Origin of the sequence: Enterococcus sp. DIV0167 (genome assembly GCF_050541555.1) — a bacterium.
GTDB classification, from domain to species: Bacteria; Bacillota; Bacilli; order Lactobacillales; family Enterococcaceae; genus Enterococcus; species Enterococcus faecalis.
Genome location: NZ_CP172933.1, coordinates 2,282,501 through 2,340,171 on the forward strand (window position 1 = coordinate 2,282,501; position 57,671 = coordinate 2,340,171).

The 57,671-nt window shown below is 36.8% G+C and carries 57 protein-coding genes, 1 rRNA gene and 1 other annotated feature (2 of these 59 running past the window's edge); of the genes, 8 read left to right on the plus strand and 50 right to left on the minus strand.

What is annotated here, in order from left to right; translation table 11 throughout:
• From IGM09_RS10910 to IGM09_RS10925, 4 genes are all read right to left on the minus strand, one after another.
• Positions 1-1,468: ribosomal RNA gene (locus IGM09_RS10910) — 16S ribosomal RNA — on the minus strand; it reaches 93 nt to the left of the window's first position.
• Positions 1,469-1,902: 434 nt separating this feature from the next.
• Entirely contained in the window at positions 1,903-2,151 is a 249-nt protein-coding gene (locus IGM09_RS10915) for a hypothetical protein (protein WP_002392518.1), read from the minus strand.
• Positions 2,135-2,506, minus strand: a complete 372-nt coding sequence (locus IGM09_RS10920) for a hypothetical protein (RefSeq protein WP_002385270.1) — start codon at positions 2,504-2,506, stop codon at positions 2,135-2,137. The genes IGM09_RS10915 and IGM09_RS10920 overlap by 17 nt, the downstream gene beginning before the upstream one ends.
• Positions 2,507-2,570: 64 nt before the next feature.
• Positions 2,571-2,939, minus strand: a complete 369-nt coding sequence (locus tag IGM09_RS10925; protein ID WP_002365178.1) for a CvfD/Ygs/GSP13 family RNA-binding post-transcriptional regulator — start codon at positions 2,937-2,939, stop codon at positions 2,571-2,573.
• A 183-nt stretch (positions 2,940-3,122) separates the two neighbouring features.
• Here IGM09_RS10925 and IGM09_RS10930 point away from each other — a divergent pair, with 183 nt between their 5' ends.
• Positions 3,123-4,289 carry a MalY/PatB family protein gene (locus IGM09_RS10930; protein WP_002368299.1) on the plus strand — a complete coding sequence of 389 codons (1,167 nt, stop codon included), beginning with the start codon at positions 3,123-3,125 and terminating at the stop codon, positions 4,287-4,289.
• A gap of 33 nt (positions 4,290-4,322) precedes the next feature.
• Here IGM09_RS10930 and IGM09_RS10935 read toward each other — a convergent pair whose 3' ends face one another.
• The gene (locus IGM09_RS10935; protein WP_002355151.1) at positions 4,323-4,529 is read right to left on the minus strand and encodes a DUF3955 domain-containing protein; all 207 of its coding nucleotides are present in this window, start codon (positions 4,527-4,529) and stop codon (positions 4,323-4,325) included.
• Positions 4,530-4,693: 164 nt separating this feature from the next.
• A complete protein-coding gene (locus IGM09_RS10940; protein ID WP_002355150.1) occupies positions 4,694-5,284 on the minus strand; it encodes a peptidylprolyl isomerase in 591 nt (196 codons plus the stop codon).
• A gap of 204 nt (positions 5,285-5,488) precedes the next feature.
• Between IGM09_RS10940 and IGM09_RS10945 the strand changes: the two genes are divergently transcribed.
• Both IGM09_RS10945 and IGM09_RS10950 read left to right on the plus strand, forming a co-directional pair.
• Positions 5,489-6,499, plus strand: a complete 1,011-nt coding sequence (locus IGM09_RS10945; RefSeq protein ID WP_033625126.1) for an NAD(P)/FAD-dependent oxidoreductase — start codon at positions 5,489-5,491, stop codon at positions 6,497-6,499.
• Between the two features lie 148 nt (positions 6,500-6,647).
• Complete coding sequence (locus IGM09_RS10950; RefSeq protein WP_010707121.1) at positions 6,648-7,610, plus strand: phosphoglycerate dehydrogenase; 963 nt, start codon at positions 6,648-6,650, stop codon at positions 7,608-7,610.
• A gap of 64 nt (positions 7,611-7,674) precedes the next feature.
• Here the strand turns inward: IGM09_RS10950 and IGM09_RS10955 are convergent, their stop codons facing one another.
• The 19 genes from IGM09_RS10955 to efrA all read right to left on the minus strand — a co-directional run bounded on the left by IGM09_RS10955 (position 7,675) and on the right by efrA (position 28,247).
• The gene (locus IGM09_RS10955) at positions 7,675-9,228 is read right to left on the minus strand and encodes a bifunctional metallophosphatase/5'-nucleotidase (RefSeq protein WP_033625127.1); all 1,554 of its coding nucleotides are present in this window, start codon (positions 9,226-9,228) and stop codon (positions 7,675-7,677) included.
• 97 nt (positions 9,229-9,325) lie between these two features.
• The gene (locus tag IGM09_RS10960; RefSeq protein WP_002359172.1) at positions 9,326-10,606 is read right to left on the minus strand and encodes an extracellular solute-binding protein; all 1,281 of its coding nucleotides are present in this window, start codon (positions 10,604-10,606) and stop codon (positions 9,326-9,328) included.
• 23 nt (positions 10,607-10,629) lie between these two features.
• Positions 10,630-11,919: an MBL fold metallo-hydrolase gene (locus IGM09_RS10965; protein ID WP_002359171.1), complete on the minus strand. Its 1,290-nt coding sequence runs from the start codon at positions 11,917-11,919 to the stop codon at positions 10,630-10,632.
• Positions 11,903-12,721: a carbohydrate ABC transporter permease gene (locus tag IGM09_RS10970; protein WP_002355144.1), complete on the minus strand. Its 819-nt coding sequence runs from the start codon at positions 12,719-12,721 to the stop codon at positions 11,903-11,905. Before IGM09_RS10970 ends, IGM09_RS10965 begins: the two co-directional genes overlap by 17 nt.
• Positions 12,722-12,725: 4 nt before the next feature.
• Positions 12,726-13,601: a carbohydrate ABC transporter permease gene (locus IGM09_RS10975; RefSeq protein WP_002355143.1), complete on the minus strand. Its 876-nt coding sequence runs from the start codon at positions 13,599-13,601 to the stop codon at positions 12,726-12,728.
• Positions 13,601-14,734, minus strand: coding sequence for an ABC transporter ATP-binding protein (locus tag IGM09_RS10980; protein ID WP_002385276.1), 1,134 nt, complete (start codon positions 14,732-14,734; stop codon positions 13,601-13,603). Before IGM09_RS10980 ends, IGM09_RS10975 begins: the two co-directional genes overlap by 1 nt.
• Before the next feature lie 146 nt (positions 14,735-14,880).
• On the minus strand, positions 14,881-15,819 hold the full coding sequence (locus IGM09_RS10985) for a glycosyltransferase family 2 protein (protein WP_010707118.1): 939 nt from the start codon (positions 15,817-15,819) through the stop codon (positions 14,881-14,883).
• A 207-nt stretch (positions 15,820-16,026) separates the two neighbouring features.
• Positions 16,027-16,356 carry a HesB/YadR/YfhF family protein gene (locus tag IGM09_RS10990; protein ID WP_016616794.1) on the minus strand — a complete coding sequence of 110 codons (330 nt, stop codon included), beginning with the start codon at positions 16,354-16,356 and terminating at the stop codon, positions 16,027-16,029.
• A gap of 54 nt (positions 16,357-16,410) precedes the next feature.
• Positions 16,411-17,076, minus strand: coding sequence for a potassium channel family protein (locus IGM09_RS10995; RefSeq protein WP_002355139.1), 666 nt, complete (start codon positions 17,074-17,076; stop codon positions 16,411-16,413).
• A 103-nt stretch (positions 17,077-17,179) separates the two neighbouring features.
• Complete coding sequence (locus IGM09_RS11000; RefSeq protein WP_002355137.1) at positions 17,180-17,812, minus strand: response regulator; 633 nt, start codon at positions 17,810-17,812, stop codon at positions 17,180-17,182.
• The gene (locus tag IGM09_RS11005; RefSeq protein WP_002365182.1) at positions 17,787-18,890 is read right to left on the minus strand and encodes a sensor histidine kinase; all 1,104 of its coding nucleotides are present in this window, start codon (positions 18,888-18,890) and stop codon (positions 17,787-17,789) included. Before IGM09_RS11005 ends, IGM09_RS11000 begins: the two co-directional genes overlap by 26 nt.
• Positions 18,887-19,618, minus strand: coding sequence for a cell wall-active antibiotics response protein LiaF (gene liaF, locus IGM09_RS11010; RefSeq protein WP_002381168.1), 732 nt, complete (start codon positions 19,616-19,618; stop codon positions 18,887-18,889). The genes IGM09_RS11005 and liaF overlap by 4 nt, the downstream gene beginning before the upstream one ends.
• A 150-nt stretch (positions 19,619-19,768) precedes the next feature.
• Positions 19,769-20,248 (minus strand): transcription elongation factor GreA, encoded by a 480-nt coding sequence (gene greA, locus IGM09_RS11015; RefSeq protein ID WP_002355133.1) that lies wholly within the window; start codon positions 20,246-20,248, stop codon positions 19,769-19,771.
• Positions 20,249-20,508: 260 nt separating this feature from the next.
• On the minus strand, positions 20,509-21,894 hold the full coding sequence (gene mltG / locus IGM09_RS11020; RefSeq protein ID WP_002415850.1) for an endolytic transglycosylase MltG: 1,386 nt from the start codon (positions 21,892-21,894) through the stop codon (positions 20,509-20,511).
• Positions 21,895-22,101: 207 nt separating this feature from the next.
• On the minus strand, positions 22,102-22,779 hold the full coding sequence (locus IGM09_RS11025) for an HAD family hydrolase (RefSeq protein WP_025192103.1): 678 nt from the start codon (positions 22,777-22,779) through the stop codon (positions 22,102-22,104).
• A 75-nt stretch (positions 22,780-22,854) separates the two neighbouring features.
• Complete coding sequence (gene wecB / locus IGM09_RS11030; protein WP_002385282.1) at positions 22,855-24,006, minus strand: non-hydrolyzing UDP-N-acetylglucosamine 2-epimerase; 1,152 nt, start codon at positions 24,004-24,006, stop codon at positions 22,855-22,857.
• Positions 24,007-24,019: 13 nt separating this feature from the next.
• Positions 24,020-24,511 (minus strand): gamma carbonic anhydrase family protein, encoded by a 492-nt coding sequence (locus tag IGM09_RS11035; protein WP_002367316.1) that lies wholly within the window; start codon positions 24,509-24,511, stop codon positions 24,020-24,022.
• Positions 24,512-24,753: 242 nt separating this feature from the next.
• Positions 24,754-26,523, minus strand: a complete 1,770-nt coding sequence (efrB, locus tag IGM09_RS11040) for a multidrug efflux ABC transporter subunit EfrB (protein ID WP_002365186.1) — start codon at positions 26,521-26,523, stop codon at positions 24,754-24,756.
• Positions 26,520-28,247: a multidrug efflux ABC transporter subunit EfrA gene (efrA, locus tag IGM09_RS11045; protein WP_010708444.1), complete on the minus strand. Its 1,728-nt coding sequence runs from the start codon at positions 28,245-28,247 to the stop codon at positions 26,520-26,522. The genes efrB and efrA overlap by 4 nt, the downstream gene beginning before the upstream one ends.
• 228 nt (positions 28,248-28,475) lie before the next feature.
• Between efrA and IGM09_RS11050 the strand changes: the two genes are divergently transcribed.
• The 3 genes from IGM09_RS11050 to rnjA all read left to right on the plus strand — a co-directional run bounded on the left by IGM09_RS11050 (position 28,476) and on the right by rnjA (position 31,067).
• On the plus strand, positions 28,476-28,862 hold the full coding sequence (locus IGM09_RS11050) for a YbaN family protein (protein WP_002355126.1): 387 nt from the start codon (positions 28,476-28,478) through the stop codon (positions 28,860-28,862).
• A 305-nt stretch (positions 28,863-29,167) separates the two neighbouring features.
• Positions 29,168-29,380, plus strand: a complete 213-nt coding sequence (locus IGM09_RS11055) for a DNA-directed RNA polymerase subunit epsilon (RefSeq protein WP_002355123.1) — start codon at positions 29,168-29,170, stop codon at positions 29,378-29,380.
• 1 nt (position 29,381) lies between these two features.
• Positions 29,382-31,067, plus strand: a complete 1,686-nt coding sequence (gene rnjA / locus IGM09_RS11060; protein ID WP_002355122.1) for a ribonuclease J1 — start codon at positions 29,382-29,384, stop codon at positions 31,065-31,067.
• Positions 31,068-31,172: 105 nt separating this feature from the next.
• On the opposite strand, the gene IGM09_RS11065 is transcribed toward rnjA, so the two are convergent.
• The 4 genes from IGM09_RS11065 to IGM09_RS11080 all read right to left on the minus strand — a co-directional run bounded on the left by IGM09_RS11065 (position 31,173) and on the right by IGM09_RS11080 (position 34,245).
• Complete coding sequence (locus IGM09_RS11065) at positions 31,173-31,373, minus strand: cold-shock protein (RefSeq protein WP_002355121.1); 201 nt, start codon at positions 31,371-31,373, stop codon at positions 31,173-31,175.
• Between the two features lie 153 nt (positions 31,374-31,526).
• Positions 31,527-32,225, minus strand: a complete 699-nt coding sequence (gene radC, locus IGM09_RS11070) for a RadC family protein (protein ID WP_002365188.1) — start codon at positions 32,223-32,225, stop codon at positions 31,527-31,529.
• 54 nt (positions 32,226-32,279) lie between these two features.
• Positions 32,280-32,939, minus strand: a complete 660-nt coding sequence (locus IGM09_RS11075) for an HAD family hydrolase (protein WP_016616796.1) — start codon at positions 32,937-32,939, stop codon at positions 32,280-32,282.
• Positions 32,923-34,245, minus strand: coding sequence for a bifunctional folylpolyglutamate synthase/dihydrofolate synthase (locus tag IGM09_RS11080; protein ID WP_033625128.1), 1,323 nt, complete (start codon positions 34,243-34,245; stop codon positions 32,923-32,925). The genes IGM09_RS11075 and IGM09_RS11080 overlap by 17 nt, the downstream gene beginning before the upstream one ends.
• Before the next feature lie 248 nt (positions 34,246-34,493).
• Here IGM09_RS11080 and IGM09_RS11085 point away from each other — a divergent pair, with 248 nt between their 5' ends.
• Positions 34,494-37,058: a YfhO family protein gene (locus tag IGM09_RS11085; protein ID WP_016616798.1), complete on the plus strand. Its 2,565-nt coding sequence runs from the start codon at positions 34,494-34,496 to the stop codon at positions 37,056-37,058.
• Positions 37,051-37,650, plus strand: a complete 600-nt coding sequence (locus tag IGM09_RS11090) for a TVP38/TMEM64 family protein (RefSeq protein WP_002355114.1) — start codon at positions 37,051-37,053, stop codon at positions 37,648-37,650. Before IGM09_RS11085 ends, IGM09_RS11090 begins: the two co-directional genes overlap by 8 nt.
• Positions 37,651-37,696: 46 nt before the next feature.
• Here the strand turns inward: IGM09_RS11090 and IGM09_RS11095 are convergent, their stop codons facing one another.
• From IGM09_RS11095 to IGM09_RS11195, 21 genes are all read right to left on the minus strand, one after another.
• Positions 37,697-40,339, minus strand: coding sequence for a valine--tRNA ligase (locus IGM09_RS11095; protein ID WP_002397611.1), 2,643 nt, complete (start codon positions 40,337-40,339; stop codon positions 37,697-37,699).
• Positions 40,340-40,442: 103 nt separating this feature from the next.
• Positions 40,443-40,682: a binding site (T-box leader), on the minus strand.
• Between the two features lie 49 nt (positions 40,683-40,731).
• Positions 40,732-41,220 (minus strand): thiol peroxidase, encoded by a 489-nt coding sequence (tpx, locus tag IGM09_RS11100; RefSeq protein WP_002355111.1) that lies wholly within the window; start codon positions 41,218-41,220, stop codon positions 40,732-40,734.
• Positions 41,221-41,283: 63 nt separating this feature from the next.
• Positions 41,284-41,931: a redox-sensing transcriptional repressor Rex gene (locus IGM09_RS11105; RefSeq protein ID WP_002365189.1), complete on the minus strand. Its 648-nt coding sequence runs from the start codon at positions 41,929-41,931 to the stop codon at positions 41,284-41,286.
• A 129-nt stretch (positions 41,932-42,060) separates the two neighbouring features.
• The gene (gene thiI / locus IGM09_RS11110; RefSeq protein WP_010707108.1) at positions 42,061-43,275 is read right to left on the minus strand and encodes a tRNA uracil 4-sulfurtransferase ThiI; all 1,215 of its coding nucleotides are present in this window, start codon (positions 43,273-43,275) and stop codon (positions 42,061-42,063) included.
• 91 nt (positions 43,276-43,366) lie between these two features.
• Positions 43,367-44,485, minus strand: coding sequence for a site-specific integrase (locus tag IGM09_RS11115; RefSeq protein WP_002365190.1), 1,119 nt, complete (start codon positions 44,483-44,485; stop codon positions 43,367-43,369).
• A complete protein-coding gene (locus tag IGM09_RS11120) occupies positions 44,460-44,672 on the minus strand; it encodes a DUF3173 domain-containing protein (RefSeq protein WP_002399131.1) in 213 nt (70 codons plus the stop codon). The genes IGM09_RS11115 and IGM09_RS11120 overlap by 26 nt, the downstream gene beginning before the upstream one ends.
• Before the next feature lie 92 nt (positions 44,673-44,764).
• Positions 44,765-45,121 carry an LptM family lipoprotein gene (locus IGM09_RS11125; RefSeq protein ID WP_002399130.1) on the minus strand — a complete coding sequence of 119 codons (357 nt, stop codon included), beginning with the start codon at positions 45,119-45,121 and terminating at the stop codon, positions 44,765-44,767.
• Positions 45,122-45,186: 65 nt separating this feature from the next.
• The gene (locus tag IGM09_RS11130; RefSeq protein ID WP_002365194.1) at positions 45,187-45,723 is read right to left on the minus strand and encodes an EF0163 family protein; all 537 of its coding nucleotides are present in this window, start codon (positions 45,721-45,723) and stop codon (positions 45,187-45,189) included.
• Positions 45,720-45,944, minus strand: coding sequence for a hypothetical protein (locus IGM09_RS11135; RefSeq protein WP_002365195.1), 225 nt, complete (start codon positions 45,942-45,944; stop codon positions 45,720-45,722). Before IGM09_RS11135 ends, IGM09_RS11130 begins: the two co-directional genes overlap by 4 nt.
• Before the next feature lie 12 nt (positions 45,945-45,956).
• Positions 45,957-46,985 carry a phage tail tip lysozyme gene (locus tag IGM09_RS11140; RefSeq protein WP_002399129.1) on the minus strand — a complete coding sequence of 343 codons (1,029 nt, stop codon included), beginning with the start codon at positions 46,983-46,985 and terminating at the stop codon, positions 45,957-45,959.
• Between the two features lie 42 nt (positions 46,986-47,027).
• A complete protein-coding gene (locus IGM09_RS11145) occupies positions 47,028-49,073 on the minus strand; it encodes a hypothetical protein (protein ID WP_002365197.1) in 2,046 nt (681 codons plus the stop codon).
• A 15-nt stretch (positions 49,074-49,088) separates the two neighbouring features.
• Positions 49,089-51,593, minus strand: a complete 2,505-nt coding sequence (locus tag IGM09_RS11150; RefSeq protein WP_002365198.1) for an ATP-binding protein — start codon at positions 51,591-51,593, stop codon at positions 49,089-49,091.
• Between the two features lie 21 nt (positions 51,594-51,614).
• The gene (locus IGM09_RS11155) at positions 51,615-52,004 is read right to left on the minus strand and encodes a conjugal transfer protein (RefSeq protein ID WP_002365199.1); all 390 of its coding nucleotides are present in this window, start codon (positions 52,002-52,004) and stop codon (positions 51,615-51,617) included.
• An 8-nt stretch (positions 52,005-52,012) separates the two neighbouring features.
• The gene (locus IGM09_RS11160) at positions 52,013-52,237 is read right to left on the minus strand and encodes a hypothetical protein (protein WP_002365201.1); all 225 of its coding nucleotides are present in this window, start codon (positions 52,235-52,237) and stop codon (positions 52,013-52,015) included.
• A complete protein-coding gene (locus IGM09_RS11165) occupies positions 52,237-53,223 on the minus strand; it encodes a conjugal transfer protein (RefSeq protein WP_002365202.1) in 987 nt (328 codons plus the stop codon). The genes IGM09_RS11160 and IGM09_RS11165 overlap by 1 nt, the downstream gene beginning before the upstream one ends.
• A complete protein-coding gene (locus tag IGM09_RS11170) occupies positions 53,204-53,671 on the minus strand; it encodes a hypothetical protein (RefSeq protein ID WP_002365204.1) in 468 nt (155 codons plus the stop codon). The genes IGM09_RS11165 and IGM09_RS11170 overlap by 20 nt, the downstream gene beginning before the upstream one ends.
• The gene (locus IGM09_RS11175; RefSeq protein ID WP_002365205.1) at positions 53,668-54,219 is read right to left on the minus strand and encodes a hypothetical protein; all 552 of its coding nucleotides are present in this window, start codon (positions 54,217-54,219) and stop codon (positions 53,668-53,670) included. The genes IGM09_RS11170 and IGM09_RS11175 overlap by 4 nt, the downstream gene beginning before the upstream one ends.
• A gap of 13 nt (positions 54,220-54,232) precedes the next feature.
• Positions 54,233-54,961 (minus strand): class A sortase, encoded by a 729-nt coding sequence (locus IGM09_RS11180; protein WP_113826075.1) that lies wholly within the window; start codon positions 54,959-54,961, stop codon positions 54,233-54,235.
• Positions 54,962-54,964: 3 nt separating this feature from the next.
• Positions 54,965-56,962, minus strand: a complete 1,998-nt coding sequence (locus tag IGM09_RS11185) for an isopeptide-forming domain-containing fimbrial protein (protein ID WP_162782961.1) — start codon at positions 56,960-56,962, stop codon at positions 54,965-54,967.
• Between the two features lie 95 nt (positions 56,963-57,057).
• Complete coding sequence (locus IGM09_RS11190; protein ID WP_002365208.1) at positions 57,058-57,624, minus strand: hypothetical protein; 567 nt, start codon at positions 57,622-57,624, stop codon at positions 57,058-57,060.
• Positions 57,624-57,671: the end of a Phi-29-like late activator gene (locus tag IGM09_RS11195; RefSeq protein WP_087548514.1), read on the minus strand. It continues 567 nt past the right edge of the window; only the last 48 of its 615 coding nucleotides appear in the window; its start codon lies off the right edge, out of view — the gene reads right to left on this strand; its stop codon occupies positions 57,624-57,626. Before IGM09_RS11195 ends, IGM09_RS11190 begins: the two co-directional genes overlap by 1 nt.

A 57,671-nucleotide genomic window follows, 5' to 3' on the forward strand; every position in this document is an offset into this window, starting at 1 on the left:
AGGTTACCTCACCGACTTCGGGTGTTACAAACTCTCGTGGTGTGACGGGCGGTGTGTACAAGGCCCGGGAACGTATTCACCGCGGCGTGCTGATCCGCGATTACTAGCGATTCCGGCTTCATGCAGGCGAGTTGCAGCCTGCAATCCGAACTGAGAGAAGCTTTAAGAGATTTGCATGACCTCGCGGTCTAGCGACTCGTTGTACTTCCCATTGTAGCACGTGTGTAGCCCAGGTCATAAGGGGCATGATGATTTGACGTCATCCCCACCTTCCTCCAGTTTGTCACCGGCAGTCTCGCTAGAGTGCCCAACTAAATGATGGCAACTAACAATAAGGGTTGCGCTCGTTGCGGGACTTAACCCAACATCTCACGACACGAGCTGACGACAACCATGCACCACCTGTCACTTTGTCCCCGAAGGGAAAGCTCTATCTCTAGAGTGGTCAAAGGATGTCAAGACCTGGTAAGGTTCTTCGCGTTGCTTCGAATTAAACCACATGCTCCACCGCTTGTGCGGGCCCCCGTCAATTCCTTTGAGTTTCAACCTTGCGGTCGTACTCCCCAGGCGGAGTGCTTAATGCGTTTGCTGCAGCACTGAAGGGCGGAAACCCTCCAACACTTAGCACTCATCGTTTACGGCGTGGACTACCAGGGTATCTAATCCTGTTTGCTCCCCACGCTTTCGAGCCTCAGCGTCAGTTACAGACCAGAGAGCCGCCTTCGCCACTGGTGTTCCTCCATATATCTACGCATTTCACCGCTACACATGGAATTCCACTCTCCTCTTCTGCACTCAAGTCTCCCAGTTTCCAATGACCCTCCCCGGTTGAGCCGGGGGCTTTCACATCAGACTTAAGAAACCGCCTGCGCTCGCTTTACGCCCAATAAATCCGGACAACGCTTGCCACCTACGTATTACCGCGGCTGCTGGCACGTAGTTAGCCGTGGCTTTCTGGTTAGATACCGTCAGGGGACGTTCAGTTACTAACGTCCTTGTTCTTCTCTAACAACAGAGTTTTACGATCCGAAAACCTTCTTCACTCACGCGGCGTTGCTCGGTCAGACTTTCGTCCATTGCCGAAGATTCCCTACTGCTGCCTCCCGTAGGAGTCTGGGCCGTGTCTCAGTCCCAGTGTGGCCGATCACCCTCTCAGGTCGGCTATGCATCGTGGCCTTGGTGAGCCGTTACCTCACCAACTAGCTAATGCACCGCGGGTCCATCCATCAGCGACACCCGAAAGCGCCTTTCACTCTTATGCCATGCGGCATAAACTGTTATGCGGTATTAGCACCTGTTTCCAAGTGTTATCCCCCTCTGATGGGTAGGTTACCCACGTGTTACTCACCCGTCCGCCACTCCTCTTTCCAATTGAGTGCAAGCACTCGGGAGGAAAGAAGCGTTCGACTTGCATGTATTAGGCACGCCGCCAGCGTTCGTCCTGAGCCAGGATCAAACTCTCATAATAAAAGTTAGAACAATCTTGCGATTGTTAAGCTCAATTTGTTTGCTAGCATATTGCTTGCTTGTTAAAAATGTTTGTTGTCTTGAATTGAATCAAGACGCCCTACACATTTGGTTCGTCTATTCTTTGTTCAGTTTTCAAAGGTCTACGTTACCTCGCAGCAACTTTTATATCATAACAAACTTTCGTTTGAATGTCAAGAACTTTTTTGAAAAAGTTTTTTTAAGTTGTTTTGCTTGGTTGTTGTTGTCTGTTGTGACAACTTCTATATCTTATCATCTCGTTTGTTATTTGTCAACAACTTTTTTGTTGTTTCTTCAAACTTTTTTCGAGAGATTTGAAATCAAGAATTGTTATTTAATTATTGATTTCTGAATCGCTCAGCTGTGTGACTCGCCTTGCGACATGTAATAATATATCAAGATTTTGATGTTTGGTCAACACTTTTTTTCAAAAAAATTAAAAGAAGTTTTCAATCTGTTTTCATTCTTTTCAATTATTTCGTTTTTAAACTTTTTAAATCCTAATTGTCTATCAAAACAGTTTAATTCCTTACTAAAAATCGAACAATTTGAATCATATATTTGAAATAGTTCGATTAACTTTTTTACGTACAACATAAAAAAAGAAAGAATCTGTTCGATTATCGACAGATTCTTTCTTTTTTGTTTAAAACATTGGGACACCTTCAATATGATATTTTGACCAAATCGTTTTTAATTCTGCAGGTGCTACCCATGTATAGTCTTTATCCATTTCATTTTTAAGTGCTTGTTCATCCATCTCGAAGACAAACAGCGGAACATTTTCTTTATTGATATGCGCGTTAGTTAATTCTACTAAGCTAATTGAAGTAACGTCCAATTGAACCTCTTCTTTGAACCATTGTAGCATACTAGCTAAACCCGTCATCTCATCAGAAACTTTTGCCATCGCAAACTCAATCGCTTCACCTATTGGATGCATCAAAAATTTTTTACTACCATCGTTTAAGTTCAGTATGATTGTTCCAGCGACTTTTTTGTTAGACACGACATCCACCTCAATTAATTTTTAGATTCACTAACAAAAGAAATTGTAACACACTTTCTGAAAAAATACAGAATTATTTTTCAAGCAACTTATCCATTGCTTCATCAATCCATTCTGGAAGTTCTTTGTCTAAGGTTGCAAAGCCAATTTTTTTATTCTTATCCGTAAAATATTTTTTGCGTCGATGGTTCACTGAATGAACTTTGTCTTCAAGGGTTCGTAAAGATAAGCTAATCTTTTGAGAATATTCATCAACATCAATAACTTGAACGGTTACTTTTTGTCCAACGGTTAAGAGTCCATGGATATTTTTAGTAAAGCCAGCTTGTACTTCCGAAACATGAATCAGTCCTTGTGTTTCTTCGTCTAAAGAAACAAATGCGCCATATGGTTGAAGTCCGGTAATTGTGCCAGAAAGTACCATACCAATTTTGTACTTCATCAAATTTCCTCTTTTCATACGATAAATTTCTTTTTCCGTTTCTACTCATTTAAAATAATAGCATTTTTTCAACGTTTGTGCATTATTTCTTCCCTAGTTGTTAAAACTATTGTTTCATCTTTTAAGCAAAATCTACTATACTATAGGAAGTAAGACTTTATATAGAAGAAAAGGAGTTATCTTATGTTTAATTTTAATGAAACCATTGATCGTCGCCACACGAATTGTGTTAAATGGGACACCGTTGAAACGAGTTACCACGAAAAAGATTTACTACCTTTATGGGTTGCTGATATGGATTTCAAAGTGCATCAGCCTATTCTTGATGCTTTGTCACAAGTTATTGAACAGGGCATTCTAGGATATGCGATTGCACCTAATGAACTGTATCAAGCAATTCAAGATTGGCAACGGCAACACCATCAATTGATTGTTGAAAAAGAAGAAATTTTGTTTAATAGTGGCGTGGTACCCAGTTTGGCCACAGCCGTTCAAGCGTATACAGCACCTGCTGATTCTGTCATGATTTGCGATCCAGTCTACCCCCCTTTTGCAGATGTGGTAAAACAAAATGAGCGTAGACTTGTGCGCCATTCTTTACTAGAAGTTAACGGACATTATGAAGTTGATTTGGTTAAAATGGAACAACAGATAATCGAAGAAAAGGTGAAACTGTTACTTTTTTGTAATCCCCATAATCCTGGTGGACGTGTTTGGACAAAAGAAGAATTGCTAGCAATTGGCCGTTTATGCCAAAAACACCAAGTAACTGTGGTTAGCGATGAAATTCATCAGGATTTGATTTTCAAACCGCATACCTTCACTTCCTTCACTGTCGCTGATGAAGCATTTAAGGAATTCACTGTTACCTTAACCGCGGCAACGAAAACCTTTAATTTAGCGGGGATTAAAAATTCAATGCTGTTCATTCCTAATGAAAAACTACGGCAATCTTTCGTATCTTTACAAGACAAAAATCATCAAGGCGGTATCAATACTTTTGGCTACGTGGGAACGGCAGCTGCCTATCAAACAGGGGAAGAATGGCTAACGGCGTTACTGGATTATTTAAAAGAAAATATTGATTTTGCCCTTTCCTTTTTCCGTGAAGAGATGCCTAGCGTTCGTGTAATGGAGCCTGAAGGAACCTATCTTTTATGGTTAGACTTTAGTTCTTATTCGCTAACGGATCGGGAACTTCGCGATACCTTAATTCATAAGGGGAAAGTGGTTCTAAATCCAGGAATTAGTTTTGGTCCCCAAGGTTCTCAACACATGCGTTTAAACTTAGCTTGTTCAAAAGAAACTCTCGAAGAAGGCCTTTTACGTATCAAAAAAGCCTTTAATTAAAAACAGCTGTCCTAGTTTTTAGGACAGCTGTTTTTAATTCTTTCTTTTGCGTTTAGCTAAATAAACTCTGACGAACCAGATACCTGAAAATAGAAGTAAAATTTCTCCAATTATGATTGTATAAAATCCTGGTTCATGAACGATTCCTTGCTGATCTACATACGTAAAAAACGTTCCTATAAATGGGAGTATTACTGCAAACAAAGCCAAGGCCATTGGATATCTGTATTTTTCTAACAAATTTGCTTCCTCTCCTTCTATTCTTTCACTCAGTATCCTATAAAGACTTCATTAAAAGAAGCGATTTGGACGCTTTTAAAAAAAAGTTAGTCGTTTTAAGAAAAAAATAAAGAGTACCAACGAATTTGTCCCTCGTTGGTACTCTCTTTTTCAATTGGTTAAACTTATTCACCAATGATTTCAACTGTGTCCATCACGACGTCAAATGTTGGACGGTCTTGGGCATCCCGTTGGACTCCACCAATTTCATCCACTACATCCATACCATCAACCACATGACCAAAAACAGTATGACGGAAGTCTAACCAAGGTGTTCCGCCTTGTTTGTAAGCTTCAATAATTTCTTCTGGAAAACCAGCATCTTCTAACTGACTCATCATTTGAGCTGGAACATTTTGATTAGTAACAACAAAGAATTGGCTGCCATTTGTGTTAGGACCAGCATTTGCCATTGACAATGCGCCACGCAAATTGAAAACATCCCGAGAAAATTCATCCTCAAATGCTTCTCCATAAATACTTTCGCCGCCCATTCCTGTTCCGGTTGGGTCACCGCCTTGAATCATAAAATCAGGAATCACACGATGGAAAATAACGCCATCATAGTAGCCCTTTTTCGCTAATTCAACAAAATTTTTAACCGTTTTAGGCGCTTGTTCTGGGAATAATTGAACAGTGATGTCGCCTCGGTTTGTTTTAATGACAGCTTTTGGGCCTTTAGCATTTTCTAAATCTAATTGTGGAAATTGTGACATGAGAATGTCCTCCTAGATAATTATTTTATAGTTCCATCATATCGAAAAATGCTGAAAATTGCTATGATCTTTTTCCAATGATTAAAGAATGCTTTGATTCGTTAGCCAAACTTGCTTTTTTCGAAAAGCCGTGCTATTTTGTGAAGTGTTCGCAAAACGATCAATAGTTGTCTCAACCCTAAATGAATTAGGAGGAATTTTCAAATGTCTGATGAAAAAGATATTTATGATTTAACGATTATCGGCGGCGGTCCTGTTGGATTATTTGCCGCTTTTTATGCGGGAATTCGTAAAGCGAAAACGAAAATCATTGATAGCCTGCCACAATTAGGTGGTCAGCTAACAATGCTGTATCCCGAAAAATATATTTATGATATTCCTGGATTCCCTGCTATTAAAGCCGGTGAGTTAATTGCCAATTTGGAAAAACAGATGCAGCCATTTCAGCACGATGTTTGCTTGGAAGAAGAGGTCACACACCTTGCACAGGGAGCAGATGGACTTTTGCGCTTAGACACAACTAAAGGCACACATTATTCTAAAACGGTTATCTTTGCGATTGGTAACGGCGCTTTCCAACCTCGACGTTTAGCTATCGAAAATGTTGAAGCCTTTGAAGGTGAGTCAATCCATTATTATGTGACTGACATGAAAAAATTCGCTGGCAAAAAAGTTGCGATTGCTGGTGGCGGCGATTCCGCAATTGATTGGGCTTTAATGCTAGAAAACGTTGCAGAAGAAGTATCTATTATCCATCGTCGCCCACAATTTCGCGGCCACGAACATAGCGTGGAACAACTGGAAAAATCTAGCGTTTCTATCAGAACTCCTTATATCATTAGTGATATTTTAAAGGAAAATGAAACGTTCACAGGCATCCAATTAACGGAGACAAAAGGTGACCAAACATTGGATCTCCCTCTGGATGATTTAATTATCAATTATGGCTTCACTTCTTCTTTAACACACCTCAAAGAATGGGGATTAGACGTTTCTAGAAATGCTATTAATGTTCATTCCGATATGTCAACTAACATTCCTGGTGTATACGCTGTAGGGGATATCTGTTCCTATGAGGGAAAAGTGAAATTAATCGCTACAGGATTTGGTGAGGCACCTACTGCCGTAAATAATGCTTTACATTACTTACGGCCCGATGCTCGACGTCAACCAGTTCATAGTACAAGTTTATTTGAAAACGGCGTACCTAAATAAGGTTAGCACTGGACTTTAGCAGTTTTTAAGCCAAGGACAAAAATCTAAATCGGATTTTTGTCCTTGGTTTTCTGCTTTACTGAAAAGCCTTTCTTTTTCTCTTTTAAATTTATTTTTGATACAATAAAAAGTGCTAGGAGGAAGAAAGATGAACCAACCAATTATTTATTTAAATGAAGTATTCAACGAAGAACAACTGGAACAAGTGAAAGCTGTGGCACCCAATTATCTAGTTAAAACATCTACCGATTATTTATCCTCTGCTGAAGAAGAGGCCATCGAAATTATGTTAGGCTGGCATAAAGAAATTGGTCCGCGTTTATTAGCCTCTGATACTAGTCACCTAAAATGGATTCAGCTCATTTCTGCTGGTGCTGATTATATGGATTTTGATAAATTAAGAGAAAAGGGCATTCTGTTGTCTAATGGTAGCGGAATCCATAGTGTTTCTATCTCAGAACATGTTTTAGGCGTTTTATTAGCACATACCCGCGGACTGCAAGAAAGTATCCAACAACAAATGCAACACACATGGAATCAAACAGCCCCTTCCTATCAACAACTTTCTGGGCAAAAAATGTTAATCGTAGGCACCGGGCAAATCGGACAACAATTAGCTAAATTTGCTAAAGGTTTAAATCTTCAAGTTTATGGCGTGAATACCTCTGGACATGTGACGGAAGGCTTCATTGAATGCTATTCACAGAAGAATATGAGTAAAATTATCCATGAAATGTCCATTGTTGTGAACATTCTTCCTTTGACTGAAACAACAAAACATTTATACAATCAGGCACTTTTTGAAAAAATGGCTCCTGAAACAATTTTCGTAAATGTTGGTCGCGGCGCCTCAGTAGCAACGAACGATTTGATAACTGCCTTAAACAATAAAACCATTGCTTTTGCTGCCTTAGATGTCTTTGAAGAAGAACCTCTTCCCGAAGATAGCCCTTTATGGGAGATGAAGAATGTTTTATTAACACCTCATATTTCTGGCATGACACCGAAGTTCAAATCAAAATTACTGGCGATTTTTATTCCAAACTTAAATCAATTTGTGACGGATCAGACCCTCGTCAAAAACCAAGTTTCCTTAAAAAAAGGCTATTAACTCAAAAAAGGCCTTCAACCATCTTTCAAGTAATTGCATGGTTGAAGGCTTTTTTTGCTATTTTTTACCAGATAACCTTGAAGTTATCATTTGTCGACGCTTGAATGATTGGATGTTTTTTTAAATATTCTGCAATCAGTTCCGTCATATCAATTTGGATTTCTCGAATAATTTTTTCAGGTTGGAACATTTGATAGTTTCCGCCACCGACTGCACGGTATTGATTTGTCACGATTTCCAAAACATCTTCTGCTTGCACTGCATTACCATGATAATTAAGTTTCGTCACTCTTTCACCAAACGGTTGTCTTAAATCAAGCGTATACTCAATGCCTTCATACATATCATAATTATAGTATTGTGGTTTTGGATCAACATATTTCGGGTTAAAAATTGGTTGGCCTTTTTCTAACACAAAATAAGTAGCGCTTTGTTCTAACGCTTCACGGAGGTCTTGTCCAGTGACACGCAATACAGCCAAGGTATTTGGATAAATATAGTTAGTAATGATATCGCGCATCGTAATTTGGTTATTAAACCCTTTGCCTTCATTGTTAAAAAGTGCAGTCCCTGAAATATCCGTTCCGCTTGAAGCCATTTGGACGTTATTAATAAATTCTATATATGGATGTTCTTTGAGGCGTACGGCATTCGGATTTTGAATCGTCATATCCCCTTCCACATTTCCCACTGGTTGGTCAAGCCACTCTTCTACCTCGTCATGTAACGCTGTTGTCAAAGCTAAAACTTCTGTATCTGGTTGTTCGTTTCCAACAGGATGAATAGCTGCGTCACTTCCAATAACGCGATAGCCTTTAGCCATAGGTTCAATTTCTAAAGTAATTTCTCCAACGAAAGCTCCTCGAAAACCTGGTTGAATCACAGGTATTCCATTCAGTTTTGTAGCAATTTCTCGATGTTGGTGACCAGTGACTAAGGCATCAATCCCAGGAACTTTTTCCAATAAATCGTAGCCTTCATTTTCTCCTGTTAGTAATTCCGTGGGTTCCCCTGTTTCTAAATCTTTTTCAAAACCGCCATGGTAAGCGACAACAACTAGGTCCGCTTCTTCCCGCAGTTTTGGCACGTATTCCGCCGCTGTTTCAACGACACTTTTAAACGTTAAATCTTTGACTGTTGCCGGCTGTTCCCAATGAGGAATATATTGAGTCGTCACGCCAAGGATGGCTACTTTAACCCCTTGTTTTTCTATGATGACATACGGCTGACCGAAATAAGGTTGTCCATCTTTACCAAGAATATTGGCAGCTAAAACTGGCTGTTGATAACTGGCAATTGTTTCCTTTAAATAATCTAATCCGTAATTAAATTCGTGGTTACCTAAAATGCTAACATCATAATTCATTTGATTAATGATTTTAGTGATGGCTTCCACTGAATGTGTTTCTGCTTTTCTTACGTAGTAACTAAGCGGCGAACCTTGAATAAAATCCCCATTTTCAATTTGAAAAACTGGTCCTTTGGCAGACGCCCGTAACTTTTTCAGCATGGTTGCTGCTTTTGCGGTTCCAAAAGGTAAATCCATCTTTTTTTCACTATAACTTGTTGGCATAATGTACCCATGCATATCACTTGTTGCTAAAATTTTTATTTGCATTTTGTTTCTCTCCTTCTTCCGCCCAAAAGAACAGGAAGGTTAGAACACGAGCCATAACGACTCAGATCCCAACCTCCCACGTCTGTTTATTTATTGATTATTGGTTCCATGCTTGTTCAAATTGTGATGTTGCATCTTTCAATAATTTTTTCGTGTCTTTATTTGATGAAGCAAAAATACTTTCCATAATTGTCCGCATTTCATTATAGGCTGAATCAGCATTTTCTTCTACTGGGATAGCGAATAAATCTTTTACTGCGTTTTCAAGTTGTGCAGGTACTTTGGTTGTCTTAGAGTTTTTGTACTCATCACTGTGTAAAACAGATTCTAAAATTGGCATATAACCTGTTTGTTGTGCCCAGTACAATTGTGAATCAGGAGTAGCTAAGAATTTCATGAATTCAAATGCCGCTGTCCGTTGTTCTGGCGTAGCACTATCGAACATATAAATATCTGTTCCTTGTTGTAAGTTGATTTTTTCAGGACGTGGTGCAACACCGTATTCATAGCCACCAGCTTCAGCATCTTTTTGAACAAAACCAGCACCAGCAATACTACCGACAAACATTGCTACCTTTTTGTTTGCAAATGGGCCAGATAAATATTTATCTGAACCAGCTGTGCGGAAGTAACCTGCTTCGATACCATCACGGTAATAGTCCACGACTTCTTGTGAATCTTTGCTTGTTAAATCTAAATCTTTATTAAAATCAACGCCTTTGTTTTTCATTCCAATTGCGTAATAGTTATTTAACGAGTCAAAACCAGCACCAACGACTTCTTTGTTGGATTTTTCGTAAATTGTTTTAGAAGCTTCTTTTAATTCCTCTAATGTTTTCGGTACTTCAACACCATATTCTTTCAACAAATCAGCATTATAGAATAACATTTCTGTCGATTTATTAAATGGAATGCCGTATTGTTTGCCGTCGATTTTGGCGCCGTCTAACAATACTTCACGAATTGGTTCTGCATCTTTCCAGCCGATTGTGTCATCATCCATATATGGTTTTAAGTCCACTAACATTTCATCTTGTGCAGCATTCCATAACCAGCCTGGGTACGCTTGCGTAATTGTTGGTAAATCTTTTGGTGAAGTTAAAGTCGAATTGATTTTGGCTTGTAAATCAGGGTAAGCAGATTGATTTTGTAATTCCACTTTAATTTTTGGATTTTCTTTCATGAAGTCTTTCGTTAATTTTGTTAACGCTTCTTCTTGAACCCCATTCATTGCATGCCAGAAAGTGATTGTCGTATCTTCCTTCACTTCTTTCACAATATCGTTTGATTCTTTGGCCCCATTACCGTTACCACAAGCCCCCAATGCGAAAATAGCTGCGGTTGCTAACACTGTTGTTGCTAGAGTTTTGAACTTCATTTTTTTCTCTCCCTTAAAAAAATTTATAAAACAATTTGCTCGCCACGTTCTGGCAATATTCTTTCACCATACGGGTTTTCCAGTTTTTCTGGTTTTAACGTATGGATTGGAACCAATACTTGAGGTTCAATCAATGCAATAATTTTATCCAGATCTTCTGGAATTGCATGTCCTGAACAAGCTAAACGGACAAAAGTAATGTCTTTTTTAGCCAACAAATCTAAAAACACGCGATACTGTGGATCAAAGTCCCCTAACGGTTGCGCATCACTGTGAATGTATAAACTACCTTCTTGGAGGTTGTCAAACTGGTTCACAACTTGCCACAAATAGTCTGTTTTGTCCTTTAGTAACGTGTCATACGGGATTTCTAACGCTGGATTCAATTCTGGTATTTTACCAGATTCAGCATAATAATAACGAACTTCTATTCCAAATACTTCAAGTAACAACGCAGCCATATTTGCTTCTAAAACGACTGTACGTGGTGACTTTTCAATAATCTTAGCAAAACGTTCCACGTTTGCTGGATAACCATTAAAGGTAATTTGTCGATTCGGGTTTTCTAGTTCTAAACGAACCAAGTGCTGAACAAGATCTTCTTCACTGACAACCGCTATTTGGGCTGGATCTGGTTCACGTTCTGGGAAGCTAATGCTTACGCCTTCCATCATTAATAATTCAGTATGTTTAGCTTTTTCACAAAAAGCTAAAGTCTCTTCACGATTATGGCCATGTAAGCGCAAATCACCTGTGTATGTGATGAAATGGTCAGGCGTGCGAATCAGTAATGCCGAAGCACCGTACGCATCATGATCAACAGGCACGATTTCCACTGAAATTTCGCCAACTTTAATCACATCGTTTTTATTAAGACCAATCATTTCTCGGGTAAAATTCTTTTCTTCAAACGGTGATGGAATCAAAAAATCACCTTTGCGATTTAAACTATTTAGAATCATCTTCGTTTCTTTTAATGTGTACAACGGAACAGCTGGGTCTAAATAATTAATCATGCGCGAATGATCTAAATGGGCATGAGATAAGAAAACAGCGGTGTGTTGATACTCTTTGTCTTCTGCACCATGATATTCATAACCTAAACGTGGATCATATAAGTCTTTTAATTCTGGCACTAAACGATTATTAATTAAGGTTTCAATGTGATCATCGGGCAAATCTAATTCTGGTCGAAATTCTGTACCAAAATCAAAGAAGATGTGGGCATCTTTATACGCCACTTCAATCACGGTTCCTCCAATTGTTAAAATGCCACTGTGAAAAGTCACAGTTGTTTTAGCCTTTGATTCCATTTTTTGCAACTCCTCTGATAATTTCTTTTCTGAAAATCAAGTAAATAATTAAAATTGGAATAACGGTTAATGTTGCAGCAGCCATTTGCAAATGTACGTCACTACCGCTCTCTGTCGCAAAGGCCGATAGTCCATTATTCAATAGACGGTATTTTTTCTCGTTCGTCACCAACAATGGCCACAAGAAAGAATTCCAACTAGAAATGAATGTTAAAATCCCTACTGTTACCAACGCTGGTTTTGACATTGGTACTAAAATACGCCAAATATATTCTAAATCACTAGCGCCATCAATCTTGGCAGCCTTGTAAAAAGTATCAGGAATACCTTTTAAATACCCGTTTAAATAGTAAATATAAAAAATACTAGTTAAAAATGGAATAATTAAGGCGCTGTAAGTATTTAACAAACCTAATTGCGCAATCGTTTGATAATTGGTAAAAATAATAGATTCATACGGAACCATTAACAACGAAATCATCAAAGCAATGACCACATTTTTAAAACGGAACTTCAAACTCGTTAATGCGAATGAAGCTAACACGGCGGTGACTACCGTAGCAATCGTTGTAACGCCTGAAACAAAGACTGTGTTCAAGAAATACCGAAGAAAGGGTGCTTTTTGAAAGACCTCTGTGTAGTTTTGCCATTGTGGTTGTTTCGGAAACATGGTTGGCGGCATGCTGGTCGCTTCAGAGTAACTCATTAAACCAGCTAAAATCATATAGACAAATGGAAATAACGTAATAACGGCTAAAATGCCTAAGAAAACAAATGCGATAATCGTTAAAACTTTTTTCATTGGCTTATTGCCCCACTTTCTTTAAGAGTTTATTTTGTAAGAAAGTGACCACTAAAATAATCACAAATAAAATCACTGTGGCGGCCATCGCAATTCCGGGACGCCCTGCAATGTGGAATTTGTCATAAATATAGTACACTGCGGTTGTGGCACTGTTGGCAATCCCCGCACGACCACCGAATAAAGCATAAACTTGTGTATAAACTTTAAAGGCGCCAATTAAATTGACCGTTAATAAAAAGGCAATGGTCGGGACTAGCTGCGGAAACGTAATACGTCGGAAAATTTCGCCGTCTGAGGCGCCAAACATTTTTGCAATTTTAAAATGTTCTTCATCAATATTTCTCAAGCCCGCCAACAAAATAATAATATTAAATGCTAAACTCGTCCAAACCCCAAAAATAATCAATGTCGGCATACTCATTTGAACATTATCTAGCCAGTTGACAGAAGGAATGCCGAAAAAGCCTAAGACGTAATTGACAATTCCATAATCGCCATTAAAGAAGTAACGGAAGACAATCCCAATGGCAATCGTACTCGTTACATAAGGCATAAAGAAAATCGTTTCAAAGAAACTCTTATGTTTAACTTTTTCAAAGATAATCCAAGCAATTGCTAGGGAAATTATCAAGGCAATCGGTACCACAGCAAATGCATAGAGCGCTGTATTTTTTAACGCTTTATAGAAGATTGGATCATTCAATACACGTTGATAATTTTCTAAACCAGCGTAGCGTTGGTTAATTAAGGAACCTTTTTGGAAGCTCATCCACAAAGAACGAAACAGCGGATAAACGCTAAACAGTAAAATGATTCCTAATGATGGCAGAAGGAAGAGCCATGCTTTTGGTTGATTTTCTGGATTGTATTTTTTCATTAGTAAACCCGGTCTCCCGCTTCGTTAAAGATAAATACTTTTTTATATGAAAAATCAAAAGATAAAGTGTCTCCTTCTTCAATCGCTTCTTCTACACTTACAATTGATTTCACTTGTTCATTTCCTAATGTAAATCGTAAAATACGTTCTCGACCAATCAATTCCACTAAATCTGTCGTTGTGGTAAAGAGACCTGTTTCAGTTGGTACCACATCTTCTGGACGAGAAGCAAACGTATATTTCCCGTCAGTCATTGGCATTTTAAAGCGTGCTTGCTCAAAACGCTCAAGCGGAATTTCAAAACTTTCGTGGTACATTTTGCCGTCTTTCACTTCAACAGACAATAAATTAATAATTGGGTTACCTATGAACTGAGCAACAAATAAGTTATTTGGTTCTAAGTAAAGGTTTTGAGGTTCATCATTTTGTTGAATAACCCCTTCGTTTAATAAAATAATTTTATCACTGATTGATAGCGCTTCCTCTTGGTCGTGCGTTACAAAGATTGTTGTAATGCCTACTTCTTTCACCAAGCGGCGGATTTCTTCACGAATTTTCAAACGCAAACGTGCATCCAAGTTACTTAAAGGCTCATCTAATAATAAAACATCTGGTTTTTGAACTAACGCCCGGGTAATCGCAACACGCTGTTGTTGACCACCAGAAAGTGTGCCTGGCTTTTTATGGCTTAACTCTTCAATATTCGTTAGTTTCATATATTCTTCGGCAATAGCTTGTGCCTCTGCCTTGGGAACTTTCTTACTTCCTACCGTCAAAGGAAACATTACGTTTTCTAGAACAGTCATATGTGGATATAAGGCATAGTTTTGAAAAACGAACCCGATGTTCCGATCTTTTGGTGCTGTTTTGACAACCGACTGCTGTCGAAACTGAATATCTCCATCACTTGGATGTAATAAACCTGCAATTAAGTTTAAAATTGTGGATTTCCCACACCCACTTGGTCCTAACAAACAAACCAAGTCCCCTTGCTCAATCGTAAAATTGACCGATTTTAACGCTTCAAACCCATTATCGAATACTTTTTTCAAGTCGATAACTTCTATCATGACCCAACCTCCAAAAAAACATTTAATAGCATACCTTTTGATTTTAACATTTATTTCTTGCAACCGCGAGAGCAAAGCTGTTTCATTAAGATAAAAATAGGTAAAGTTAATGTATTTTTTATGTAAAAAATGTTGTTTTTCTGAAAAGTCTATTCACACTTTTTTTAATGCGCAACAAAAAAACAGAGAATTTTTCTCTGCTTTTTTGGTTATTTTTTAGAATCTTTTTCTGATTCCTTTACAATATAAATTGGTCGTTTTTTCGTTTCTAAGAAAATTTTGCCGATATATTTGCCAATAATTCCTAAACATAATAGTTGCAAACCACCTACAAAAAGTACAATACAAACCATTGAAGGCCAGCCGCTTGTTGGATCACCATTAACTAATGTTCGAAAGATAATCACTAACATTGCTAGTGCAGAACCAACACACGAAAAGGCGCCAACGTATGAAGCAATATTCAATGGTGTTTCTGAAAAATTGACAATCCCGTCAATTGAATAACTTAATAGACTCCAGAAAGACCAAGAGGTTTCTCCAGCAATTCGTTCTCGATTTTTAAATTCAATATATTCTGTTTTAAAGCCGACCCAACTAAAAATCCCTTTTGAAAAACGATTATACTCAGATAACTCTAAAATCGCATCGACCATTTGTCGGGTCATGACACGAAAGTCACGGGCACCATCCACCATTTCCGTCTCAGCAATTCGATTAATGAGTTTATAGAACATCCGTGCAAAAAAGCTACGAATGGGCGGTTCGCCGTCTCTTGTTATGCGTCGTGTGCCAACACAATCTAAATCTGTACTGGTTTCAATCATCTCAATCATTTGAGGTAATAACTCAGGCGGGTCTTGTAAATCAACGTCCATGACTGTCACTAAGTCACCTGTTGCTTCTTTTAAACCAGCGTATAAGCCCGCTTCTTTCCCAAAATTTCGTGAAAAAGAAAGATAACGGACCTTCTCTGGATGTTCGCGATAAAGCTGTCTTAAAACAGCTAACGTATTATCTTTTGAGCCATCATTCACAAATATATATTCTACTGAATGAGATAGTTGCTGGCTAATTTTTTCTACTTCTTCAAAAAACAGCGGAATCGCTGCTTCCTCATTATAACAAGGGACAACAATTGATAGCATTTTATTTCCTCCACACTTCAGTTAATTATCATTATACCATATGATAGCCTTATTAAATAACGATATCCAATTAAGAATAGCTTAATTAAATAGAAAGAACCTGAGAAAAAATCCAAAACGATTTTTTCTCAGGTTGACTAGCGGTTAAACGAAAGCAACAGAAATAGTCCTACGCACTACTTCAGCCTCTTTTGTTTAGCACTAAAATTATTTTGTTAAATCTTCTTGGTTTGCTTCAAATTGATAACGCGGTTCATCATTCTTTTCATCATAATCAACAAGCAAATCATACCCTTTAAAGAACCAATCATCTGTTTCTTCAATAAAATAGGTAATCCCATCTAGGTTCTCTTTAATCATTGGCTCATCTGGCGCTTCTACAGACATCGCAATGGAAAAACCATCATGAACAGGTGTTTTTCCATAAATTTTTCCGAAAAAACGAATGCCTGTCTCAGGCTGAACCCCGGTTTCTTCTTTAAACCATTGTTGGGCTTTCGGTGTCACTTCTAATTTCATTCTTTGTTCCTCCTTCACATCTCTGTCGCCATTTATTGTAGCACAGCGCAGTGCTTTTAGAGAATAAAGTGCTTAGCCATTCATTTTTTCATCTAATAAATCAACGTCTGCGGTATCACCGATAACTAATAAATTGTCGTTTTCTCGAACAATTTCAGAAGCATCTGGCGAAGCAATTACTTCTGTTTTCGAGCGGCGAATCGCTACCACAGTTAAACCAAATCGTTGACGGAAATTTAATTCTGCTAAGGTTTTATTGTAAAATTTAGGATTGGTGACCCGAACCTCAGCTAATGAAAATTCGCTAGATAATTCAATATAATCTAAAATATTGCGTGAAACAAGTTTGTGAGCAATTCGAATACCCATATCCCGCTCTGGGTGAACGACCATGTCTGCCCCAATTTTATCTAAGACACGGGCATGATATTCATTGACTGCTTTGGCTAAGACATTGGGAACCCCCATCTCTTTAACCATTAATGTTACTAAAATACTCGCTTGAATATCTTCACCAATTGCCACCACTACGTGATCAAAGTTCCGAATCCCTAAAGAACGCAACGTCATTTCATCTTGAGCGTTAGCCACCACTGCATGCGTTGCAATATTCATATATTCATTGACACGGTCTTCACTGCTGTCAATGGCCAAAACTTCTTGACCAGCTTCCACCAAAGTTTGGCATATGCTGCCGCCAAAACGTCCTAAACCAATAATTGCAAAATTTTGTTTCATTTCTTCTGACCGCTCCTGTCTGTTCGTTAAAATTAGTATAACAAATCCATAAATAAATTCCTAGAAGGATTTCCTAGAATTTATTTATGGATTTATCTGATATTTATTTGGCTAAACCATGTTGAAAAGCATAAATCGCCGCTTGGGTCCGATCATCCACATCTAGTTTTGCTAAAATGTTTGAAACATGTGTTTTAACTGTTTTCAAAGTGATAAAGAGTTCATCAGCTATTTCCTGATTACTTTTACCTTGTGCAATCAACATTAAAATTTCGTGTTCTCGATTTGTCAAATCTTCATGCAACACCGGCTCTTGTTTTTTTGTTAACCGTTCCATCATCTTATGCGTCACTTCAGGTTCCAACACACGCTCTCCGCGATAAGTCGCCCGAATTGCATCAGCAATCTCATGTGCTGTTGATGTTTTTAATAGGTAGCCCGCTGCACCAGCTTCAATCGCCGGATACACTTTTTCATCATCAATAAAACTCGTCACAATAATAATCTTGGCTTCTGGCCAATCTTTCAAGATCGCTTTTGTTGAATCAATGCCGTCCATTTCTTCCATTACCAAATCCATCAAAATAACATCTGGACGTAGTTCCAATGCTTTTTCATAGCCAATCTTACCATTTTCTGCTTCGCCTACGACTTCTATATCCTCTTGAATAGATAAATATGATGAAACGCCTAAACGGACCATTTCATGGTCATCCACTAACATTACTTTGATCACTTGCAGTTTCCTCCTTTATGACAGGAACTTTAATTTCAACGCTGGTTCCCTGCCCTTTAAAACTAATAATTTTAACTGTACCGCCCATGCCGACAACACGTTCTCGGATATTATTTAAGCCATAACTACCGGCTTTATTACTTTGTTCCTTCATATCAAAGCCGACACCGTCATCAACAATACGCAATAACACGTTTTTATCGACTTGGTGTAAGTATACCTCTAATTCCTTTGCTTTGGCATGTCTTAAGGTATTTGAAAGTAACTCCTGCACAATTCGGAAAAGATGATCCTCAATGCTGCTATTTAAATGAACATCTTCAACATCCCAAATCAATTCAATTTTAATTTTTGTTTGTAGTTCTTTCAGTAATTGTTCAATACCTTTACGCAAACTTTTTCCTTCTAGACTGATAGGACGCAAGTGCAATAGTAACGCGCGCATTTCCGATTGGGAGGCATTAATGATTTCTGCCACCATGGCTAGTTGTTTACGATATGGTTCCGGGGTTTCTGTTCGTTGTGCTTGTTCATTTAAGGCAGACAACATCATCATGGCTGCAAAAAGTTGTTGACTGACTGAATCATGCAACTCCCGCGCCAAACGATGCCGCTCGTTCTCTAAAATTTCTTCTTTTGTTTGCCCATCCATTAATTGCGGCCGACTGTTTAATAATTGCAATTCTTTAGACATCTCTAATAATTTATTTTTAATCGACCAAATATCTTGTTCGACTTCGGTTAGATAATGATCTTGATTTTCACTGGTCGTTGGTTTGTTTAAGACTGGACTTTCATAATTACCATTGGCCAATAACCGAAGTTTTTCTTCAATCCGTCCATATTGCCCTTTTTGAACCAATGAAATCAGTAAAAAGGTCAATAAGCCTATTAGTAAGGATATGAGAACAATGTGCACAATTAGTGGTAGATAAAAGACTTTTCTCTGAAGAAGCTCTAATAACCACCGGTTTTGTTTAATCGAATGAAAATATGAAAACAATGTAATTAAGATAACAATAAAGGTGCTAAGGGACGCATATAATGAAATCATGCGTCTTGAAATCCGATCGGTCATACACGGATCACCTCAACATCTCCTACTAAAGTGTTCGTCATAATTTTCAAACGACGAAGATTGGTATCGTAATCATTGCTGTAAATTTTTAATGATTCGTTTTTCAATTGATATTTTTCTTCTTCAAAACGTACCGTTCCGTAAAAAGTTGAATGTTCTAACAAAATAGCTACACCTAACGGCACTAGAATTCGCGTGCGGCCAAAACCTTTACGAATAATAATAATATTGTCTTCTTTCGGTAGTAGCGTATTACCTAAATCAATAATGGTGTCCCCAGAGATTAAATCAATATTGATATCGTCCCATTCATAGATATTGTTACCAATGCGTTCGTTGGCAAACCAGCGGCGTTTAAATCGTTTGCCATTTTTAGGTTCTTTTGCCGCCGTCTCCACCATAATCATTTGTTTTTTTCGCCAAGGTGCTCGCTCAGCTATATCCACGCCTGAAATCTCAAAGCCTTTTAAGCCGATAAAGAGTACGCCAAAAATCAACATAAACCAAACAGCCGTGCTGTTCATTGCACCAATGACAATAAAAACAACGCCGAGGACGAATTGAAAGTTGTTAAAATGTGTTTTAGATGCTTTCCTGGAAACGTAGGCCACAAGTAAAACGCCAATTGTTAATAAAACAGCTAATCCAGGATTATGTACAATTTGCCATAACGCCAGAATAAAAAGTAATGCTTCTGCGACGATAAAAAAGCGCCAAGGGTTATTCATAGATTTGCCTCCTCCCTATGTCATTTATTTTACTCGTTTATTTTATTTAATCATAGTGGTTTGCGCCTCAGGTTACCATAGGACTTTAGCCCTAAATATCTTAGATTGCGAAAGGACAGGCCTTGGAAGCTGCCTGCCCTACTCAATTATTTAGTTTGCTTCAACTTTTGTAATTTTAACTGTCATGTCGCCACCAGGTGTTGCAATAATCACTTGGTCGCCTAATTGTTTACCAATTAAGGCTTGTGCAATCGGTGAATCGTTAGAAATTTTACCAGAAAATGGATCGGCTTCGGCACTTCCTACGATTGTGTATTCCTCTTCTTCTCCATCAGGCAATTCTTGGAAAGTAACTGTTTTACCGATGGAAACTTCGTCTTGGTCCACGCCATCATTATCGATGATTTCTGCAAAACGAATCATATTTTCTAACGTTGTAATACGTCCTTCAACGAAAGCTTGTTCATCTTTAGCTGATTCATACTCTGAGTTCTCTGAAAGATCCCCAAAGCTACGAGCGATTTTAATACGCTCTACGATTTCTTTACGTTTAATTGTTTTTAATTCTTCTAGCTCTTGTTCTAATTTTTCTTTTCCTTCAAGAGTCATTGGATATACTTTTTCTACCATGTTAATTCTCCTTTTTCGCTTAACGATACATAGTTCTTGGTTGGTTATTGAAAAAAATTCCGCTTTCAATCCACAAAAGAGTACCACGCTTTTTCTAAATTGTAAATATAATTATTGAATTTTTGTGATTTTGCTAAATTTTATTTATATAAATTTCTAGTTGCTACTCTTTCCCTCTGTTAAACAGATTACTTTTTGAGTATCTAAAAGCTTGGTGAATCATACAAAATTGATTCACCAAGCTCTTTTATGTTTTCATTTTATTCACTACTTGAATTATTGACATACTGATCTACTAATACTTGATGTTCTTCATATGTTTTTGAGAAGTATACTTTTCCTGTAGAAATATCTGCTACAAAGTATAAATAGTCACTTGGTGTCGGATTCAAGACTGCTTTAATTGACTCCTCACTTGGGCTATCTAATGGTCCTGGTCCATAACCAGTATTTTTATACAAGTTATAAGACGAGTCCACTTCCAAGTCAGCATACGTTACAGTTTCTTTGTGTTCTCCTAGAGCATACAAAATAGAAATATCTGATTGGATCGGCATATCGGCAGCCAAGCGGTTAAAGAATACTTGCGCAATTTGTTTGCGGTCTGCTTCTTTGACTCCTTCTTTTTCAACCAATGAAGCTAACGTTAAGACTTGCTGATTGGTTAAATTCTTTGCATGAATTGTCGGCGTATATTGTTCCATTACTGTGTTCATTTTAGCAACCATCTGTTCGACAAATTCAGGAAGTGTTGCTTTTTTGTAGTAATCATAAGTCGCCGGGAATAAATAGCCTTCTAAGCGATAACGAACACCTTCTGCGGTTGCAGCACTTTCAAGTAAATCAGGATACTTAGCCTTCATTTGATTGAAGAAGTCTTCATTTTTCATTAATGCAATGAAATCTGCTTTCTTGAAATCCGTATTTTTTTCAATAGCTTCGCCAATTTTATCTATATCGTAGCCTTCAGGAATCGTTACTTTGCCATCTGCGATTTTAGTTGGTTCTGGCGTGCCCCCTTCTTTTAGCATTTCACCAATTTCATCGAGTGTCATGCTTGGAGACATTTGATAATAGCCCGCTTGAAAATCTGTTAAGTTTTTAAATTTTACGTAGTAGTTAAAAACCATTCCGCTTTTAATGACGTTGCTTTCTTCTAAAACCGCAGCAATTTGCTTATTAGAAGATCCTTCTGGGATATGCACTTGAACAAGCTTCTTATTGTTCTTGTCTAGTGGTTGTAGCCCAGCGTCTACATATTTATAAAAAGTAAACCCAAAGATTGCCATCATTAAAACCAATACAGAAACTACAATTAACACGATACGACCGACTAAACGATCTTCTTTTTTACGTGTTTGTTTTTTTGTATTTGTTGGCTTTTCGTCTGTTTCAATCGGGGTTGGCTCTTCGACTGTCTGTGTTGTCTTGTCTTTCCCACGTCTTCGAGCAGCTCTAGAACCTGCACGTGTTTGTGTTGTGCGGCTCGCTGTTTCTTGTGATTCATCAGATGAAGGTTGGGGAGACCTATCATTTTTTTCAGAGGAATCAGGTTGATCGCCATCATTTCTACCTTTTAAAGACCCAGTTACTTGATCTCTAAGCGAAGATTTGGGATCTTGGTTATTTTGGTTATCATTAGCCAAAACTAACCCTCCTTACTATTCTATCGTTTATGACTGAAACTATTATACATGAAACCTCTTTAAAATTAAATGTTTTTAATAAAAAGACCGTCATTCCCCGATAAAAAATTCATCATTGACAACGTTTAAAGCCTATGATGGCGCTTTTCTATTGAAACGATAATAAATCTTAAAATCCTCCTAAATTTATCGAAAATCCATTTTCTATTAAGAATTTTGTAGCAAAATAGCACCTAAGCCTTTAGGTGATTGTACTAGGAATGTCGCTCCCGCCTCTTGTAATTCTATTTCTTCACCAAATCCATACAAGACACCTATACTATCTAAGCCATTTTGTTGAGCACCAAGAATGTCATGATTACGATCACCAACCATGATAATCGCTTCTTTGGTTGGGTCTAATTGAGCTTCCGTTAATGCATACTGAATCACATCTGCTTTTTTAGAACGATGACCGTCCATACTCGCTCCATAGATGCCTGTAAAATAACGATCTAAATCAAAATGAGTAATAATCTTTTTTGCAAATTCTTCTGGCTTGGAAGTCGCAATGTATAACTTTGCTCCCGCTTCCTTTAACCTTGTTAGTACCTCTGGGATCCCTGGATACACATGATTTTCAAACATACCTTTTCTCTGATAATACGCTCGATAATGACTCACGGCTTGTTGCGCTGCTTCAGCTGAAGGCGCCATGTGCAAAAACGACTCATATAGAGGCGGCCCTATGAAAGAACGTAACGTCTCCTCGCTAGGAGCTGGCCAGCCTAATTGTTCTGTTGCGTATAAAATAGAACGCATAATGCCGCTACCAGAATCCGTAATTGTGCCATCTAAATCAAATAAAATCGTTTGATACATCTTCACTTCACTACTTTCTAGCATTTTTTTGTCTAATTGATTCTTCAAAATTAAGATACGCAAAAGAAGCACCTTTTCAGCGCTTCTCTGCCTTTTTATTTATTTTGCTGTAAACGTATCTGGTTTTTTATCTGATTGCTGCATTTCATAGGCAATGGCTTCAACGATTCGGCGGCTAGCTTGACCATCCCCATACGGATTTTGTGCATGCGCCATCGCGTGGTAAGCATCAGAATCAGTCAATAATGTTTTCGCCTCTTGATAGACTACTTGTTCGTCTGTACCAACCAATTTCAATGTTCCTGCCGCTACGCCTTCTGGACGTTCCGTTGTATCTCGTAAAACTAAAACTGGCACACCTAAGGAAGGAGCTTCTTCTTGCACACCGCCAGAATCAGTTAAAATTAAAGAACTTTTCGCTGCAAAATTTTGAAAATCTTTGACATCCAATGGTTCAATTAAATGCACACGAGCTAATTCACCTAAGTGTTCCGCTACTATTTCACGGACTTTGGGATTTTTGTGCATAGGGAAAATGACTTCAATTTCTGGATGTTCCATTACAAGTCGACGAACAGCTTTAAACACATTTGCCATTGGCAGGCCTAAATTTTCACGACGATGCATTGTAATTAGCACGATGCGTTGGTCTGTAGGGATTTTTTCCAATAAATCATTTTGATAGTGGGCATCAACGGTGTACGCCATCGCGTCAATCGCTGTATTGCCAGTCACATAAATATGTTCTTCTGGATGATTTTCTTTGATTAAATTGTCCTTACTTTGAGTGGTTGGGGCAAAATAAATATCAGTTAACACGTCTACCAGTTGACGATTCATTTCTTCTGGAAACGGAGAATATTTTTGCCAGGTCCGCAATCCTGCTTCCACATGTCCCACTGGAATCTGTTGATAAAAAGCAGCCAATGCAGCCGCAAATGACGTGGTTGTATCGCCATGAACCAAGACAATATCCGGCTGTTCTGTCACAAGAACCTCAGTTAATAAATTCAAAACACGACTTGTAATATCTGTTAAGGTTTGCCCATCTTTCATGATATTTAAATCATGATTCGGTGTAATTTGAAAATCTTCTAACACTTGATCCAACATTTGGCGATGTTGCGCTGTTACGACTACTACAGAGTCAAATCCTTGACTTTGCTCTTCTAAAACTTTGATTAAGGGCGCCATTTTGATTGCTTCTGGCCGTGTTCCAAAAACCGTCATTACTTTAATTTTCTTCATCATTTTCCTCCTAATTCTATGTTAGTTTCGGGTATTTTTGTTGGCGAAATTCTTCTGCTCGTTGAACGTAATGTAAGGCGTTCGTATGATTACTGGCTATTTCTGCTGCCGTTAACGGACGGATAACCTTCGCGGGTCGACCAAATGCTAAAACATTTGGCGGGATAATTTTGCCTTCTGTCACTAAAGAACCCGCACCAATCAGGCTGTTTTCTCCAATAATAGCATTATTTAGAATCGTTGAACCCATGCCAATCAAAGCACCATCACCGATTTTACAACCGTGTAACATGCATTGATGGCCCACCGTTACATACTTGCCTACAATTGTCGGGGCATCTTCATCAACATGAATAATCGTGCCATCTTGAATATTACTACCTTCACCAATGGTAATTGTGTTACTGTCACCTCTTAAGACCGACTGAAACCAAATATTACTATCCTTCGCTAGTTGTACGTTTCCATAGACATCTGCACTAGCAGCAATAAAATACTCTTTTTTCAAACTCTGTCACCTCTTTTCATTAAGTATAGACAAGAATCCCTCACTTTCATAGTAAAAAAGACAAGAAAAGAGCGTGGGACAAAAATCACTTTGGATTTTTGCTCCACGCTCAAAAACTGATAAACGGCGGGAACAAAAGCAACTCCTTCGGAAATAAGCCGGAATTCTCCAAAAATTACAGAACAATTTTCGGAAATTCCTTCTTATTTCTCGGAGTTAAACGCTTCTGTCCCGACCTCTTTTTATTCCTCATAGTCGCCTTCTTCAGCAAATTGACTATTGTATAGTTTTTCATAGAAGCCACCTTGTTCCAGCAACTCATGATGCGTACCTTTTTCAATGATTTCTCCTTGTTTCATAACAAGAATTAAATCAGCTTCACGAATAGTTGATAGGCGGTGGGCAATAACGAAACTCGTTCGTCCTTCCATAACACGATCCATTGCTTTTTGAATTAAGGCTTCCAAGCGTGTATCGACTGAACTAGTCGCCTCATCTAAAATCAAAATTTTCGGATCAGAAATTACCGCTCGGGCAATGGTCAACAATTGTTTTTGACCAAGGGAAACGTTATCTCCCTCAGAATTGATTTCCATTTCATACCCATCTGGCATTGTCCGAATGAAGTGATCCACATTGGCCGTTTTCGCTGCATCCACAACTTCATAATCCGTGGCATCCAACTTCCCAAAACGAATGTTATCTGCAATGGTACCTTTATACAACCAAGCATCTTGCAATACCATTCCAAATACAGAACGGACATCACTACGGTTCATTTTTTTCGTGTCAATACCATCAATTTTAATGGCGCCTTCTGTTACATCATAAAAACGCATCAGTAAGTTGATTAAGGTTGTTTTCCCAGCGCCAGTTGGTCCCACAATCGCAACCATTTGGCCCGCATCAACTTTAAAGTTCAAATTACGAATTAACGGTTTTTCTGGGTCATAACTAAAGCTGACATTTTCAAATTCAACAGAGCCTAAAATAGGTTCTGGTAAAGGAACATCTTGTTCGTTAAGTTCTTCTTCTGGTTCATCTAGGATTTCAAAAATCCGCATGGTCGAAGCTGAAGCGCTTTGTAAAGCTGCAGACAACTGCGTAATATTCCCCATTGGTTGGCTAATTTGCCAAATATATTGAATAAACGCTTGTAACTGCCCCACTACGATCACACCAGCAACCACATAGTAACTACCAAGGACAGCTACCCCGATATAGGTCCCATAAGCGGTCATTTGAACCAATGGCAACATTAATCCTGAGATAAAGGATGCTTTGAAACCAAAACCATTTAAACGATGATTGACTTGTTTAAAGCCTTCAAGGGTTTCTTTTTCCCGACCATATAGTTTTAAAACACTGAACCCAGTCATATTTTCTTGGACATAACCATTTAAGTCTCCTAAAGAATTTTGCATTCCTTGGAAATATTTCTGGGAGATTTTAACAATTGTTCTTGAAATAATCAGAGACAACGGAATCATAATCACTGAAAAAATCGCCATCAGCGGATTGATTAAGAACATCATCACTACCGCCATCACAATACCTAAGACTGCCGAAACAATATTGATAAAACTTTGTTGCATCGCATTGCTGACAGCATCCACATCGTTCGTCACCCGTGACAAAATATTTCCTTGTTGGTTCTTATCAAAATAAGAAACTGGCAAACGATTGATTTTTTCTTCAATATCTCGACGTAAATCGCGCATGGATTGTTGAACGACATTCGTCATTAAAAAGCCTGACAAAAATTGTGCCACACAATAACCTGTTCCCACAACTAAAATCCAAATTAAACATTGGATTACATAATCAAAATTAATGGATTCGCCAGCCGCAATATTACGGCTAATTTCTGTCGTTGGTAATCCAGTCAAATAAGGCAACGCTGCATTAAAGGCAACGGTTAATATTGTAAATAAAATAACTAAATAAAACGTCACTCGGTACGGTTTAATATAGCGACCGATTCGTTTCATAGAAGAAAAGGCGTGTTTCATGCTAATTCCTCCTCTGACAATTGAGAAGCCGCAATATCATAGTAAATTGGACAAGTCTCAAGTAATTCACGATGTGTGCCAATTCCGACCACGTCGCCTTCGTTTAAAACAACAATGCGGTCCGCATGCATAATTGTTCCAACACGTTGTGCCACAATTAAAACAGTGGATTCTGTTGTTTCTTTTTTCAGACGCGCTCGTAAATTTGCATCTGTTTGATAATCTAACGCAGAGAAACTATCATCAAATATATAAATTTCCGGATTGCGAATAATCGCCCGTGCGATAGCTAAACGTTGTTTTTGACCACCAGAAAAGTTCGTGCCACCTTCTGAAAGAGGTTCATCATAGCCTTGCGGTTTTTGTGAAACAAATTCTGTAGCTTGAGCAATGTCAATTGCTCGTTCCATTTCTTCTAACGTCGCATCTTCCTTACCGTAGCGAAGGTTATCAGCAATTGTACCAGTAAAAAGTAACGCTTTTTGTGGAATATAGCCAATCTTATTGCGTAATGCACTAAGTTTGTACTCTTTTACGTTCACTCCATCGATTAAAATTTCACCTTCTGATACATCATAAAACCGTGGAATCAATTGAATTAATGTTGATTTCCCACTACCTGTGCTCCCAATAAAGGCCACTGTTTCACCAGGTGACGCCTTAAAACTTACATTGCGGATGACTGGGCTTTCCGCATGTCCAGGATAGGCAAAGGTTACATTTTTAAACTCTAGATAGCCTTTAGTAGCTGTTTCTGTTACGCCTTCTTCTTCACGAATAGCTGGTTCCATGTCTAAGGCTTCTTGAATCCGTGAAGCCGAAACCGCAGCCCGAGGATACATCATAAAGACACTGGCAAATAACATAAACGAGAACAGCGCATGGAAAATATATTCAATAAAAGCTATTAAATTCCCAACTTCTAAATCCCCGTGGCTGATTTGAACAGTCCCGCTCCAAATGATTAAGACCATCACAATATTAAATAAGAAAAAGAAGCCTGGTTGGGCTGCTGCCATTAAACGAAACAGACTTTTTGAACTTTTAGTGTAAGTTTCATTGACTTTATTAAAACGAGATTCTTCAAATTTTTCATTAACAAATGCACGTATTACCCGCAATCCAGAAAGATTTTCTCTTAAAATCCCATTGATTCCATCTAAGTTCTTTTGTTGCTTTTTAGATAACGGTTCTGACAAACGAGCAATTCCGACAACTGCTAGCAGCAGAAAAGGCAAGGCACCTAAAACGTACATTCCTAACGACGGACTCGTTCGCATCACCATGTAAAGACTGGCAATAAACATCACTGGCGTCATAAAGCCAAGACGTAAAATATTTCCCATGAAGAGCATAATTTGGTATGCATCATTGGTCGTTCGCGTAATTAAGGAAGAAACCCCAATACTTTCATATTCACTGTGTGAGAAAGTTTGAATCTTTTCAAATAAATCATCACGAATATCACGAACAATGTTTGTTGTAATTCTGGCACCAAAGTACCCCAGCAAAATATTCATTGCGACACCAATAATCGTAATTACAACCATCCAAATCCCTTGCTGATAAATATAGTCCATATCTTTAGGAATAATTCCTTTGTCAATCATTCGTGCTAAAATAGTCGGCAAGCCTAATTCAATTAAAATAAAACCAAACACACAAATAAAATCAGCGAAAAGTAATTTCTTATAACGCATTGTGTAACGCCACATTAACTTCAATTAATCATCTCCTTCTTATCTTACTTTAAATTTTCTAGTACCCCCACTGTATCAAAAAGAAATCGGTAATACAAGCTGTCTGACTAGAAAAAACAGCCTTTCTCTTTCTATCCTTTCTCTTTTAGATTTTCTAAAAAATAGATAATTTTAATGATTTACTTATACGATTAAAATTGCTACTTCCTTTTGATTGTGCCATAATTGGGAAAAACTGAAAGGACCCTTTGAATGAAAAAATTATTCTTCATTTTTCTCGGTTCCTGTACGTTTGCTTTAGGCACGTTAGGAATCTTTTTGCCGCTTTTACCCACCACTGGTTTTTATTTATTAACGGCCTTTTTTTGGATGCGTAGTTCAGATAAACTTTATAACAAATTTTTAGCTTCTTCTTATTATCAAAAATATATCCAAGAAGCCTTCTTTGAGAAAAAAATTACTCGTAAAGGCAAATGGAAACTATTTATTTCCATGTTTCTTTTATTTGCCATTCCGTGTTTAATTGTCCGAAATACGTTGATGACCACGACTTTAGCGATTGTTTATTTAGCTCACGTGATTGGCTTAAGTTGGTATTGGCGTCCTAAAAAAAAGGCACTCGAACTTGATCAAGAATAAGGCGAAACAAGAAGTTTGTTTTTTTTAAAAGTCCAGTGAGTGTTTCTATACTTCCTTATCATTCTATGATAAAATAAGCTTAATTGTTGTTATTCACAACACACGGGACGGTTGAAAAAAGAACACATAAAATCAAATACCCAGAATGAAGCAAAGTCGAGGCTTCATTTCATCATTAACAGATGTTTTTGATGAGCATTCTTTTTTAGGTGATCAGCACCTCGTTTTGTTGTGTTTAATTTTCTGTCTTAAAATGAAAAAAACTATAAATTGCTACTATTAGTAGCTGAAGGAGAAATGAATCGATGATTTACAAAGTATACTATCAAGAAACAAAAATCAGAAACCCAAAAAGAGAAGACACAAAATCTCTTTACATGGAAGCCGATAGCGATGTAATCGTGCGCCAATTAGTTGAAGAAAATACCCCATACAATATTGAATACGTTCAATTATTAGACGAAAAACATCTTGCTTACGAGCAAGAACATGCGGACTTCACTCTAACGGAGTTTTAACATGAAAGTAAACATAAAAAATAACGAAACTGGCGTTTTTGCAATCGGTGGTTTAGGCGAAATTGGAAAAAACACATATGGGGTACAATTCCAAGATGAAATTATCATTATTGATGCTGGGATCAAATTCCCAGAAGATGATTTACTTGGGATTGACTACGTGATTCCAGATTATAGCTACATCGTTCAAAATTTGCATAAAGTCAAAGCACTCGTTATTACCCACGGTCATGAAGACCATATTGGTGGCGTTCCTTATCTTTTACGTCAAGCGAATATCCCAATCTATGCGGGACCACTAGCCTTGGCTTTAATTACCAACAAACTAGATGAACATGGTTTATTGCGAGAAGCGGAATTACACGAAATTAATGAAGATACGGTGATTCGTTTTAGAAAAACAGCGATTAGCTTTTTCCGGACGACTCACAGTATTCCTGATGCCTTGGGCGTTGTGGTTAAAACGCCTTCTGGTAACATTGTCGCAACAGGTGACTTTAAGTTTGACTTTACACCCGTTGGTGAGCCAGCCAACTTACACAGAATGGCGAAATTAGGTGAAGAAGGCGTCCTTTGTCTTCTTTCAGACAGTACCAATGCTGAAATACCCACCTTTACAAAATCCGAAAAAACAATTGGGACCTCTATTTTAAAAATCTTTGAAAAAATTGATGGTCGGATTATCTTTGCCAGTTTTGCTTCAAACATTTTCCGTTTACAACAAGCTGCTGATGCAGCCGTGAAAACAGGTCGCAAAATTGCTGTTTTTGGTCGTAGCATGGAAAATGCCATTGTCAATGGCGAACGCTTAGGCTACATCAAAGTGCCAAAAGGAACGTTTGTCGATGCGGCGGAACTGAATCAATTGCCAGCAAATGAAACAATGATTTTATGTACTGGCTCTCAAGGAGAACCTATGGCCGCGCTTAGTCGGATTGCTAACGGTACACATCGCCAAATTAGTATTCAACCAGGCGATACGGTTGTTTTCTCAAGTTCACCAATTCCTGGGAATACGACAAGCGTTAACCGTTTAATCAACTTATTATCTGAAGCCGGTGCAGAAGTTATCCACGGAAAAATCAATAATATCCATACTTCTGGTCACGGTGGACAAGAAGAGCAAAAATTAATGCTTCGCTTGATGAAGCCTAAATATTTCATGCCTGTTCATGGTGAATTTAGAATGTTAAAAATCCATGCTTCGCTCGCTCAAGATACAGGGGTTCCTGAAGAAAATTGCTTTATCATGGGCAACGGCGATGTCTTAGCTTTAACGGCTGATAGCGCACGTCCTGCTGGTCACTTCAACGCTAACGACGTGTACGTTGATGGAAATGGTGTCGGTGATATCGGGAATGTTGTTTTACGGGATCGTCGTATCTTATCTGAAGAAGGTTTAGTTTTAGCGGTAGCAACGGTTGATATTAAAAATAAAGAAATTATGGCTGGTCCAGACATTCTTTCCCGTGGTTTTGTCTACATGCGTGAGTCTGGTGATATGATTCATGAAGGCCAACGTCTTTTATTCAATGCTCTACGTGAAGCAATGAAAGATAAAAACTGTACCGAAGCAAAATTAGGCGAAGCCATGACGACCGCTTTACAGCCTTTCTTGTTTGAACAAACAGAACGTCATCCAATGATTCTGCCAATGATTATGACTGCCACAGTTAGTGATCAATAAAGCTCTCATTTAATAGAGAAGAAAAATGTTTGTCCATTTTTCTTCTCTATTTTTTCTAACAAAAAAACACCTAACGCATGTTAGGTGTTTTTGGATTATTTTTTATTAGTTTTTTTCTACGTTAACTGCTTGAGGGCCACGGTCTGAATCTTCAACATCAAAAGTCACTGCTTGACCTTCTTCTAAAGTTTTGAAACCATCACCTTGGATAGCTGAGAAGTGTACGAATACGTCGCTTCCGTCTTCGCGTGAGATAAACCCAAAACCTTTTTCTGCGTTAAACCATTTTACTGTTCCTTGTTCCATTCTTTTGTTCCTCCTCGTGCATTTGCACATAAATAGTCGTAACTTTGCTCGCTTCCAATAGAATATTTAAAAAAATTTAAAAAGTCTACATAATTCCAAACAAGATTACCCTTTCATTTTACACGTGATAAAATATTTTTGCAAGAATTGTCCTCATTCTGAAGCAAAAAAATTCTCTTCTCTCAAACTAATGTATCCGCTATCACCAACAATAATATGATCCAACAATTGAATCCCCATCATTTCGCCACATTCTTCCATTCGTTTGGTAAATTGAATATCTTGTGGAGACGGTGTCGGATTGCCAGATGGATGATTATGAGCTAATAGTATGCGAGCAGAAGAATATTTAACCGCTTCCCGAAAAATTTCGCGTGGATGAGCAATACTTTGATTCAGTGAACCTTTGAAAATCGTTTTCTGTTGGATAATGTCATTCTTGGTATTCAAGTAAATACAAATTAAATGTTCTTGTTGCAGCCCCTTCATCTCTTGGAGTAATCGTTGAGCGACTTGTTGACTGGACGTAACTTTACCAAATTTGATTTGACTACTTTGATAAATTCGACACCCCAATTCAATGGCCGCACGTAATTCAATGGCTTTCACTTGGCCAATGCCTTTAATAGCCATTAACTCGTTCAACGTGGCTTGCTGCAAATAAGAAAGTTGCTTAAACTGTTTTAATAGCGTTGCGGCAACAGTCATCACGTCTGCTTCTTTTGAGCCAGTTCGTAACAGAATCGCCAACAACTCTTGATTCGATAATGCTTTTTCTCCTATCGCTAAGAGCCGTTCTCGTGGTAAACAATCACTCGGCATCTCGCGAATAAATAGATCCGATACTTGCATAAAAAACCTCCTTTGCTAGTCATTAATAAACTACGCAAAGGAGTGTTGTTTTTATTATTTTAAATAATGTGGCGCTTGATGTAAACTCTCCAAGACATGTAATGTTTTCTCTTGGATAACTTCAGTTGGTTGCAATAAATCAGGTACCATGATCACTGGAATGCCCGCACTATGAGCCGCACTTACCCCATGAAATGAGTCTTCGAAAATCAAGGTTTTCGGGGCTTCTGTTCCTAAAAGTTGACGAGCTTTTTGAAAAATTTCTGGGTCCGGTTTTGCTCGTTTAACATCCTCTGCTGAAACGATCCCTACAAAACGATCCTGAATCCCAGCATGGCTTAATAACATTTCAATTGCTGGACGGACGTTACTTGAAGCAACTAATCGAGGAATTTTTTGATCATCTAAAAAGTCAAGGAATTCCACCACCCCTGGTTTTAAAGGGACGTTACCAGATCGAAACTCTTGCAGGGTATCCTCATAAGAACGGCGGATAAATTCTTCCACTGTGTCGTGACCATAGGATGCATAAATACGTCGGTAATTCTCTTGTACTTCTTCATCGGAAATCCCAACATAGTCTAAATAGACTTCTTTACTATATGGTAACCCCATTGCATCTGCTACTTTTTGAGTAGATGTATAGTAAATCAACTCCGTATCAAAAAGCAACCCATCCATATCAAAAATTACGCCATCAAATTTCTTCATCATTTCCTCCTATAGTTAAAAGTAATTCTCTTACTTGAGAAACAAAATATAATGAACCTGTTACTAATAATAAATCATCTGTCGACATTTTTTCTAAAATTTCGCCTAAGCCAAATTGCCATAAAGACACAATTTCTGTTAAATCGTCTTCATATTTTTCCATTTCTGTGAGTGCAATAGCTTTAGGGTAATCAAAGCTAGTTAAGTAAAGATGCGCATTCGGTACTTGCTTTAAGTCCTGAATCATCTCATCCACATCTTTAGTTGCTAAAGCTGAAAATAAAATATGAATCGTGTGTTGTGGAAACTCTTTGCGCAAGTTTTCAACTAAGCGTTTTACTGCATGCTCATTGTGGGCACCATCTAAAACAATCAACGGTTCATCACTAAGACGTTCCATTCGAGCTGGCCATTGCGCTTTAGCTAACCCTTGAGTAATGTCTCGTTCTTTAAACGGCAAATGTTGTAGTTGGCAATACTTGTCAAATAATTGAATAGCTACCGCCGCGTTTTCTACTTGGTGACGCCCCAACAAGGGAACTTTAATTTTTGTCAGTTTGCCCATTTCTCCATAGAAATTAAATACTTCCCCCCATTGTGTATCAGGATGTATATATTCCACTTGATACTCTTTGCCAAAACGAAAAATTGGACTCTGTTTTTCTTGTGCGACTTTTTCAATGACTGCTAGCGCATCAGCACAAATATTGCCTGTTACTACTGGGACTTTTTCTTTAATAATACCCGCTTTTTGATAGGCAATTTCAGCAATTGTTTCACCTAAAATTTCTGTGTGATCCTTCCCAATTGTTGTAATTCCCGTCAATAATGGCTTCACGACATTGGTGCTATCAAGTAATCCACCTAAGCCAACTTCAACAACTGCGATATCCACTTGTTCATTCACGAAATAGTCCAAGGCCATTCCTGTCAATGTTTCGAATTCTGTAATTCCAGCCACTTCAGTGATCTGGTCTAATTCTTTAATGATTGGTTGATACTTTTCCACATAGGTAATCAATTGTTCGTCTGAAATTGGTTGACCATTTATCGCAATTCTTTCATTAAATGATTCAATATAAGGAGAGGTAAAGGTTCCGACTTTCAAGCCCATTTCTTCTAATAGACAGCGTAAATATGTCACGGTTGAGCCTTTACCATTGGTTCCTGCGATATGAATCGTTGGCACTTTGTTTTCTGGATGATCAATTTTTTCTAATAACGCATTGATCCGATCCAAACCAGGTCTTGAACCAAAGGGTAACCGGCTATGAATCCATTCAATGGCTTCTTCTATTGTTAATTGCATCTTGTCCAACTCCTTGTCTTCTTCTACATTATAACTAAGTTAGGTGACTTTTTCACTAATAACCAATTGAAACTTTTTCTTGAAAACTTTTTGCATTTTTCATAATTTTGCGTTATTAGCGGATACATTAATGAACTTATGGTAAACTAACATTCTGGATGGTTCATTCCAGCCAGCCAATTAAAAACTATTTTTAGAGCGTTCAACACGCTTATTCATGATTTTTTTATAAAGGTGGACTTATTTTGATGAAAAACAAATCGAAGCTTTTATGGTTAGGAAGTTTTTTCTTGCCGTTTTTACTTCTGTTGCTTGTATGGATGACATTACAACTTGCGCCTTTTGGTGACAACAACTTATTAGTTAGTGATTTAGGCACACAATACATGCCTTTCTTGAGTTTTTTAAAACGCTCTTTTCACGAGGGAATAACTACATTCTACTCTTTTTCCAATGAGATTGGTGAGTCGATTGTTCCTTTGGCAGCCTATTACTTACTGAGCCCTTTTAATGTGTTGGCTTTCTTTTTTCCTTATGAACAATTACCTATAGCAATTTTATGGATTATTACCTTAAAACTTGCCTTGATGGGCACGACGATGTTTAGCTATTTAAAATACACCTATCAAAAAGTTGATGGCACCACGTTACTTTTTTCAACGTCCTATAGTTTCTGTGGCTTTGTCACCGTCTATAGCCAAAACTTTATGTGGTTGGATGCACTAATTCTATTCCCGCTTATCTTATTGGGACTCCAACGTTTATGGGATCAACGAAAATGGGGCTTATACAGTATAACCCTATTTTTAGCGATTGTGACAAATTACTACATGGGTTATATGATTTGTCTCTTTGCTGTTTTGTACAGTATCTATTGGTTCTTTAAAAAGAATACCCAAACCCATGCTATTCGGCAATTTTTTAAACAAAGTCCGTTATTCATCCTCGTTTCTTTTTTAACAGGAACCGCAACTAGCTTTTTATTATTACCTGCAGCAGAAGGGATGCTTTATACAAAAAAAGCAGATTTTGATGTCTCGACGTTCTTTTTAACGCCTAAGTTCAACACTTCGTTTTTCTCGCAATTAGGCTTAGGTTCTATTAATTATGAGTTGCGTTTAGACCATTTACCAACCGTTTTTGCTGGATTATTTGTGACACTCCTCTGTGTTGCCTATTTTCAAACGAAACAAATTGCGTTAAAAGAAAGAATAGCTTCAGCAATTCTTTTATTCATTCTCTTTTTAAGCTTTTGGTTAGAAGCCTTTAATACTGTCTGGCACATGTTTCAAAGCCCAGCTGGTTTCCCTTACCGAAATGTCTTTATTTTTAGCTTTTTATTGATTGTCTTTGCCTATGAAGTTTGGCTTAAAAAAGTGACCATTCCTTGGACCGCACCTATTATTTTTAGTCTGCTGTTAGTCATTGGCTACGGATCTTTGTATTATGGTCCACAAAAGAATCTCTTAATTTCGATCAATTATTTATGGCTAAGTTTACTTTTTATTTGGTTGATTTTCGTTTGCTTGCGTTTAGCACACAAAAAGGCCTTAAGAAACTATGTAGTCGTGGCTTTATTCTTACTGGTCAGCACAGAATTAACAACGAATTTCTGGATTTCTTTTAAACACATGCCCTTTGGTAGCCAAGCGACATTTGCCCAAGATTACCGAAAACACAGCCAATTAATCGATGAAAAAATGGCCTCAGCACCAGAACTTTATCGCATGAAACAAGTCATTCCTTCCAAAGAAACAGGGTTCCGTGAAATCAATAACGGCTACAACAATCCTTTACTTTATGGCTATGCTGGCGTTTCTAGCTATACTTCGACTTTAACTGCCACTACCCAAGACACATTAAGTGCGCTAGGTTTATATCGAAAAAATGATCGCCGGATTGCCTATGTGGATAATTCACAACTAACCAATTTACTTTTAAATGTGAAATATGACTTTTTACCAATTGAAAAACCTACGAGTGAAAAATTGCTAAAAACAGTTGGTTCCACGAAAATCATGGAAAATGATGAAGCGATCGGTATGGGCTTTTTGGCGCCAACCGCATTAACCAAGTTAAAATTAGCAAAAAATAATCCTTTAGATGCCCAAGAAGAACTCCTGCAAACGCTCGTGCCGACGGATAAACCTTACTTTAAAACAGCTTCGTTGATAAATGAACCTCATCATACTAACGAAACAATTGAAGCAACCTTTAAAGTGAATAGCACTGGTGACTTGCATCTTTATATTCCGAATTTAAAATGGAAAAAAGTTACACAATTGAAGGTAAACCAACAAGTTATCTCGACGCCGATTTATATTGCAACCAATCAACTGTTCAATTTAGGGCATTTTGAAAAAGGAACTACCGTGACCCTGTCACTAACTGCTGAACAAGTGGTTGATTTAACTAATTGGCAACTTCAAACTTTAGACCAAACAGCCTTTAATCGTGCGGTTGACAAATTACGCCAACAAGCTCTTCACGTGAATGCAACTAAAAAAGGCCATTTAAATGGCGCACTGAATGTACCTGGAAATGACACTCAGTTACTGTATACGTCCATTCCTTATGACCAAGATTGGCAAGTCAAATCGTCGCTACAAAAAGAACCATTAAAAACACAACGCATTCTAGGTGGCTTTTTAGCTGTTGAAGTCCCAGCTGGCAAACAGCAGTTAACCTTTACCTATCATCCAAGAATGATTTATCTCGGTACTGCCGTCAGCGGAACGGTTTTACTGGGAGCGGCTGGTTATCTTGGCTTTAAAAAATACCGTCGAAAACGTCAGGAGGCCACTCATGACTAATCAGAAAAAATTTTTAAATGGACTCATTCGGTGGTTACCCCTAGTTGGACTGGTGCTTTTCTTCGGCTTAATTTTATGGGGATATTCCAGAGGAATTTTTCATTCTGTTGCTTCCTTGCAAGCTTTTATTAAACAGTTTGGTAACTATGCGGTTCTATGTTTCATTCTTTTACAAATCGTCCAAGTGATTATCCCTATTCTACCTGGAGGAATTTCTTCTGTTGCAGGAATGTTGATGTTTGGCAATTTGCAAGGCCTTTTGTATAGCTATCTTGGATTGATTATTGGTGAGTTTATTGGCTTTTTACTGGTTCGTTACTATGGACGTAGCTTTGTAAAAATAATCCTTTCACCCAATAAATACAAAAAATTTGAAGAGATTTTAGACAAAAATGAACACAATGTCAAAAAGCTCTTAATCTTTACTATGTTAGTCCCCTTCGCTCCAGATGATATTGTTTGTTTAGTGGCGGGAATTACAGATATTTCTTTAAAAGAATTCATGAAAATTGTTCTTTTATTAAAATTCTGGTCTGTGGCTACTTACAGCTACTTAATGTTGTATTTGTTTCAATTATTTGGCAAATTATAACAAAAAGACAACAAAACCAACGTTTGGTTTTGTTGTCTTTTCTTTTTTAGATTGAACGTAATTGGGCAATCCGTTCTTTGACAGCCTCTTGTTTTTCAAGGTAGTCCTTTTCTTTTGCACGTTCTGCTTCCACGACCTCATCTGGTGCATTTGACACAAAACGTTCATTTGAAAGTTTGCCTTGCACACGTTTGACTTCTTTTGTCCATTTGTCTAATTCTTTTTCTAAGCGAGCAATTTCTTCCTCGATATTAATCAACCCAGCTAATGGTAGGAATAGTTCTGCGCCTGTTAATACAGCGGACATGGCTAATTCTGGCGCTTCTATTTCACGACTGATGACTAATTCCTCTGGGTTACAGAAGCGTTCTAAATAGCTAGTATTAGCTGTTAAAAATTCTTCTACTTCTGTATCGTTTGTTTTAATTAACAAGGTAATTGGTTTAGAAAGTGGTGTATTCACTTCTGCTCGAATATTCCGAACCGAACGAATAACTTCTTTCAGAACTTCCATTCCTCGAGCTGCTGCTTCATCGTTAAATTCTTCATGAACAACTGGGTACTCTGCCACAACCAATGACTCACCTTGATGCGGAATTTTTTCCCAAATTTCTTCTGTTACAAACGGCATAATTGGATGCAATAAGCGTAAGATTTGATCCAATGTGTACACCAAGATGCTCCGTGTTGTTTGTTTAGCTGCTTCATTTTCTCCGTAAAGAATCTCTTTACTCATTTCAATATACCAATCACAGAAATCATCCCAGATAAAGTTGTATAATTGGCGACCTGCTTCACCGAATTCAAAGCGATCAAATAATTCTGTCACACGGGCGACTGTTTCGTTTAAGCGCGTTAAAATCCAACGATCAGCGACAGTCTTTTCACCACTAAAGTCAATATCTGCAGCAGTCATACCTTCTACATTCATGATAACGAAGCGACTTGCATTCCAGATCTTATTGATAAAGTTCCAAGAAGCATCCATTTTTTCATAACTAAAACGAACATCTTGACCTGGAGCTGAACCATTTGATAAGAACCAACGCAATGCATCTGCGCCATATTTTTCGATGACATCCATTGGATCAATCCCATTCCCCAATGATTTACTCATTTTGCGTCCTTGCTCATCACGAATTAAGCCGTGAATTAAGACATTTTGGAAAGGACGTTCACCTGTAAACTCTAAGCTTTGGAAAATCATACGACTTACCCAGAAGAAGATGATGTCATAGCCAGTAACTAATGTGCTTGTTGGGAAGTAACGTTGATAATCTTCGCTTGCTTCATCTGGCCAACCCATCGTTGAAAATGGCCATAATGCAGAACTAAACCATGTATCTAAGACGTCACTATCTTGAACCCAGTTTTCACTGTCGGCTGGCTCTTCCATCCCAACATACATCTCGCCCGTTTCTTTGTGATACCAAGCAGGAATTTGATGGCCCCACCATAATTGTCGCGAAATAACCCAATCATGTACATTTTCCATCCAACGTAAAAATGTTTGATTGAAGCGTGGTGGATAAAATTCAACAGCGTCTTCTGTTTCTTGATTTTTCATTGCTTTTTCAGCTAGTGGTCCCATTTTTACAAACCATTGGGTCGATAAACGAGGTTCCACGACAACGCCTGTTCGTTCTGAATGGCCCACGCTGTGATTCATTGTTTCGATTTTAATTAAGCGACCTAGTTCTTTCAAGTCAGAGACAATCGCTTTACGTGCGGCAAAACGATCCATTCCTTCGTATTTTCCAGCCAGTTCATTCATCGTGCCGTCTTCGTTCATAACATTTACTCGAGGTAAGTCATGACGATTACCGACTTCAAAGTCATTTGGATCATGGGCAGGTGTGATTTTTACAACCCCTGTTCCAAATTCCATATCTACATAGTCATCTGCAATAATTGGAATTTCTTTATCGACTAATGGCAAGACAACTGTCTTACCAATAAGTTCCTGATACCGTTCATCTTCTGGATGGACCGCAATCGCCGTATCTCCCAACATTGTTTCAGGACGCGTTGTCGCAATTTCAACAACGCCAGAACCATCTGATAATGGGTAGCTCATGTGGTAAAAAGCTCCTTCAATATCTTTATGGATTACTTCAATATCAGACAATGCTGTTTTCGCTTTTGGATCCCAGTTAATGATATATTCACCACGGTAAATCAAATCTTTCTCGTAAAGAGAGACAAACACTTTACGAACGGCCTCAGATAGCCCTTCATCTAAAGTAAAACGTTCACGGCTGTAATCTAAAGAAAGGCCCATTTTTGCCCACTGTTCACGAATGTGAGAAGCATATTCTTCTTTCCATTCCCACACTTGATCAACAAATTTTTCACGACCTAAGTCGTAACGTGAAATTCCTTGTTGTGCTAGTTTCTCTTCTACTTTTGCTTGCGTGGCAATTCCGGCATGGTCCATTCCTGGTAGCCATAACGTATCAAAGCCTTGCATTCTTTTTTGGCGGATAATCATATCTTGTAATGTTGTATCCCAAGCATGCCCTAAGTGTAGCTTCCCTGTTACATTAGGTGGTGGAATAACAATTGAATAGGGCTTCGCTTTTTTGTCGCCACTTGGTTTAAATAAATCTTGATCTAGCCATTTTTGATAACGGCCAGCTTCGATTTCTGTCGGTTGATATTTCGTTGGTAAGTTTTTTTCTTCTGACATTTTTTCCCCTTCTTTCTTAAAATACGCGATTTGGAGCGGTAATTATTTTACAAATGAGTTTTTTTGGGCTAAACACTAAAATACGCCCTAAAATACTTTCGTATTTTAGGGCGTAGATTCATCTTATTTACGCGGTACCACCTAAATTGCATTTGAATTGAATTCATTCAAATGCCACTCATTCGTGAGATAACGTTCACGAAACGAATCGTTTTACTAACGTACTGTGTTCAAACCATTGACTCACAAGCTACCTTCTCACTGGTTGTGTAAAAGTCTTGCACCTGAACGACTTTTTCTCTAAAACGACGCCAATGATACTCCTCTTGTTCGCTGTCTTTGCTTCATTCTACAATGAAGCGCAAGCAAAGTCAATTTGTAATCTAGAGGGATTACACTTTTTTTGCAGCTTCTAACGCTTGTTGATAATCGGGTTCCGACGAAACTTCTGAGACGATTTCTTCATAAACTAACGTTCCTTCTGGGTCAATCACAAAAATAGCACGTGCTAAACGGCCCATTTCTGGAATATACAAACCATAAGCTGCACCAAATGAGTCTTCAGTATCATGAAGCATTTCCATTTCGACACCCTCAGCGGCACACCAATTTGCTTGTTCTTCAACTGTGTTATTGGAAATCGTGATAATCTGAACACCGTCTAATTTCGCCGCTTCTTGATTGAAACGTTTCGTTTGCAGTGAACAAACACGTGTGTCGATATCAGGAACCACACTAATTAAAACCGTTTTACCTTTATAATCTGCCAAGTTGATTTCTTGGTTGTTTAAATTTTTCAAAGAAAAGACGGGGGCTTTTGTGCCAACTTTAGGCTGCTCACCTGTCAATTCTAATACGTGCCCTTTTCTTGTAACATTCATTCTGAAATCCTCCTTTTCCACTTTCAATAATAAGTATAGTAGAGGATTTTTATGAAGACAATTTTATTGCTTTGGGCTATTTGCTAGTGAAAAAGTTTCATTAAAATAAATCAGTGTTTGCAGTTCCGTTGTTAAATCAATATACTGCACACTAACGTTGGCTGGCACACTGACACGGTCTGGCGCAAAATTTAAAATCGCAGTCACACCCGCTTGTACAATTTTGTCGATAGCTTTTTGGGCATGGTGACTTGGTACTGTAGAAATGGCTACCGTGACCCCTTCTTGTCGAACGAATGCTTCTAACTCAGACATATCATGAACTAATAATCCATTAATCGTGGTGCCAACTAAAGCCGAATCATTATCAAAAGCACAGACAATATTCAAATTCTCGTTGCGTCTAAAATTATTTTTTAATAATGCCTTGCCTAAATTGCCACAACCAATCAGAGCAATTCTTTTTTCTTCTTGCGTATTTAAAATATTACTAAATACCTCAATTAAATACGGCACATCGTAACCATAACCGCTTCGGCCCAGTTCACCAACGTGGGAAAAATCACGCCGAATCGTTGCAGAAGGAATCTGGATCATTTCACTAAACTCTCGTGATTTAATGCGTTTAACACCAGAATCCCCTAACATTTTTAAATAACGTAAATAAACCGGCAAACGTTTTGCCGTTGCTTTAGGCATTTTTTTCTCCATCCTCTGTCCTCCTTGTTACCTACTTCACATATTCAGTTTATCACGGTTCCCCTCTCCGAGCAACTTGTTTGTGAAATAAGTACAAAATAAATACAGTGACGTCTAAGCGACCGTCACTGTATTTATTTCTTATAGGAAATCTGCAAATTCGTCTTCTTGTTTATCTTTCGCTGTTTCTGCTGAAATCTCTGTAATTTTGAGTCCTTCTAAGGCCCGAGCCATTAAACCTTCCAAGTCTAAGCGCGCTTCATAATCTTGCGCTTTATCCAAGCGAGGTCGTGTTTTCGGTTGCGGTGGCGCAAAAATTGTACAACAATCTTCGAAGGGTTGGATGGCTAATTCAAACGTGTCAATTTTTTCGGCAATTTCGATAATTTCTGTCTTATCCATTGAAACAACAGGTCGAATTATCGGTGTTGAGGTAACCTCATTAATTGCTACCATACTTTGAAGTGTTTGCGAAGCCACTTGTCCTAACGATTCACCATTAATAATGACTAAACCTTTCCGCATTTCACGAATTGCATCTGTTAAGCGTAACATTAAACGTCGTGTAATGGTCATTAAGTAGCCTTGGGGAACAACTCGTTTTATTTCTTCTTGAATTTCTGTAAAGGGCACTTCAATAAATTGAATAGTTCCTACATAAGGGACTAATTTTTCAGCTAAATCTTTAGCCTTTTGTAACGCTTGTTCACTTGTATAAGGCGGACTAGCAAAATGGACAGCTTCCACTTCCACGCCACGTTTCATAGCTAAATAACCAGCAACTGGTGAATCAATGCCTCCTGACAACATCAACATACCACGACCACTGGTGCCCACTGGCAATCCACCCGCACCGCGAATCGTTTCATAAGATAAATACGCCGCGTCTTTACGAATTTCAATTCTTAAGTTAATATCAGGCTTTTTCATTTGTACTCGAATTTCCGGAATGGCTTCAATAACAGCCCCACCTAATTCTTGATTCAAGCCATTTGAATCAAGTTCAAATGAATGGTCCGAGCGTTTAGCAGTAATTTTGAACGTCTTACCTGGCGTATAAACTTCCCGAACAACCTCTTGAACCATTGCACGAATCGCTGGCATTTCTTTTTCAATACGAATACTTGGCGAAAAATTTTGAATCCCAAACACTTTACTTAGTTTCGGAATCACTTCTTCACTATCTTCCCCATTTAATAAAATATGCATTCTGTCTCGATCTGCATGGATTTTCAATGCTGGAAAATCAGCTAACGCACGTTTCACATTTTGTGCTAACTGCATGATAAACGTTTTACGATTTTTTCCTTTAGTTGATAATTCGCCATAGCGAACCATAATTTCTGTATATTTCACTTTCTATTAATCCCTTTCTAAATCGCTTTAAAACAAAGCTTACAATTAGTTTTCATTATATTTGCTAACAATAAAGCTAACAATTACTATTCTAAATTTTTAAATCAGTTAATTTCTTAGAAACATCATTCATTCTTCCATTATAAAGGTGCCCATATTTTTCTAAAGTGGTTGTTATACGACTATGACCCAATCTTTCCTTAATAACCAGTGAATCTTCCTTAAGGGCAATTAACATAGAAGCATGAGAATGTCTTAAAGCGTGTATTTTAATCACTGGCACATCTGCTAAGTCACAAAGTTTTTTAAGCCAGCCATGCGTTGTAGACTTAGCCAATGTTCCACCATCTATAGAAAATATAAGGTTTATTTTTAAAGGAGATTGCTGTTCTCTCCATATTTCAAAAAGCCGTAGCGTTTCATCGTCAAGAGATACCGTTCTAATACTACTTTTTGTTTTTGGCGTTGTAGTTCTAAACTCTCTTTTATTTTTAACAAGCATCGTCTTATTAATATAAACAACTTTACTGTCAAAATCAACATCTTCCCAATTCAAAGCTAAGGCTTCACCTAGCCGAAGACCTGTCATGAATAAAAATCTAAAAAACATTTTTTTAAAGAACAATAAACTATCGCTTTCATCACTAAGCAGCATTACTTTTTGCATATCATCTATAGTCCAAATGTTAACTTCTTTCTCTTCAACTCGAACTCTACTTACTTTTTTTGATATATCTTCATCAATAAATCCAAAAATAAAAGCTCGCTCGAATACGGATTGAATATTACAAATGATTAAATTAATATACTCTGGAGATAAACTTTCACCTGTTTTAGTTTTATACTCACCAGATAAATAATTAATCAATTTTTGTAAATCAACCGTTTCAATAGCATTTATCTGTACCTCATTAAAGATAGATAAATGATTTTCAATTATACCTGTATTGGTCTTAAAAGTACCTTCCTTAACATGATTTTTGTACCAGCATTTATAATATTCTTCGTAAAAATTACCAAATGTAATCTTTTCACGTTTTTCTTGATAATCAATCATAAACTGATTATAAGCTTTTTTTGCCTCCTTTGCTGTCTTAAATCCACGCTTAAATTTTTGTATTCTTTTCCCTTTTAAATCAAAACCCAAACTTGCAACAAAATAATACTTACCTGTCTTTTTGTCTTTATAAACATTTGATGTCTTTGCCACCTTTATTAACCTCTATTCCTAAAATTTCTTCAACTACACTCACAGGAACACAAGAGATTTTCTTACCACTATAGAAGTGGCAACCTCTTTCTACTAGTAAAGCTTTGGCTTCACGAATAACACGTTGTGATTGGTATGGAGAAAATCCAAGGCTAATAATGTCTTTTTTTGTCACAGTACTTAACATTAATAATACCATCTCCTTCTATTTAATTACATAAAAAAAAGCAGTACTTAATTAGCACTACCCTATGTCAAATGTTCATTAAAATTGAATTTCTATTTAAATTTACCCGACTTGTAGATAACTTCATAGTTACCACTAGCTTTCATATCATCAAAAGTTGCTTTGCTTTTTGTACTATCTAACTGCTTATCTTCATCATAATAATAAAAATACTCCAATGCACTAGGCTCATCTTTAACAGGAACCCAAATATCAGCCAAATAACGATTAGTGTCTTTATCTTTATACATCAAAAAACTAAAACTATCTTCTGAATACTCATCACCATATGCAGAATCTTTAATTATAGAGTCTTTAAATTCTTCACCTGTTTTATCTAATTTAGAACCACAGGCAGATATCATAAAAATTGCAACAACCATCAACACAATTGAAGCTGCCTTTTTCATTTTATCATCTCCTAACTTATATAAACGTAATACTATTAAATAAAGCAAAAAATTGTATTCCAAGATTAATACTCTTGTTTCACTGAGTTATAGGTAATTTCTGCTATCTTATTCCCTTTCACTTTTGCCAGTAAAAGTACCCTTGTTTTTGTTCCGTTTTGTTCACAATCAAGCAAGACTGCGTATTCCTTTTTATCATTTTGATATATTGAACTTACTTCACCTTTACTTTCCAATTTTGCACCAGTTTTCACATCAATACCATTTTTCTTTATACATTCAGCAGTCATTAATTTCTTCAAATTTTCGTTACGATCATTGATACTAGAAAAATTAGCATAAGCATTTCCAAAGTCCTCTACCAACTGGTAAGTGTTAGATACCTTTTCTTCCGTTGATTTATCCTTACTCTGTATAGACTTGGTACTACTTTTTTCAGTTACTTCACTTCTTTTCGTAGTATTTATATTATCAACTGGTTTCATAGTCACCAATTCAGTTGTTGACGAAGCCGCCGTTTCATGACCTTTGGTGTTTCCTCCACAAGCAGAAAATATTAATCCAACACCTAATACTAAAACTACTAAACTTAACTTTTTCATTTTCTACCTACTTTCTTTGAAATGCGTTGCACTTCTTTAATATACATAATCTTTGAAAAAATCCCCTCAGAAAATTTAACACGATACTCTTTATTATTCACAGCTAATAAAAAACTATCTTGGTACTTTTGAACTGCAAATTCATTTTTTCTACAGTTAAATTTCGAACAGATTTCTTTTATCTGACGATTAGTTAAACCACTTTTCTTACTCAAAGTCATTCATAATTCCTCCTATTTCCTTACTATGCTGGTCACATGTGGAAAATCTAATCCCCAAGTCCGAGAATACTTAGCAACAATTTGACCTTGTTCAGCGTTTTGCTCATAAGTAGTAAACTTGTTTTTACCTTCAACACTTGCCACTACACCAGTATGCCCATAAATACTAGTAGCCACACCACCTTGACCAAAATTAATGACATCTCCTGCTTTAATATCTGAATAATTTGGATTCTTTATGACTGTCCAACCAATTGAACTCCAAGGATAATCATTACCAATTTCACTCGCAAACATATGACCCGTACCCATCATTTGTAGACCTCCTTGTTTTTCAACAAAAAAAGCAGATAAGCCATAACATTGACCACCATTAATAGTTTGCCCCATCACTTTTTCCAAGGCATCAATTTTTCCTCCACCAACATTGGCTGAACCTCCGCCCATGGAACCTGTAGAAAGTCGTTTATACCAATTATTAGCACTAGCCTTTCTTTTTACTTGTTCTGCGGGATCATCTTTTGTTCCAGCTCGCTCCCACAGCTTCAAAATATCAACCGCAAGTGTATTTACATCTTTTGATTTAGACATTCTTTTAAGTAAATCACTATCAGAACCATCCTTATTCCACGCAAAATCCATTTGTAAAGCTACTGATTCCCATTCCTTTTTTTGACTTTTTGCAAAATTTAATAAATTAACTCTTCGTCCTGAATCCCATTGTCCTAATCCAATTCCATAACCGCCTAAACTAGCGTTATAAGCAATAGAAGGATTAAAAGCCAAATCACTTTGAATTCTAGCAGGATTTAATCCACTTTCATGTTCCATATTGCCAATCCAAGCGGAAGCAAACTGCAACGTTCCACCGTGTGACGTCACGTAGTTAGAAACTTCTAATGCTACTTTTTCCTGTGGTGTAGCAGGCTGAAACTGGGAAGAATCTCCGCTTTCACTAGAAGAAAATACACCTAAAAATAATAAAAAAGGAAGAATAAAGACAAAGCAACTAGCAATTAAAACCTTATTTGATTTCTTCATGGTCTCTCCTTTCAATAAAAAAGAAGACTGATAAACATTTCATCAGCCCTCTACAACCTCAACATTATATTCTTCCGTGTCCACACTTCCAAAAAATTGTTCCTCTGTTTGTTCTAAATTATTGAAGTTTTCTTCTGTTTGGTAAAATGAATAAACGTTATTTAATGAATCATTGTTGTTTGTGATTAATTCGCTATCCTCTCCACCATCAAAAAATGCACGTTCTTCACGAGCAAATGCCAGCTCATCGAAATTATCGACCCTAACATTCAAATTGTCTGCTATTTCTTGCTTATCAAGTTCTTGATTTAATACCTCTCTATCATTTTCACTTGATTCTACACTTGAATCTAAACTATCAAGTTCATTTTCAATAATTGGCTCTAACTCAATATTACTTTCATCAGCTAAAGAAGTATCAAAATCAGATACAGTTTCATCTAAGACCGGAACATCAATTTCTTCTAAAGAATTATCCGCTTCATCATCTGTTAAATCTTCAAAATTATCCACTTCATCAGTTAAAGCTTTATCTTCTATTTCTTCTAATTCCTCGTTATCAACATTAGTTGGCTCTTCTACTTCCACAATTTCTTCTTCGGTCAATAAATCATCTTTTAATGGTTGTTGTTCTTCTTGAGTATAACGATTCAACAATGAATTCAATCCTGTTTTAACACCAGCAAATTGCCCATTATCGTCAATAAAATGGTCTTGAGCTAAGTTCAATGCCTTGTCATGCTTTGGCATTAAATGACTAGCACCATCAGCAGCCAACGCTAAATTTCCAGTGGAAGCACCTATTCCTGCTTTTACTGCTCCAACACCAATTTCACCTGTACGCTCAACCGTTTCTTTTGTTTTTTCATTCATTTTTGATTCAAAAGAAGGTTGTTGAACTTGACCATCAGAAAAGAATGATAATATTTTATATCTGCTTTTCCAAATTTTCCGATACAAAATAATTTTTACCAATGCAGTAACAATTAATGTGCCTAAAAGAAAAACACCACCAGACATCACCATTAATAAACTACTACTTACTTTATCCATCAATCCTAAAAACGCTTGGTCAATTAACTTATTGATCCAAAATAACACAGACAAAAATATACCGAAAACTACAGGTAAAAATAAAATGCCAATTAATGATTTAAAAAATTTAAACATCATCATTTGACACCGAGGGAAGAAAGACACCAACGCAATAATCGGAAAAACAAGAATAAGTAAATCAACAATGATTTGAATTACATTTAGCATAATATTAATATACGTGACAGGCACTGCTAAGACTGCTAAATTGACTAAACCCACACCAACGCCAAAAGCTTTTTCCATTGTTTTTGCTCCGTCCTGTGAGAAGTATGGATTATCTTTCTCATTATTTTTTATATAGGTACTTCTTTCATCCTCAAACTTTGCTTTTTCTTTTTTAGACAATTTAGGCTTTTCTAGTAGTTTACCTTCATCTAATTTCTTACCATTCTCCATTTTTCCATCTAGCGAACCACTATTCACAAAATTAAATGTTTGTTTTACTGTGGCATCAAAAATTGGACTTTGATATACTTCTCCATCTTTAAATCCTTCTGTTCCTAAATTAGCACTTGAAGTAAATGTACTTTGTATTCCTTTAGCAATTGCGTTAGTTGATTGAATCAAGAACATTGAGCCACTTGTTGTGCCCGTTGACGTTGATACAGAGCCAAACCAAAAACCAAACAAAACAACAACTGCTAAATAATGAAGGAATACTTTTGAAAAGCTTCTACGACTGGAAAAGAAATGATAAAGCAGATAATATGCACTAATAAGAATCGCTAATGCTAGTAAAGAACCACCTCTAAATCCCTTGCCACCAATGCCACTTAGAACATTTTTTGACATATTCAATACTGTTTCTTGTTTTCCTTCAAAGAAACTAGATTGGTTTAAGACGTTCTCACAAAAAAGGAAAAAAGAAACAAACATTCGTAAGATAAAGAATGGTATATCTACAAAGAACCAATTCACTACTTGCCATCCTTTATCCAACAAACCACCATCAACCGTATACGCACTATAACTGTCAATTAGATACTGCATATTCTCACTTCCTTCCTATGCAACAAAGCGGTTCTCCATTTTAGAAGCTTCTGTATCATCAACGGTTTTGAACAGTTCCAACCATTCTTCAAAAATAACATGAACAACAATTCGATTAGTCTGACCAAACATATCTTTCATTAAACACTGACCTTGAACCATATTTGAGACCCATTTCATGTTAATTTCGTTCACTGGTAAATTGAGATATTTCAAAACACCTTCTCGATTTTGAACTTCATCAAAACAAATCACTGTACCAAAACCAGTACCATCTTCACTATCATCCAAATCATTTGTTGATTGTGTAATCAATACTAAGAAATTATTAAACGAACGACCAATACGTTTCATTGATTTTAAAATCGCTTTACCTTCTGGCGAAGATTGAAAAATCCAAGATTCATCAAAGAACGTCACTGTTTCTTCTTTTGGATTTCTTGAACCAAACTTCGAACAAAACGTTCCTAAAGCAAACATCAATGTAACAGAAAGACGTTTATTTTCATCTAAATTTTCATTTTTATCAGTTGGTAAGTCTAAGTCCTCAATTTCTAAAATTGTTACTTTCTTATCGAATGATAGACCCTCAACATCACCATGAGAAAAAGCTAATTCTAAAACTGAACCTTTAACAGTCGACAAAATAAATCTACCCATATCTTTCACGTCAGAAATTTCACTTTCCACTAATCGCTCAATTACATGCCAAAACCCAACCTTTTTGCCTTCTTTCCGTTCCAAAACAACTTTCGCAATCGCTTCATTAATTTCTGTTTTTTGCTTTAAATTCCATGTTCCTTCGTATATATTGGTTAACATTGCTTTAGTTGTTGCAATCGCTTCTGTTTCATCAAATAAAACAATCGGGTCAAGTACGCCATGGTTTTTCGTATCACGTACATCTAAAGTGACGAAATTAAAGGACTTCACAAAATCAACATCTAAAGGATATTTCTTTTGATATTCAAGGGCATTGATTGTATACATAAATTGCTTTCGCATTTCTTTTTTTGGATCAATGTATAACACTCTGTCTTTTAAAAGTGCCATTTGCATAAATAAGGTTTTAGCCGTCACTGATTTTCCATTCCCAGTATCACCTGTAAGCGCCCAATGTGGATTGTTTGTTTTCTTTCCATCAACCCCTTCTTTATTTGCTAATAGCATGTTCATAAAAATTAGATTTTTTGAACTAGAAATAATAGATTTTCTATCTTCTTTTTCTTCCAAAGTTGTATCCACTCGTCCAAGGTAAAAGCCTAACTTCGTACCTGCATGAAGTGAAGTAAAGAAATTCAACTCGGCAAACGATTCAATCGTTGACGTGTGTTGCCAACGAGAAGTCTGCATGCGGATAAAATTACCAAACAAAGTGGATTGAAATAAATAAGGATTATCAAACGTTGCTTTAATAAGTGGAATATCTAAACTATCAAAACGATTGATTAAATATTTTTTTCTTGCACGCATTTGTTTTTTCGTGCTACCACTAACAACAATCACTGCTTTCCAGTCAATAATATCCACACCATCATCAATTTTTTGGTCTAAATCGTCTAGTGATAATTGCCCTTCAACAATCTTTCGTTTTTGTTTAGAACCAGCTAAGTGTGCTTCCTGCATGATATTCTTAGTGCGGGTTCTTGCACGTGACGAACGCCCAGACAGTGCTAATTGCCCTTTACTTTCTGCAAAAGTCGCTTGAATCTTCACTTCGACTGGGAAAGGCATTTTTTGAACGACCTCTAAAAAATGATTACCATCAAGAAAAACACCTACATCTCCCATTGGAAGATAGGATATATAGCTTTCGCCATAATCACAATTCAAATGCAATCCCCCGCCAAATAATGGTTTAATTTTTGTTGCCATTAAATTATCTAAATTTTGACTAGAAAGAACATCTTGTCGCTCATGAGGAATATTTTTCAAGAATTGGTACGCTTGGTAATAATACAATTCATCTTCTGTTAATCGTTCAATTAACAATTCAGATAGATTTTGGTAAACCTCTAATTCTTGCTCTCGATAATCTTTTTCCCAATCTTCTGCTAGTTCTACATCAAAACCTAAGCCTTTGACAAACTTTTCCGATACGTTACTAATTGAGTTAGTAACGGTTTCTTTTAAATCAACAGCCAAGTCTTTTTTGATTAAAGGTACACCAATTACCCATGTATATTCGTAAACCATGCCCATTTCTTGTTCTAAAACCATTGCCGTTTTCATCAATTTATCTACGCCTACTTCATAATTATTAGAATCAATTAAAGAACGCATAGCACCCATTTTTCCTCGAATGTCGGCATTAACTGGCAAAAGGTTAATTTCAAATCCATCATTTGCTTTTAAACGATTTAACGCACGAGTAACTTTTCTTTTCGTTTTTAATTTCTTTTCAACATCAGTCAACATGACGGTTTCAGAGCGAACACGATAGTAAGCTATCGCTGTTTTTTCTTGTGTTAAAACAATATTTCCTTTCATATGATTCGTTAATGGATATTCTAGTTGCATATTCACACTCCTTTTTATTTTTTATCGTTTAAACGAAAACTCTTCTATTTCTTTTACTCGTTCGAAAGCTACAATTGGTCTACTATCTAACACATAATTTTTCACATAGACACAACCATCTTTTAAAAAACCAAAGCCTGTTTTTCCTTCGAATTCATTTTCGGAATACCAACGAGCAACTTTATTCGGCACCAACACCATGATTAACAAATTTAAGTTAATTCCTAAAATTTGTGGTAATGGTACTTCTTTCCAAAACAAACCAGTTAACACAATCCCTAAAAATAGAATTAGGAGATAGGATAGGCTAACAGGTTGTGCAAATACCCAGACCACTTGACCCTTAGGCGACTTAATAACTTGCATTGAATAAGGGGCTTTTAAGCCCCTCGAATAATCGTAATATTTCATATACTCACCTACATCTTAATTCCAACTAAACTTAGGAACCATTTAACAACTGCAAAAATATTTTTTCCTTGATTCGTCGCAAAATCCTGTAAGATTAAGGCAATGACAATTACTGAACCAATTTTTGCCCATTCAGCACCTTTCCAGTGTTTTAGAATCAAAATAATTACACCAGCCGCCATAATTGTAATAAAACTTGTACTTAAAAAATTACTCAAATTTCCTGTATTCATTAGTCATTTCCTTCTTTCTCTGTAAAGTAATGTCTCATCGTATTAACAAAATAAGAATTCTCCGTTTTAGATAACCAAAGCGAAAAATCCTCTGTATGCGTTAATTTTGTTGTTTTATCTGAAAAAGTAACCGATACTTGAACCCCTGTTACGTCTTTCTGCTTTGTATCAAAAAATTTCATATCACCAGAATCTATTGAAACAAATGAGTCTTGACCTGCTGTCGTTGTTGGATTTTTCATTAACAGCATTAATTCTTGTTTGTTCCCAACTGAATATTTTGTAAAAAACATCTTTAAAAATTTCTCTATAGATTGTTTTTCTTTCCCATCAACATCTATTGAATTTTCTGTCTGTTTTAGAGGTACTGTTTTTCCTTGTGGTAAACTACTTGCTACAAAATAAGGACGTCCTACAATTGAAAACAAATTGTCTTTTACTCGAATTGGTAAAACCATATTCTGTGTCACATTTTCGGTCTTTTTATCTTTCTCCCATTCATAACTCACATTTAGATAAACCAAATAACAATCTTCCATTTTCTCTATACGTGATAAAGACGTATTTTTAAACGTACGTAAGACATTCCCTTGTAGATTTTCTGTTTCATCAACATCTTTTACATCTAGTGATAAATATTTAGATAATCGATCAATACGAGCCTTTTTCGCTTCATCACTTGCTTTCGAATTATAGTTCAAATACTCTTTCGCAAAATTTTCGGTATAAAAAGAGAGGGCTGAATAATCAAGCTCCTCTCTATCAACTTTATTCTTTTTTGATTGTTCGCTTAACGTATCCACTTTTGAATACAAATTGTCTACATTACTTGCCATCACATTGGCCCGAATCGCACCAACTCCTGACATCACCAGTAAAACACTAGCGCCAATTAACACAACCTGATTCGCTTTCTTTTGAGAAAAAGTTTTAACCTTTGGTATTTTTTCTTTCTTCTCTTTCTTTTTAATTTTCTTTAAATTCATATTCCCCTCCTACTCTTAATAAGCCCAAACAACTTTCAAACGTTTTTAAAAAAGTAGATTTAATCGCCTTTTCAACATAAACTCTCTCTCTAACATGCCCCTTATGTGTTTGAAAGCCTTCTTTATACAAATAAAAATAATACGAATTGTACATTTTATCCCCGTTAGGCTTTCTCAAATATTGACCTTCTGCCATCAAACTAGTTATACCGCCATGAAAAACGTATTGCGCAACAAATTCCTTCTTAAAAGGTACTTCATCAATAATAATCCCCATTTTAAGTAAAGAATTTTTATATTCTTCCATATAAACAATATCTGCTTCATCAATTGGCATTTCATCAACTATGAATCCATGCAAGCGAAGCATTTCAGGAACTGGTACATTTGAATACCTTTGGTAAAATTTACTATGCTCTCTAAAAATTGGCATAATATGTTGATTCATAAAATACAACTCCTTTCCATTTTTCTGTAATATTTATGGTATCTTCCCATAAATTCTCCCCTTAACTCTTCCAAGCCTTGGGTAACTGCTTGTTTAGAACGACTTATCATTAGTTCTTCATAACCCATAGGAAAATCATCATGTGCGATAAAATAATTAATAGCTATCTTCTTTTCTCGTCCTAAAATATAAGATAAATCATCGGATCGATACTTTTCTAATGGCATTTGCTGTTTGACCATTTGTACGTGTAGACCACAAAATTTTTCTTCACTAATCACATCATATTCCACTCGAAATAACTTTAAACGGTCAAGAAAATTTCTTTGAACAATCCTACCCAGTTCTTTTTCATCAGGCGGATACCCCTTCATTCGTCTATATGTTTCATAAAATAATACAGCGATTTTCTTTTCACATTCCAAGAGTTTTTCTTGTTTAGCTGTTATTTTTTCAGGATTATTGGATTTGAAAATTAATGACTTAAAATCAAACATGTACTGATTGACAAATTTTTCTTTTGACAATTCCCTTATTTTTTCAACCAACTTTTTCCCTCCTCTAAACTAATTCCGCAATCACAATAATTCTTCCTGTTGTTTTTGTGGCTTGGTCACAAGTTATTAAAGTTAATGTTGGCTTTCTTGTTAGATTCAACATAGTTGTATCAGTCATATCAATATGCTTTTGCTCTTTTACCTTATATATGAACGAATGTCCTTCACGATCATTAAGTTTGACCAAATCTCCTACAGAAACTTTATTTAACGAGGTAAAAAGTAATCCTTCATACCCAGCATTGTGAGAAGCTAAAGCATAATTTCCTTTTCCCATCGTTTGTTTTGATAAAACAGTACACGCTCCATAAAGCATATTGTCAAAACTATCACCCATTAAAATAGGTAATTTTAATTGAATAGAATCAATTTCAATAGACCCCAAAACAGAATCCGACACTTCATTAAAATTTACTTGGGCACTTTGAATCGTTTTAACAGACGGACGTTCGCCTTCGGTTAAAGAAATCACTGTTGGATTAGGTATTTCTTCTTGTACTTCCGTACCAGTAATAACATCTACTTGATTACTTTGAACAGTTTCACTAGATTTTGTCTCTACATGTTTTTTTGGCTTTTCTGCTTCCTCTAAACCACTTGATACCATTGTATTTATAGCTTCTTTCACTTCTTCTTTTTGTTGGTTTTGAAAAAGAAGGAATGAAAAAAGAGCAATGAGAATAACTCCAATTGCTCCAACAAAATATTTGTTTTTTTCAATCCATTTTTTCATTAATTAGCCCTCTTTGCTATCTTTTTGTCGTTTCACTGCTACGACCACACCAATTAATGAAATTGCAATCACTGTAGCTACACCTGCACTTGTTCCAAAATCCATATTAGTATTTGGCAATACTTTTGGTTTTTCTTGTGGAGTTGTAACATTCACTTTGTTAGAATCTGTCGGTTCATCATTAATCACCAATTGTGCCAAGTTTGGAATCATAATATTCCCTTTATCATCGACATATTGAGAAAAATCTGCGTCTTTCAATTTCCCTTTAATGTACACAAACAATTGTTTTTCTTTTAATTTGTTTGGTTCATTGGCAGCCCAAGAAACTTTTTGTGTTTTTTCATCAACACTAATTTTTCCTTGATCCGTAATATCTGTCCCATCTGAAAGAGTGACTTTCACTTCTTTATTCGCTTCTAAAACATCTTCTAAATCATCTTGAATGACTAAAGAAGTCATATCTTTGGTGTTTGGTACTTGCACATCTAATTTGAATGTCACTTCATCGCCCACTTTGGCACTGGTCAAATCCACTTCTTTATCGCCTTCAAGGATTTTCTTCGCGATAGACGGGTCTTTTGGTGTGACAGTGGTTGTTGTTTCATCAGTTGGGACTTCTTTGTTGTTTTGGATAATTTTTGCTTTATTTGGAATTTGTAGTTTGCCATCAATAAGGTACTTATCTAAGCTGGTACCTTCACGAATTTTTGTTTGGAAATTGAATTTGTATTCGTGATTATAGAAATCCGCTGTTTTTAATACGTCAGCCTTTGCAACCATACGTACTAAATTGCCTTCATGCTTCGCTTCAAATTTATTGGTAACGTCCTTTCCTGCTTCGTCCGTGACTTTCACATCAGACACACGTTCCAATTCAGGAATCAGTTCGTCTTGCATTTCATAGTTGCTATAATAAAATTCTTTCATTTCATCAGGAACTTTATGTGTGATCGTATAGCTATATACTTCGCCTAATCCTTCTAACGTATTTTTATCAACATTTGTTTCATCACTATCTGTCACTGTTTTAGTAGGAATCATCGGCGCTGTCCGAACTGGTTTTTTAGCACTATAACCAAAATAACTATACTGGTTATTATTTTTTGGCGGTAAAGGATACCCTAAATTCTTTTCACGTGTCGCGAAATCTTCACTGTACGTGAAATCAAATCGAGAACGATTAGAATACAAGAACGTAAAATCACCACGGTTGTCACCATCATCTAATGGAATATCGTCAGAATCATAAAAAGTTTTTCCACCGTCTTTTTCTTCTTTATATTTAACAATTGTATCTTTCGTTGGTACGTACAATTTATCGATTGCTTTGTACGAATCTTTGTCAATCGTCATTCCTTGTAAATTATCAATATCAATCCATGAATAGTAGCCTGAAACTGGCTTTTCTTTGTCTGTGCCATGTTCTAGGTACGTCCATGTTTGTTTCACCCATGAGAAACCACCTTGGTAGGTTGCAATTGCGGATACATTGTTAAAAGCAACAATATTATTTGACACCATATTTTGTGCATTTTTATATTGTTCCCAATCTTGAATGGTAATTTTTAAATCAATTGGTGTCCCATCATCAGCTGTACCTACGTTGTTGTAACGAATCCACGATTGCCCTTTCTTCGTTTTCGTTACATCAAGACCGATTTTTCCGTCCCATTTTTGTGGAGGCATATTAACGTAAACATCATTCGTCCACCCATCACCACCTGTTTCAACCGTAGTGACACCTTTAATAAATTTTGCAATAAAACTATACTTTGAACCAGCTTCATCATCTGGCGTTACCACAGAAGCATTCGGCGCATTAATGATTGAATTAGAGCTTGCACTTGCACGTTGGAAAAAATCGGCTCTCACTGTTTGAGGAACTTGTCCGCCTTCTTGCCCTTGAACCATCATTGGCATTGCCTTGCCTGCTAAAATGATTGTTGTTGCTAATCCTTGAATAATCGTTGTTTTCTTCAAAATATTTCCTCTTTTCATTATTAATTTTTTGTAGTTCTATTTCATTTCTCCTAGATTTTGCATAAAAAAATAGGAGAGCCACGAATCTTCTTCATTGGTTCACCTTTCCACAGTTATTCACTTAAAAAGTTATTTGTATAAACTATATAGCGTAATACAGGAGCTTCTTGATTCTTTTTATTCTGGAATTCTTCTTTAAAATTTACATTTTCATATACATACTCCTCAACAACTATACAACTTTTCTTTGCTATACTAGCATTAAAAATCAACTCATTTTCTAAAGAAATTTCTGAAAGAACAAAACCTTCTTTCATTGAATCTGCATGCTTCAAACTATCTCCCTTTAAATAGAGTTTCTTTTCATAAAAAAGTAATCTATCCCTTACTCTATCAACAACTACAGGATACAATTCTTCTAACTCTCGAACATCTCTTATTTTCCATACCCTCGGTGCAAATTCTCTATAATTATCACGAGATAAAAAGCCCATATATGGTAAAAGTATCAAACCTACAAAACAGAAACCACTTACCCAACCTATGTTAAAATACAAACCTAAAAAGAATAAAAGTAGTGCTAACAGTGTATAGGAAAAATATCTTACCATATCCCGAAAATAAGAGCAGTGTGAATCATAATTATTTTCTAAACATGCCAATTGCCAAATCTTTTTCACTACAAAATATCCTCCTTTAATTTCCCTTCCACAACTTCAAACTCAAA

Excerpts from the sequence above, each read along its gene's own strand:
- IGM09_RS10940 (WP_002355150.1), bottom strand. The coding sequence starts at position 5,284 with ATGTCACAATTTCCACAATTAGATTTAGAAAATGCTAAAGGCCCAAAA.
- efrB (WP_002365186.1), bottom strand. The coding sequence starts at position 26,523 with ATGAAACACGCCTTTTCTTCTATGAAACGAATCGGTCGCTATATTAAA.
- rnjA (WP_002355122.1), top strand. The coding sequence starts at position 29,382 with ATGAAAGTAAACATAAAAAATAACGAAACTGGCGTTTTTGCAATCGGT.
- IGM09_RS10975 (WP_002355143.1), bottom strand. The coding sequence starts at position 13,601 with ATGAAAAAATACAATCCAGAAAATCAACCAAAAGCATGGCTCTTCCTT.
- IGM09_RS10965 (WP_002359171.1), bottom strand. The coding sequence starts at position 11,919 with ATGGAATCAAAGGCTAAAACAACTGTGACTTTTCACAGTGGCATTTTA.
- IGM09_RS10995 (WP_002355139.1), bottom strand. The coding sequence starts at position 17,076 with ATGAAACAAAATTTTGCAATTATTGGTTTAGGACGTTTTGGCGGCAGC.
- IGM09_RS11145 (WP_002365197.1), bottom strand. The coding sequence starts at position 49,073 with ATGCAGTATCTAATTGACAGTTATAGTGCGTATACGGTTGATGGTGGT.
- greA (WP_002355133.1), bottom strand. The coding sequence starts at position 20,248 with ATGGTAGAAAAAGTATATCCAATGACTCTTGAAGGAAAAGAAAAATTA.
- IGM09_RS11080 (WP_033625128.1), bottom strand. The coding sequence starts at position 34,245 with ATGCAATTAACAATAGAAGAAGCCATTGAATGGATTCATAGCCGGTTA.
- IGM09_RS10930 (WP_002368299.1), top strand. The coding sequence starts at position 3,123 with ATGTTTAATTTTAATGAAACCATTGATCGTCGCCACACGAATTGTGTT.
- IGM09_RS11120 (WP_002399131.1), bottom strand. The coding sequence starts at position 44,672 with ATGTTAAGTACTGTGACAAAAAAAGACATTATTAGCCTTGGATTTTCT.
- IGM09_RS10945 (WP_033625126.1), top strand. The coding sequence starts at position 5,489 with ATGTCTGATGAAAAAGATATTTATGATTTAACGATTATCGGCGGCGGT.
- radC (WP_002365188.1), bottom strand. The coding sequence starts at position 32,225 with ATGCAAGTATCGGATCTATTTATTCGCGAGATGCCGAGTGATTGTTTA.
- IGM09_RS11155 (WP_002365199.1), bottom strand. The coding sequence starts at position 52,004 with ATGAAATATTACGATTATTCGAGGGGCTTAAAAGCCCCTTATTCAATG.
- IGM09_RS11005 (WP_002365182.1), bottom strand. The coding sequence starts at position 18,890 with ATGACCGATCGGATTTCAAGACGCATGATTTCATTATATGCGTCCCTT.
- IGM09_RS10960 (WP_002359172.1), bottom strand. The coding sequence starts at position 10,606 with ATGAAGTTCAAAACTCTAGCAACAACAGTGTTAGCAACCGCAGCTATT.
- IGM09_RS11055 (WP_002355123.1), top strand. The coding sequence starts at position 29,168 with ATGATTTACAAAGTATACTATCAAGAAACAAAAATCAGAAACCCAAAA.
- IGM09_RS11135 (WP_002365195.1), bottom strand. The coding sequence starts at position 45,944 with ATGACTTTGAGTAAGAAAAGTGGTTTAACTAATCGTCAGATAAAAGAA.
- IGM09_RS10925 (WP_002365178.1), bottom strand. The coding sequence starts at position 2,939 with ATGAAGTACAAAATTGGTATGGTACTTTCTGGCACAATTACCGGACTT.
- IGM09_RS11170 (WP_002365204.1), bottom strand. The coding sequence starts at position 53,671 with ATGAATCAACATATTATGCCAATTTTTAGAGAGCATAGTAAATTTTAC.
- IGM09_RS11125 (WP_002399130.1), bottom strand. The coding sequence starts at position 45,121 with ATGAAAAAGGCAGCTTCAATTGTGTTGATGGTTGTTGCAATTTTTATG.
- IGM09_RS11050 (WP_002355126.1), top strand. The coding sequence starts at position 28,476 with ATGAAAAAATTATTCTTCATTTTTCTCGGTTCCTGTACGTTTGCTTTA.
- IGM09_RS11165 (WP_002365202.1), bottom strand. The coding sequence starts at position 53,223 with ATGAATTTAAAGAAAATTAAAAAGAAAGAGAAGAAAGAAAAAATACCA.
- IGM09_RS11185 (WP_162782961.1), bottom strand. The coding sequence starts at position 56,962 with ATGAAAAGAGGAAATATTTTGAAGAAAACAACGATTATTCAAGGATTA.
- liaF (WP_002381168.1), bottom strand. The coding sequence starts at position 19,618 with ATGAATAACCCTTGGCGCTTTTTTATCGTCGCAGAAGCATTACTTTTT.
- IGM09_RS11090 (WP_002355114.1), top strand. The coding sequence starts at position 37,051 with ATGACTAATCAGAAAAAATTTTTAAATGGACTCATTCGGTGGTTACCC.
- IGM09_RS11180 (WP_113826075.1), bottom strand. The coding sequence starts at position 54,961 with ATGAAAAAATGGATTGAAAAAAACAAATATTTTGTTGGAGCAATTGGA.
- IGM09_RS11130 (WP_002365194.1), bottom strand. The coding sequence starts at position 45,723 with ATGAAAAAGTTAAGTTTAGTAGTTTTAGTATTAGGTGTTGGATTAATA.
- IGM09_RS10950 (WP_010707121.1), top strand. The coding sequence starts at position 6,648 with ATGAACCAACCAATTATTTATTTAAATGAAGTATTCAACGAAGAACAA.
- IGM09_RS10955 (WP_033625127.1), bottom strand. The coding sequence starts at position 9,228 with ATGCAAATAAAAATTTTAGCAACAAGTGATATGCATGGGTACATTATG.
- IGM09_RS10985 (WP_010707118.1), bottom strand. The coding sequence starts at position 15,819 with ATGCTATCAATTGTTGTCCCTTGTTATAATGAGGAAGCAGCGATTCCG.
- IGM09_RS11150 (WP_002365198.1), bottom strand. The coding sequence starts at position 51,593 with ATGCAACTAGAATATCCATTAACGAATCATATGAAAGGAAATATTGTT.
- IGM09_RS11085 (WP_016616798.1), top strand. The coding sequence starts at position 34,494 with ATGAAAAACAAATCGAAGCTTTTATGGTTAGGAAGTTTTTTCTTGCCG.
- IGM09_RS11105 (WP_002365189.1), bottom strand. The coding sequence starts at position 41,931 with ATGGAGAAAAAAATGCCTAAAGCAACGGCAAAACGTTTGCCGGTTTAT.
- IGM09_RS10970 (WP_002355144.1), bottom strand. The coding sequence starts at position 12,721 with ATGAAAAAAGTTTTAACGATTATCGCATTTGTTTTCTTAGGCATTTTA.
- wecB (WP_002385282.1), bottom strand. The coding sequence starts at position 24,006 with ATGATGAAGAAAATTAAAGTAATGACGGTTTTTGGAACACGGCCAGAA.
- tpx (WP_002355111.1), bottom strand. The coding sequence starts at position 41,220 with ATGAATGTTACAAGAAAAGGGCACGTATTAGAATTGACAGGTGAGCAG.
- IGM09_RS11025 (WP_025192103.1), bottom strand. The coding sequence starts at position 22,779 with ATGCTAGAAAGTAGTGAAGTGAAGATGTATCAAACGATTTTATTTGAT.
- IGM09_RS11140 (WP_002399129.1), bottom strand. The coding sequence starts at position 46,985 with ATGAAGAAATCAAATAAGGTTTTAATTGCTAGTTGCTTTGTCTTTATT.
- IGM09_RS11160 (WP_002365201.1), bottom strand. The coding sequence starts at position 52,237 with ATGAATACAGGAAATTTGAGTAATTTTTTAAGTACAAGTTTTATTACA.
- IGM09_RS11095 (WP_002397611.1), bottom strand. The coding sequence starts at position 40,339 with ATGTCAGAAGAAAAAAACTTACCAACGAAATATCAACCGACAGAAATC.
- IGM09_RS11075 (WP_016616796.1), bottom strand. The coding sequence starts at position 32,939 with ATGATGAAGAAATTTGATGGCGTAATTTTTGATATGGATGGGTTGCTT.
- IGM09_RS11065 (WP_002355121.1), bottom strand. The coding sequence starts at position 31,373 with ATGGAACAAGGAACAGTAAAATGGTTTAACGCAGAAAAAGGTTTTGGG.